55 protein-coding genes and 1 tRNA gene (1 of these 56 only partly in view) are annotated in these 54,129 nt (G+C 63.9%); 23 read left to right on the top strand and 33 right to left on the bottom strand.

Going from position 1 to position 54,129, the window contains the following annotated elements:
- Nucleotides 1-1,068: 1,068 nt before the first annotated feature.
- Entirely contained in the window at nt 1,069-1,650 is a 582-nt protein-coding gene (locus BRA471DRAFT_RS20370) for an SRPBCC family protein (protein ID WP_007610658.1), read from the top strand.
- A 2-nt stretch (nt 1,651-1,652) separates the two neighbouring features.
- Nucleotides 1,653-2,606, top strand: a complete 954-nt coding sequence (locus tag BRA471DRAFT_RS20365; protein WP_007610657.1) for a cytochrome D1 domain-containing protein — start codon at nt 1,653-1,655, stop codon at nt 2,604-2,606.
- A 48-nt stretch (nt 2,607-2,654) separates the two neighbouring features.
- Here BRA471DRAFT_RS20365 and BRA471DRAFT_RS20360 read toward each other — a convergent pair whose 3' ends face one another.
- The 5 genes from BRA471DRAFT_RS20360 to BRA471DRAFT_RS20340 form a co-directional block, all read right to left on the bottom strand.
- Nucleotides 2,655-3,329 (bottom strand): HAD-IA family hydrolase, encoded by a 675-nt coding sequence (locus BRA471DRAFT_RS20360; protein WP_007610656.1) that lies wholly within the window; start codon nt 3,327-3,329, stop codon nt 2,655-2,657.
- An 18-nt stretch (nt 3,330-3,347) separates the two neighbouring features.
- Nucleotides 3,348-3,911, bottom strand: coding sequence for a DinB family protein (locus tag BRA471DRAFT_RS20355; RefSeq protein WP_007610654.1), 564 nt, complete (start codon nt 3,909-3,911; stop codon nt 3,348-3,350).
- Nucleotides 3,912-3,958: 47 nt separating this feature from the next.
- On the bottom strand, nt 3,959-6,940 hold the full coding sequence (gene uvrA, locus BRA471DRAFT_RS20350) for an excinuclease ABC subunit UvrA (protein ID WP_007610652.1): 2,982 nt from the start codon (nt 6,938-6,940) through the stop codon (nt 3,959-3,961).
- Between the two features lie 282 nt (nt 6,941-7,222).
- Nucleotides 7,223-7,912, bottom strand: coding sequence for an outer membrane protein (locus tag BRA471DRAFT_RS20345; RefSeq protein WP_007610651.1), 690 nt, complete (start codon nt 7,910-7,912; stop codon nt 7,223-7,225).
- A gap of 234 nt (nt 7,913-8,146) precedes the next feature.
- A complete protein-coding gene (locus BRA471DRAFT_RS20340) occupies nt 8,147-8,896 on the bottom strand; it encodes an outer membrane protein (protein WP_007610650.1) in 750 nt (249 codons plus the stop codon).
- Nucleotides 8,897-9,354: 458 nt separating this feature from the next.
- Between BRA471DRAFT_RS20340 and BRA471DRAFT_RS20335 the strand changes: the two genes are divergently transcribed.
- On the top strand, nt 9,355-9,852 hold the full coding sequence (locus BRA471DRAFT_RS20335) for a single-stranded DNA-binding protein (protein WP_007590726.1): 498 nt from the start codon (nt 9,355-9,357) through the stop codon (nt 9,850-9,852).
- A gap of 372 nt (nt 9,853-10,224) precedes the next feature.
- Nucleotides 10,225-12,969, top strand: a complete 2,745-nt coding sequence (gene gyrA, locus BRA471DRAFT_RS20330) for a DNA gyrase subunit A (protein ID WP_007610649.1) — start codon at nt 10,225-10,227, stop codon at nt 12,967-12,969.
- A gap of 105 nt (nt 12,970-13,074) precedes the next feature.
- On the opposite strand, the gene BRA471DRAFT_RS20325 is transcribed toward gyrA, so the two are convergent.
- Entirely contained in the window at nt 13,075-14,928 is a 1,854-nt protein-coding gene (locus BRA471DRAFT_RS20325; protein WP_050992648.1) for a potassium transporter Kup, read from the bottom strand.
- A gap of 216 nt (nt 14,929-15,144) precedes the next feature.
- Nucleotides 15,145-15,402 (bottom strand): hypothetical protein, encoded by a 258-nt coding sequence (locus BRA471DRAFT_RS20320; RefSeq protein ID WP_007610646.1) that lies wholly within the window; start codon nt 15,400-15,402, stop codon nt 15,145-15,147.
- Between the two features lie 247 nt (nt 15,403-15,649).
- On the opposite strand from BRA471DRAFT_RS20320, the gene coaD reads away from it, so the two are divergent.
- From coaD to queA, 5 genes are all read left to right on the top strand, one after another.
- Entirely contained in the window at nt 15,650-16,144 is a 495-nt protein-coding gene (gene coaD / locus BRA471DRAFT_RS20315; RefSeq protein WP_007610644.1) for a pantetheine-phosphate adenylyltransferase, read from the top strand.
- 41 nt (nt 16,145-16,185) lie between these two features.
- On the top strand, nt 16,186-16,749 hold the full coding sequence (locus BRA471DRAFT_RS20310; protein WP_007610642.1) for a peptidylprolyl isomerase: 564 nt from the start codon (nt 16,186-16,188) through the stop codon (nt 16,747-16,749).
- A gap of 8 nt (nt 16,750-16,757) precedes the next feature.
- A complete protein-coding gene (locus BRA471DRAFT_RS20305) occupies nt 16,758-17,183 on the top strand; it encodes a hypothetical protein (RefSeq protein WP_007610640.1) in 426 nt (141 codons plus the stop codon).
- Nucleotides 17,180-17,644, top strand: a complete 465-nt coding sequence (locus BRA471DRAFT_RS20300; RefSeq protein WP_007590736.1) for a peptidylprolyl isomerase — start codon at nt 17,180-17,182, stop codon at nt 17,642-17,644. The genes BRA471DRAFT_RS20305 and BRA471DRAFT_RS20300 overlap by 4 nt, the downstream gene beginning before the upstream one ends.
- Nucleotides 17,645-17,786: 142 nt before the next feature.
- Nucleotides 17,787-18,860, top strand: a complete 1,074-nt coding sequence (gene queA, locus BRA471DRAFT_RS20295; protein ID WP_007610638.1) for a tRNA preQ1(34) S-adenosylmethionine ribosyltransferase-isomerase QueA — start codon at nt 17,787-17,789, stop codon at nt 18,858-18,860.
- A gap of 165 nt (nt 18,861-19,025) precedes the next feature.
- Here the strand turns inward: queA and BRA471DRAFT_RS20290 are convergent, their stop codons facing one another.
- The 4 genes from BRA471DRAFT_RS20290 to BRA471DRAFT_RS20275 all read right to left on the bottom strand — a co-directional run bounded on the left by BRA471DRAFT_RS20290 (nt 19,026) and on the right by BRA471DRAFT_RS20275 (nt 23,223).
- Complete coding sequence (locus BRA471DRAFT_RS20290) at nt 19,026-20,063, bottom strand: aspartate-semialdehyde dehydrogenase (RefSeq protein ID WP_035974141.1); 1,038 nt, start codon at nt 20,061-20,063, stop codon at nt 19,026-19,028.
- Nucleotides 20,064-20,283: 220 nt separating this feature from the next.
- The gene (locus tag BRA471DRAFT_RS20285; RefSeq protein ID WP_007610636.1) at nt 20,284-20,886 is read right to left on the bottom strand and encodes a PepSY domain-containing protein; all 603 of its coding nucleotides are present in this window, start codon (nt 20,884-20,886) and stop codon (nt 20,284-20,286) included.
- 247 nt (nt 20,887-21,133) lie between these two features.
- Nucleotides 21,134-21,880: a TetR/AcrR family transcriptional regulator gene (locus BRA471DRAFT_RS20280; RefSeq protein WP_007610635.1), complete on the bottom strand. Its 747-nt coding sequence runs from the start codon at nt 21,878-21,880 to the stop codon at nt 21,134-21,136.
- A 134-nt stretch (nt 21,881-22,014) separates the two neighbouring features.
- Nucleotides 22,015-23,223, bottom strand: a complete 1,209-nt coding sequence (locus BRA471DRAFT_RS20275) for a patatin-like phospholipase family protein (RefSeq protein WP_007610634.1) — start codon at nt 23,221-23,223, stop codon at nt 22,015-22,017.
- Nucleotides 23,224-23,426: 203 nt separating this feature from the next.
- Between BRA471DRAFT_RS20275 and tgt the strand changes: the two genes are divergently transcribed.
- A complete protein-coding gene (gene tgt, locus BRA471DRAFT_RS20270) occupies nt 23,427-24,575 on the top strand; it encodes a tRNA guanosine(34) transglycosylase Tgt (protein ID WP_007610633.1) in 1,149 nt (382 codons plus the stop codon).
- 29 nt (nt 24,576-24,604) lie between these two features.
- On the opposite strand, the gene BRA471DRAFT_RS20265 is transcribed toward tgt, so the two are convergent.
- Nucleotides 24,605-24,823, bottom strand: coding sequence for a hypothetical protein (locus BRA471DRAFT_RS20265; protein ID WP_007610632.1), 219 nt, complete (start codon nt 24,821-24,823; stop codon nt 24,605-24,607).
- Between the two features lie 222 nt (nt 24,824-25,045).
- On the opposite strand from BRA471DRAFT_RS20265, the gene cysK reads away from it, so the two are divergent.
- Nucleotides 25,046-26,023, top strand: coding sequence for a cysteine synthase A (cysK, locus tag BRA471DRAFT_RS20260; RefSeq protein WP_007610631.1), 978 nt, complete (start codon nt 25,046-25,048; stop codon nt 26,021-26,023).
- Nucleotides 26,024-26,026: 3 nt separating this feature from the next.
- Nucleotides 26,027-26,269: a BrnA antitoxin family protein gene (locus tag BRA471DRAFT_RS20255; RefSeq protein WP_007610629.1), complete on the top strand. Its 243-nt coding sequence runs from the start codon at nt 26,027-26,029 to the stop codon at nt 26,267-26,269.
- A gap of 74 nt (nt 26,270-26,343) precedes the next feature.
- Here BRA471DRAFT_RS20255 and BRA471DRAFT_RS20250 read toward each other — a convergent pair whose 3' ends face one another.
- Complete coding sequence (locus tag BRA471DRAFT_RS20250; RefSeq protein WP_007610627.1) at nt 26,344-27,762, bottom strand: caspase family protein; 1,419 nt, start codon at nt 27,760-27,762, stop codon at nt 26,344-26,346.
- 203 nt (nt 27,763-27,965) lie between these two features.
- A complete protein-coding gene (locus BRA471DRAFT_RS20245; RefSeq protein WP_007610626.1) occupies nt 27,966-28,841 on the bottom strand; it encodes a DMT family transporter in 876 nt (291 codons plus the stop codon).
- A gap of 151 nt (nt 28,842-28,992) precedes the next feature.
- Here BRA471DRAFT_RS20245 and BRA471DRAFT_RS20240 point away from each other — a divergent pair, with 151 nt between their 5' ends.
- Complete coding sequence (locus BRA471DRAFT_RS20240) at nt 28,993-29,391, top strand: RidA family protein (protein ID WP_007610624.1); 399 nt, start codon at nt 28,993-28,995, stop codon at nt 29,389-29,391.
- Nucleotides 29,392-29,444: 53 nt separating this feature from the next.
- On the opposite strand, the gene BRA471DRAFT_RS20235 is transcribed toward BRA471DRAFT_RS20240, so the two are convergent.
- From BRA471DRAFT_RS20235 to BRA471DRAFT_RS20230, 3 genes are all read right to left on the bottom strand, one after another.
- Nucleotides 29,445-29,990 (bottom strand): hypothetical protein, encoded by a 546-nt coding sequence (locus BRA471DRAFT_RS20235; protein WP_007610623.1) that lies wholly within the window; start codon nt 29,988-29,990, stop codon nt 29,445-29,447.
- Nucleotides 29,935-30,279 carry a hypothetical protein gene (locus BRA471DRAFT_RS36990; protein ID WP_007610621.1) on the bottom strand — a complete coding sequence of 115 codons (345 nt, stop codon included), beginning with the start codon at nt 30,277-30,279 and terminating at the stop codon, nt 29,935-29,937. The genes BRA471DRAFT_RS20235 and BRA471DRAFT_RS36990 overlap by 56 nt, the downstream gene beginning before the upstream one ends.
- A 224-nt stretch (nt 30,280-30,503) precedes the next feature.
- Nucleotides 30,504-31,091 carry a formyltransferase family protein gene (locus BRA471DRAFT_RS20230; protein ID WP_007610619.1) on the bottom strand — a complete coding sequence of 196 codons (588 nt, stop codon included), beginning with the start codon at nt 31,089-31,091 and terminating at the stop codon, nt 30,504-30,506.
- Between the two features lie 190 nt (nt 31,092-31,281).
- On the opposite strand from BRA471DRAFT_RS20230, the gene BRA471DRAFT_RS20225 reads away from it, so the two are divergent.
- Both BRA471DRAFT_RS20225 and BRA471DRAFT_RS20220 read left to right on the top strand, forming a co-directional pair.
- Complete coding sequence (locus BRA471DRAFT_RS20225) at nt 31,282-31,569, top strand: hypothetical protein (RefSeq protein ID WP_007610617.1); 288 nt, start codon at nt 31,282-31,284, stop codon at nt 31,567-31,569.
- Between the two features lie 334 nt (nt 31,570-31,903).
- Complete coding sequence (locus BRA471DRAFT_RS20220; protein WP_007610615.1) at nt 31,904-32,140, top strand: hypothetical protein; 237 nt, start codon at nt 31,904-31,906, stop codon at nt 32,138-32,140.
- 3 nt (nt 32,141-32,143) lie between these two features.
- On the opposite strand, the gene BRA471DRAFT_RS20215 is transcribed toward BRA471DRAFT_RS20220, so the two are convergent.
- From BRA471DRAFT_RS20215 to BRA471DRAFT_RS20205, 3 genes are all read right to left on the bottom strand, one after another.
- The gene (locus tag BRA471DRAFT_RS20215; protein WP_007610613.1) at nt 32,144-32,446 is read right to left on the bottom strand and encodes a hypothetical protein; all 303 of its coding nucleotides are present in this window, start codon (nt 32,444-32,446) and stop codon (nt 32,144-32,146) included.
- 92 nt (nt 32,447-32,538) lie between these two features.
- Nucleotides 32,539-34,584 carry an acetoacetate--CoA ligase gene (locus BRA471DRAFT_RS20210; protein ID WP_007610607.1) on the bottom strand — a complete coding sequence of 682 codons (2,046 nt, stop codon included), beginning with the start codon at nt 34,582-34,584 and terminating at the stop codon, nt 32,539-32,541.
- Nucleotides 34,585-34,702: 118 nt separating this feature from the next.
- Nucleotides 34,703-34,930 (bottom strand): hypothetical protein, encoded by a 228-nt coding sequence (locus tag BRA471DRAFT_RS20205; protein WP_007610605.1) that lies wholly within the window; start codon nt 34,928-34,930, stop codon nt 34,703-34,705.
- A gap of 450 nt (nt 34,931-35,380) precedes the next feature.
- Here BRA471DRAFT_RS20205 and BRA471DRAFT_RS20195 point away from each other — a divergent pair, with 450 nt between their 5' ends.
- Nucleotides 35,381-36,484, top strand: a complete 1,104-nt coding sequence (locus BRA471DRAFT_RS20195) for an AI-2E family transporter (protein WP_231170945.1) — start codon at nt 35,381-35,383, stop codon at nt 36,482-36,484.
- 144 nt (nt 36,485-36,628) lie between these two features.
- Complete coding sequence (locus tag BRA471DRAFT_RS20190) at nt 36,629-37,015, top strand: NUDIX hydrolase (protein WP_179950106.1); 387 nt, start codon at nt 36,629-36,631, stop codon at nt 37,013-37,015.
- A gap of 1 nt (nt 37,016) precedes the next feature.
- On the opposite strand, the gene BRA471DRAFT_RS20185 is transcribed toward BRA471DRAFT_RS20190, so the two are convergent.
- The 4 genes from BRA471DRAFT_RS20185 to BRA471DRAFT_RS38990 all read right to left on the bottom strand — a co-directional run bounded on the left by BRA471DRAFT_RS20185 (nt 37,017) and on the right by BRA471DRAFT_RS38990 (nt 38,533).
- The gene (locus tag BRA471DRAFT_RS20185) at nt 37,017-37,307 is read right to left on the bottom strand and encodes a Zn-ribbon containing protein (RefSeq protein ID WP_007610595.1); all 291 of its coding nucleotides are present in this window, start codon (nt 37,305-37,307) and stop codon (nt 37,017-37,019) included.
- 104 nt (nt 37,308-37,411) lie between these two features.
- Nucleotides 37,412-37,651, bottom strand: a complete 240-nt coding sequence (locus tag BRA471DRAFT_RS20180; RefSeq protein ID WP_007610593.1) for a hypothetical protein — start codon at nt 37,649-37,651, stop codon at nt 37,412-37,414.
- Nucleotides 37,652-37,807: 156 nt separating this feature from the next.
- Nucleotides 37,808-38,050 (bottom strand): hypothetical protein, encoded by a 243-nt coding sequence (locus BRA471DRAFT_RS20175; protein WP_007610592.1) that lies wholly within the window; start codon nt 38,048-38,050, stop codon nt 37,808-37,810.
- Between the two features lie 312 nt (nt 38,051-38,362).
- Nucleotides 38,363-38,533 (bottom strand): hypothetical protein, encoded by a 171-nt coding sequence (locus BRA471DRAFT_RS38990; RefSeq protein WP_007590796.1) that lies wholly within the window; start codon nt 38,531-38,533, stop codon nt 38,363-38,365.
- 487 nt (nt 38,534-39,020) lie between these two features.
- Between BRA471DRAFT_RS38990 and BRA471DRAFT_RS20170 the strand changes: the two genes are divergently transcribed.
- Complete coding sequence (locus tag BRA471DRAFT_RS20170; protein WP_035974135.1) at nt 39,021-39,683, top strand: hypothetical protein; 663 nt, start codon at nt 39,021-39,023, stop codon at nt 39,681-39,683.
- Between the two features lie 69 nt (nt 39,684-39,752).
- Here the strand turns inward: BRA471DRAFT_RS20170 and BRA471DRAFT_RS20165 are convergent, their stop codons facing one another.
- Nucleotides 39,753-40,037, bottom strand: a complete 285-nt coding sequence (locus BRA471DRAFT_RS20165) for a hypothetical protein (protein ID WP_007610589.1) — start codon at nt 40,035-40,037, stop codon at nt 39,753-39,755.
- Nucleotides 40,038-40,451: 414 nt separating this feature from the next.
- Here BRA471DRAFT_RS20165 and BRA471DRAFT_RS20160 point away from each other — a divergent pair, with 414 nt between their 5' ends.
- Nucleotides 40,452-40,658 carry a hypothetical protein gene (locus BRA471DRAFT_RS20160; RefSeq protein WP_007610586.1) on the top strand — a complete coding sequence of 69 codons (207 nt, stop codon included), beginning with the start codon at nt 40,452-40,454 and terminating at the stop codon, nt 40,656-40,658.
- Nucleotides 40,659-41,112: 454 nt separating this feature from the next.
- Entirely contained in the window at nt 41,113-42,612 is a 1,500-nt protein-coding gene (locus BRA471DRAFT_RS20155) for a DUF6056 family protein (protein ID WP_157234084.1), read from the top strand.
- 529 nt (nt 42,613-43,141) lie between these two features.
- Here BRA471DRAFT_RS20155 and BRA471DRAFT_RS36985 read toward each other — a convergent pair.
- The 3 genes from BRA471DRAFT_RS36985 to BRA471DRAFT_RS20140 all read right to left on the bottom strand — a co-directional run bounded on the left by BRA471DRAFT_RS36985 (nt 43,142) and on the right by BRA471DRAFT_RS20140 (nt 44,235).
- Nucleotides 43,142-43,333, bottom strand: a complete 192-nt coding sequence (locus tag BRA471DRAFT_RS36985) for a hypothetical protein (protein WP_007610584.1) — start codon at nt 43,331-43,333, stop codon at nt 43,142-43,144.
- Between the two features lie 47 nt (nt 43,334-43,380).
- Entirely contained in the window at nt 43,381-43,764 is a 384-nt protein-coding gene (locus BRA471DRAFT_RS20145; RefSeq protein WP_007610583.1) for a hypothetical protein, read from the bottom strand.
- A 114-nt stretch (nt 43,765-43,878) separates the two neighbouring features.
- Entirely contained in the window at nt 43,879-44,235 is a 357-nt protein-coding gene (locus BRA471DRAFT_RS20140; RefSeq protein WP_007610581.1) for a hypothetical protein, read from the bottom strand.
- A gap of 148 nt (nt 44,236-44,383) precedes the next feature.
- Between BRA471DRAFT_RS20140 and BRA471DRAFT_RS20135 the strand changes: the two genes are divergently transcribed.
- Entirely contained in the window at nt 44,384-46,222 is a 1,839-nt protein-coding gene (locus BRA471DRAFT_RS20135; RefSeq protein WP_007610575.1) for a caspase family protein, read from the top strand.
- 473 nt (nt 46,223-46,695) lie between these two features.
- Here the strand turns inward: BRA471DRAFT_RS20135 and BRA471DRAFT_RS20125 are convergent.
- From BRA471DRAFT_RS20125 to BRA471DRAFT_RS20115, 3 genes are all read right to left on the bottom strand, one after another.
- Nucleotides 46,696-46,771, bottom strand: a tRNA-Lys gene (locus BRA471DRAFT_RS20125).
- Between the two features lie 315 nt (nt 46,772-47,086).
- Nucleotides 47,087-49,762, bottom strand: coding sequence for a glycosyltransferase (locus BRA471DRAFT_RS20120; protein WP_007610566.1), 2,676 nt, complete (start codon nt 49,760-49,762; stop codon nt 47,087-47,089).
- 214 nt (nt 49,763-49,976) lie between these two features.
- A complete protein-coding gene (locus BRA471DRAFT_RS20115; RefSeq protein WP_007610565.1) occupies nt 49,977-50,570 on the bottom strand; it encodes a hypothetical protein in 594 nt (197 codons plus the stop codon).
- 329 nt (nt 50,571-50,899) lie between these two features.
- Here BRA471DRAFT_RS20115 and BRA471DRAFT_RS20110 point away from each other — a divergent pair, with 329 nt between their 5' ends.
- A complete protein-coding gene (locus BRA471DRAFT_RS20110; RefSeq protein ID WP_035974131.1) occupies nt 50,900-52,459 on the top strand; it encodes a beta-1,6-glucan synthase in 1,560 nt (519 codons plus the stop codon).
- On the opposite strand, the gene BRA471DRAFT_RS20105 is transcribed toward BRA471DRAFT_RS20110, so the two are convergent.
- Nucleotides 52,419-52,799 carry a hypothetical protein gene (locus tag BRA471DRAFT_RS20105; RefSeq protein WP_007610563.1) on the bottom strand — a complete coding sequence of 127 codons (381 nt, stop codon included), beginning with the start codon at nt 52,797-52,799 and terminating at the stop codon, nt 52,419-52,421. The genes BRA471DRAFT_RS20110 and BRA471DRAFT_RS20105 overlap by 41 nt on opposite strands.
- Before the next feature lie 178 nt (nt 52,800-52,977).
- Between BRA471DRAFT_RS20105 and BRA471DRAFT_RS38380 the strand changes: the two genes are divergently transcribed.
- Nucleotides 52,978-53,124 (top strand): hypothetical protein, encoded by a 147-nt coding sequence (locus BRA471DRAFT_RS38380; RefSeq protein ID WP_007610562.1) that lies wholly within the window; start codon nt 52,978-52,980, stop codon nt 53,122-53,124.
- A 293-nt stretch (nt 53,125-53,417) separates the two neighbouring features.
- On the opposite strand, the gene BRA471DRAFT_RS20100 is transcribed toward BRA471DRAFT_RS38380, so the two are convergent.
- Nucleotides 53,418-54,129, bottom strand: partial view of a hypothetical protein gene (locus BRA471DRAFT_RS20100; RefSeq protein ID WP_007610560.1) — the 3' portion only. The gene runs 638 nt beyond the window's last position; the window shows 712 of its 1,350 coding nt (coding positions 639-1,350); its start codon lies beyond the right edge, outside the window; its stop codon occupies nt 53,418-53,420.

Genomic DNA, 54,129 nt, shown 5'->3' with positions numbered 1-54,129 from the left:
TCTCAGCTGCGTCTTCCCAGGACGATTTTGGTTCACATTCTCAGGTTACAATTTGCGTCCAAGTGACGGATACGCAGTTTTGTTGCCGTTTGTTTCTAGCTGTTTCCCAGATGCAGCTTTCGCGAGGCTTTCGTACTTGGCATGTTGCTGTCGCCAGCGCGCCAGATAGAGTTCCACGCTCGTGCCCCGGAGAAGCTGCAACGCGTAAGCGTTGCGGCGTAGAGCCGGGATCCAGAAGCCGTGCATTTGCCGCTGCGTGGGCCCCGGCTCTGCGGCGCACCGCAAGGGCGCTGCGCCGCGTCCGGGGCACGCGCGCAAAATCGATCTTCATATTTCAAGCCACGGAGTTCGCGCAGTTTCGCATTCTCGCGGCCTGCGCGGCCCGAGTTTCGCTGCAGCCATCGCCCCCAAAATGCCGAGGGCGCAGGGAAGGCCGGGTGCCGGCTGGCACCCACGGTCCACTGTGCGAAGGTTGCGCTACAAGAGGCTGCACAGCGGCATACAGGTGAAGCCCAACACACGGCCTTCCCTGCGCAGTGGTTTGACGGCTTATGTCGTGATCTCCCCGGGGAGCGATGCACTATTGCCCCCGTCGCCTTGCGGATGGCTGATGCGCGGACCCGGTCGGGCCGCCACATCACCGCAACACTTGGCGCACAGACCCCGGGCGCCAGGACCACACGATTTTGCCGTACGCAGGCTGCACCGGTCGTGTGCGCGACGCCTTCGCTCACGGTTTCCCGCCCTGCGAAGCCCTTCGCGCCGACGCCGCCTGCGCCCACCACGTCCCATCCCGCGTTCGTGACGATCGCGATCCGCCCCTCGGCCGGGTTGGGATGGCCCTTCTATATGATAATCCGAATTACGGATAAAGAGAAATATTTTTGCGTGCCGTGATTGACCCGCTTATTGGGTGTTTTGCCCGCCGGGCGGCAAGGGGTTGTGGGCCGCGCGGACGCCCGCCGCAACGCGGCCACGAACGGGTCTCCCCGCAGCCGCAAAATGCGCTACCATGATCCCAGCGCGCTTCAAGTCGCGCATGATCAATGAGACGCATGAGGAAACGAGATGAGGGTGACGATTGGACGGCGCACGGTCCTGGCCGCGGTGCTGACTGCCGCGGGCGCGGCGGCTTTGACGGCGGCGTTTGGCCCGGCTTCGACATCTGCCTGGGCCCACGGGCCGACCCGGCAGAAGGTGCGCGAATCCATCGAGATCAACGCTGCCCCGGCCAAGGTGTGGGCCGCAATCGGCAATTTCCAGGACATGAGCTGGCTGCCGCCTGTTACCAAGACCGAGGGCGAGAAGGGCAACGAGATCAGCGCGACGCGGAAGCTGACGCTGACGGGAGGGGCTACCGTTGACGAGGAGCTCTACAAGTTCGACGCCGCCGCCATGAGCTATTCCTACCGGATCACCAATGTGGACGTGAAGGTGCTGCCGGTGACCAACTACTCCTCGACCCTGACCGTGACGCCGAGTGCCGACGGCAAGGGCTCGACGCTGGAATGGGCCGGCGCGTTCTACCGCGGCTTTCCCAACAACGACCCGCCGCCGGAGCTGAGTGACGAGGCTGCCAAGACTGCGGTGAGCGGGCTCTACAAGGCCGGCCTCGAGTCTTTGAAGAAGAAGATCGAGAGCGGAAGCTGACGGTGCGGACGCTCGTCCTGGCGGCGCTCGCCGCCAGCGTTTGCCTGGTCGGCATCGCGCATACGACCGCCGAAGAGGCGTTCGTCACCAACCAGCTCAGCGACGATCTGATGATCGTGGACCTCGCCACGGCGCGCAGCATTGCGATGATCCCGATCGGCGGCAAGCCGGCCGGCATCGCCGTCAGCGCGGACGGGCGTTTTGCCTATGTGACGAGCCCGGATGCCAAGGCCGTGACGGTGGTGGACGCGGCAATGCGGCAGGTTGCGGGGCGGATCGAGGTCGGTGGCGGGCCACTCGGCATCGCGGTCGCGCCTGACAGCAAGACCGTCTATGTCGCAGACTGGTATGCAGCTGCGGTACGGGTGATCGATACGGCCTCGCGCAGCGTCACGGCCAGCATCGCGGTCGGCGCCTCGCCGTCAGGTCTGGCGGTGACGCCGGATGGCAAGCTGCTGCTCTCGGCCGACCGCGACGACGACAGCGTCTCGGTGGTCGACACCGCGACGCGCCAGCGGGGGGCGACCATCAAGGTCGGCACGCGTCCGTTCGGTGTCACCATCGATGCCGAGGGCAAGCGCGCCTACACCGCCAACGTCGGCTCCAACGACGTCTCCGTGATCGATATCGCCGCGGGTAACGAGATCGGCCGCGTGCCGGTCGGGATGCGCCCTTATGCGGTGGCGCTGACCTTGGGACGCGGCTTCGTCACCGATCAATATGGCGGCACAGTCAGCGTGTTCGATCTGGCGACCTTGAAGCCGATCAAGCGCATCAATGTCGGCGATTATCCCGAAGGCATCGCTGCGACCGCCGACGGCAAGCGCGTCATCGTCGCCTGTTGGGAAAGCAACACGCTCGACATCATCGACGCGGTCGAGATGAAGGTGATCGGTGAGGTCAAGACCGGCGACGGCCCGCGCGCGTTTGGGGCGTTCTTGCGGAAGACCGAGTAGGGGCGTGTAGCCCGCATGAGCGGAGCGACATGCGGGACAGGGCTCTCCTCATCCACCGGCGTTCCCGGATGTCGCTTCGCTCATCCGGGCTACTGCACCGGGGCACAGCGTCCACACAATCTCATCCATCCGCTCAAACATGTGATCCGGTGCCAGCGCCCGCAGCGCCGCCGGCGCCGCATAACCCCAGCCGACCGCGCCGCAGGCAATGCCGACAGCTCGCGCCGCCTCGATGTCGCGTACCTCGTCGCCGACCGAGATGACCTTGCCCGGCTCCACGCCGGCGCGCCGCATGACGCGGCGAAATTTCGACGGCTTGCCGAACAGCGATGCCGCGCAATCGAAATGCGCGAACAGCGCGGCGGCTTCGCCGAGTTTTTCGCGCGCATTGGCTTCGCTGTCCGAGGTCACCAGCGCCAGCTGCACGCCGCTCTCCGCCAGCCTCCGCAACATCACCTCGACGCCCGGAAACAGCGCAATCTCCGCTGCAGCCTCCGCCTTCAGCCGCCGCGCATGCCGCGCGATCGCCGGCAGCTTCCACAGGGGCACCTCGAGTCGGCTAAGAATCTCGCGCGACGAAGCGTGCCGCAGCCCCTCGACATCCTCATCCGCAACACGGCGAAAGCCGAAGCGATCGGCGACGTCGTTGATGGTGCGCAGGAACCACGGAAAGCTGTTGGCCAGCGTGCCGTCGAGATCGAAGATGGCGAGGGAATAGGGCATGGTGACGAAGTTACACCGCTAGGCTTTCCAAACGGTTTTTTCGGTCCATCCGAGTTGGTCGAATTCGGAGGCCCTGAGCGGCGCCTCTCCCTCGGCGAAGAACTCGTCCAGCTGGGGCGGAGGAACGTTCGTTTCGGACAGCATGGCATGCGCCTGTCCGCGATGATGAATTTGATGCTGAAACAGATGCATGAGCAGCCGGTCGCGACGTTCGATCTGCACGCGGGTGTCGCGGTTGATCCGCACGAGACCGTCGAGCAGCTCGGGCGTCAGTGCATCGCAGATGGCAATCAAGCGCTTGTCGATCACGGCCTGCGCGGGCTTCAGCGCAGCAAGGGAAGGGTGCGGCACTTGGTTCTTCCAGGCCGCCGGCCCTAGCCATCCGCCCTCCAGTGCATCGACATAGAAGAGGTCGATGACATGGATGTGGTTCAGCGTGCGCTGCAGGCTTGGAAAGAAGCCGGTTCGTGCGGCTTCGAAGTCAGCCTGAGACAGCGCGGCGCAAGCGGTGAGCAGCCGATGGTTCGCCCAAGCATTATTGTAGGCGAACGCACGATAGGTTTGCACAAGTCCGGCAGGCAAACTCAGTCTCCCTCAGACAATGTGTCGGCATGCTCTCGCTGCGTAACCTACTCCGCTGCCTCGCTCGCCGTCCTCCTCCGCTTCGGCTTCCGTGCCTTCGCCAACACCGGCGCCAGGAACTTGCCCGTATAGCTCCGCGGCGCCTTGGCGATGTCTTCCGGGGGGCCCCAGGCGACGATCTCGCCGCCGCCGTCGCCGCCTTCGGGGCCGAGGTCGATGACCCAGTCGGCGGTCTTGATGACTTCGAGATTGTGCTCGATGACGACGACCGTGTTGCCCTGCGCGACCAGCTCGTGCAGCACCTCCAGGAGCTTCTTGACGTCGTGGAAATGCAGGCCGGTGGTCGGCTCGTCCAGGATGTAGAGCGTGCGGCCGGTGGCGCGCTTTGACAGCTCCTTGGCGAGCTTGACGCGCTGGGCTTCGCCGCCGGACAGGGTCGTCGCCTGCTGGCCGACATGGATGTAGTCGAGGCCGACGCGGTGCAGCGTCTGGAAGGTCTCGCGCACGCGCGGGACCGCCTTGAAGAACTCGGCGGCTTCCTCGACGGTCATGTCGAGCACGTCGGCGATGCTCTTGCCCTTGAACAGCACCTCCAGCGTCTCGCGGTTGTAGCGCTTGCCCTTGCAGACGTCGCAGGTGACGTAGACGTCGGGTAGAAAGTGCATCTCGATCTTGATGACGCCGTCGCCCTGGCAGGCCTCGCAGCGGCCGCCCTTGACGTTGAAGGAGAAGCGGCCGGGCTCGTAGCCGCGCGCTTTGGACTCGGGCAGGCCGGCGAACCATTCGCGGATCGGCGTGAAGGCGCCGGTATAGGTTGCGGGGTTCGAACGTGGCGTGCGGCCGATCGGCGACTGGTCGATGTCGATGATCTTGTCGATGTGCTCGAGACCCTCGATGCGGTCGTGCGGCGCGGCGCCCTCGCTGGCGTTGTTCAGCTTGCGGGCGATCGCCTTGTACAGCGTGTCGATCAGCAGCGTTGACTTGCCGCCGCCGGAGACGCCGGTGACGCAGGTGAACAGGCCGAGCGGGATTTCGGCCGTGACGTTCTTGAGATTGTTGCCGCGCGCGTTGACCACCTTGATGGTGCGGCGATGGTTTGGCGGACGCCGCTCCGGCACCTCGACCTCGAGCTCGCCGGTGAGATATTTGCCGGTCAGCGAGTTGGGATTGCGCATGATCTCGGCGGGCGTGCCTTCGGCGATGATGTTGCCGCCATGCATGCCGGCGCCAGGCCCGATGTCGAGGACGTGGTCGGCGAGCAGGATCGCGTCCTCGTCATGCTCGACCACGATCACGGTGTTGCCGAGGTCGCGCAGGCGCTTCAGCGTATCGAGCAGGCGTGCGTTGTCGCGCTGGTGCAGTCCGATCGAGGGCTCGTCCAGCACGTAGAGCACGCCTGTTAGCCCCGAGCCGATCTGCGAGGCCAGGCGGATGCGCTGGCTCTCGCCGCCGGACAGCGTGCCGGAGGAGCGGGACAGCGTGAGATAGTTGAGGCCGACGTCGAGCAGGAAGGTGAGGCGCTCGCGGATCTCCTTGAGGATGCGGCCGGCGATCTCGTTCTGCTGGGTGTTCAGCGCCTCCGGCACGGTCTCGAACCACGCGCCGGCGCCCTTCACCGACATCTCGGAGATGTCGCCGATATGCTTGCCGCCGATCTTGACGCAGAGCGCCTCGGGCTTGAGCCGAAAGCCGTGGCACGCCTCGCAGGGCACGTCGTGGAAATACTTCGCCAGCTCCTCGCGCGCCCACTCGCTCTCGGTCTCGCGATAGCGGCGGTTGATGTTGGTGATGACGCCCTCGAACGGCTTCTTGGTGTCGTAGGAACGGACGCCATCCTCGTAGGAGAACTTGATCTCGTCCTCGCCGGAACCATGGAGAATCGCGTTCTGCGTCTTCTTGGGCAGATCCTTCCACTTGGTGGTCAGCGTGAACTTGTAGTGCTTGCCGAGCGCAGTCAGCGTCTGGATGTAATAGGGCGACGAGGATTTGGCCCAGGGCGCGATCGCGCCCTTGCCGATGGCGAGCTCCTTGTCGGGGATGACGAGGTCTTCGTCGACATGCTGCTCGACGCCGAGGCCGCCGCAGGCAGGGCAGGCGCCATAGGGATTGTTGAACGAGAACAGCCGGGGCTCGATCTCGGGGATGGTGAAACCGGACACCGGGCAGGCGAACTTTTCCGAGAACAGCATGCGCTCGGGTCCGCTCTTGTCGTGGATCTTTGCGGTCTTCTTTTTCTCTTCCGCGGGGGCTGCTGCAGCCGGCGCATCGGCGAATTCGATGACGGCAAGACCCTCGGCGAGCTTCAGCGCGGTCTCGAAGCTTTCGGCGAGGCGCTGACCGATGTCGGGGCGCACGACGATGCGGTCGACGACGACGTCGATGTCGTGCGGGAATTTCTTGTCTAGCGTCGGCGCTTCGGCGAGCTCGTGGAAGGCGCCGTCGATCTTGACGCGCTGAAAGCCCTTCTTGAGCCATTCGGCGAGCTCTTTGCGGTACTCGCCCTTGCGGCCGCGCACGACGGGCGCGAGCAGATAGAGCCGCGAGCCCTCGGGGAGCGCCAGCACGCGGTCGACCATCTGCGAGACGGTCTGGCTCTCGATCGGCAGGCCGGTGGCGGGCGAATAGGGCACGCCGACACGCGCCCACAGCAGGCGCATATAGTCGTAGATTTCGGTGACGGTGCCGACGGTGGAGCGCGGGTTCTTCGACGTCGTCTTCTGCTCGATCGAGATCGCCGGCGACAGGCCGTCGATCTGGTCGACGTCGGGCTTCTGCATCATCTCCAGGAACTGGCGGGCATAGGCCGACAGCGATTCGACGTAGCGGCGCTGGCCCTCGGCGTAGATGGTGTCGAACGCGAGCGAGGATTTGCCGGAGCCTGACAGCCCCGTGAACACCACCAGCTTGTCGCGGGGAATCTCGACGTCGACGTTCTTGAGGTTGTGCTCGCGCGCGCCACGGATCGTAATTGCGCGCAGGTGTGCTCCCGCGTTCTGTTGTTGGCGCTTCGCCTTGATCACTTCATCCATCCTGGTGGTCCTCAAGGAATCCAAAAGCGCGCGATCGCGCCAACGTAATAGGCGCGCTTCGCCCGGAACCGGGATCGGCGCCGATGGGTATGTGAGCGAACGTAGGAAGAACGGGGGCGGATTTCCAGTGGCGTTTGCGAATCGTCAACGGATTGTTGGCGCGCTGGCGGCATCTGGCAGGAGCGCGGCAGTCGAAACTCGAGGCGACGTGCCCGTCAAACAAAAAGGCCGGCGCAAGGCCGGCCTTTCGTAACGTGGATGCGTTGGAGCTAGGTACTGAACTCAGTACTTCGCGACCACCGGGCCCCCGAAGTGATAGTTCACGCCGACCTGCACGGTGTGGAGGTTGAGCGTTCCGGTCGGAATGGCGCCTCCGAAGTAGGTCTCGCCGCCGAGGCTGCGATAGAGGTATTCGCCCTTGACCGACCACTGCGGAGCGAAGAACGCCTCGACGCCCGCGCCGACGGTCCAGCCCGAGTGGAACTTGCTGTCGGAGACCGAGAGACCGCCCAGGGTGGCGGTGAGCTTGTTGTCGATCCAGGCGTAACCACCGGTGCCGTAGAACAGCACGTTGTTGACGGCCCAGCCGATGCGGCCGCGCACGGTGCCCATCGCGTCAGTCTTGGAGCTCAGCGAGGCGGGGATGCCACCGACGCCCGCAACGAAAACCGTACCAGCGGCCGAAGCGCTGACGTCTGCCCAGGCGCCATCGGCCTCGACGCCGAACACGACGTTGCCGGTCTGCCAGTTATAGCCGGCGGTGCCGCCGACGAAGCCGCCCTTCATCTTCGGGTCGGTCGAGGAATTTTCCCAAGCACCACCACCGACGATACCGAGGTAGAAGCCGGTCCAGTTGTAGACCGAAGCCATGGCCACCGGAGCCTTGGTGTAGGGGCGCGCCGCCAGATCAGCGGCCGAAGCCGGGGCAGCGAGAGCGAACAAACAGGCCGAAGCCAACCAAACCTTTTTCATTTTCAACTAATCCCAGTCCCAGTTTCTGATTGTGCCTTCCACGATCGGGAAGGGCATCGGACGCGGTGGTCCAACTGATGTCTCCATACACCAGTGAAGCCGCAAGTTGTGTCACTCAAAAGTCACACCATGTTTGAAACGTAATGGTTGTTGACTGACTATTCCGAGCTGGGAAGCACAGCAAAAAAGGCCGGCACAGGGCCGGCCTTTGATCTCAATGATATCAGAGGGATATCAGTACTTCGCGACGAGCGAGCCGCCCCAGTTGAAGTGATAGTTCACGCCCACCTTGATGGTGTGAACGGTGTCGGTCCATTCGGAGCGGTTGGTGACCACTGGAGAGTATTGGATCGTGCTCCTGCCGAAATCGATGTAGTTATACTCGACCTTGGCTGACCAGTTCGGAGCGAACATGTATTCAGCGCCTGCACCGACGGTCCAACCCCAGCGCCAGTCGTTCTGGACGAAGACGTTTCCGGGAACGCCGTCGTAGCGGTGCTGGATGTCACCGACCGCGGCACCGCCGCTGACGAACCAGAGCGCGGGGCCGGTCGAGTAGCCGAGACGGCCCTTGATGTCGCCGAAGCCACGAATCTTCGTGAAGTAGGTGTCGCCGAGGCCGGCGTTAATCTCGGCCGAACGGCCGCTGATGTCGGCCCAGTGATAGTCGCCTTCGATGCCGAACACGGCCGGACCGGACTGCCAATTGTAGCCGAACACCCCGCCGACGAAGCCGCCGCTCGTGTCATACCTCTGGCTGCCCGCGAAGATCGCTGTGTTCGGACCGTCGAAGAAGGTCTCGTCGCTACGACCCCAGCCGCCGCCTCCCTGCACACCGGCGTAGAAGCCGGTCCAGGTATAGATCGGTGCGGGCGCGGCCATTGGCGCCTTCGTGTAAGGACGCGCGGCCATGTCCGCCGCACTGGCCGGAGCCGACAGGCCCATCGCCACTGCACCGATTGCACCAATAAGAAGCTTATTCATTGCCAGTCTCCCCAGGTTCGTCCGCCTCTTAATGTCCCCGAAGCGGCTGATCAGGCGCGAGGCCCATATGAACTAAGTCGAAGGCAACCGTAGCTCTGCGGAGCGGCAGAGTCCGTCTCCGAAATGCAACAAGAACGGGGCAGTGCGAGTAGCCATAACTTGCTGAATGTTAAGTTCTTTCTTCCGTTTTTTGGAACCTACAAAGGTTCCAATCGACGCGTGCCTTCCCACAGGACATCGCCGATCGATCCCACACCTTCAGTGCTGTCATTCGCCAAGAACAAATCTGGAACGAGCCGGAGGTCGATGCTATATGTGGGGATAACCGGAGGGGTGACGGACTGATCGGCGTCCGCAAGCGTTCGGCGAGCGTATAGGGTCGCCTCAACAGGCACGGCGGAACGCGGGGAGCGGACCGGCCTTCTTGAATTCAATGGCATTCGGAGCGGAGAGCGGAGATGGCGGGAAGCGTCAACAAGGTCATTCTGGTTGGAAATCTCGGCAAGGATCCTGAAATCCGCCGCACCCAGGACGGGCGGCCGATTGCCAATCTGAGCGTCGCGACCTCGGAGACGTGGCGCGACAAAGCGACCGGCGAGCGCAAGGAAAAGACCGAGTGGCACCGCGTCGTGATCTTCAATGAAGGGCTCTGCAAGGTCGCCGAGCAGTATCTGAAGAAGGGCGCCAAGATTTACGTCGAGGGTGCGCTCCAGACCCGCAAATGGACCGACCAGAGCGGCGTCGAGAAGTACTCGACCGAAGTCGTGCTGCAGGGATTCAACTCCACCCTGACGATGCTGGACGGCCGTAGCGGCGGTGGGGGAGGCGGCAGCTTCGGCGACGAGCCGGGCGGCGATTTCGGCTCCTCCGGTCCAGTCAGCAGCGCGCCGCGGCGCCCCGTTGCGGCCGGCGGCGGTGGCCGCAACAGCGACATGGACGACGATATCCCGTTCTGAGCGATCACGTTCTGAGAACGCGGCGTCTCGATGCGGATGCGTCCGCCGGATCGGCGCCGCTTCTCATCTCGTGTCAGAAAATCCCACTAATCGGCAGGACGGGCTCGGGATTTCCGGGCCCGCTTCAGGTTTGGGGTGAGCTCGGATTGCGGCTTGGCAAATGCGCTGATGTGGCAAGCTCGCCGCGCGGTTTTCCCCGCGTCCCCGGCGATTTTGCAAGGCCGATGCGGGGGCCGTCCGCGACACCGCTCGCAAGGGCTTAAGTTGTTGGAAAAATAGGCGGAAAAAGCGCTTCCCAGAACGCCGCGAGGGTGGTTATCAGGGGCTCGATGCGCTATATGATTCCCAGATAAAACTTCACCGGATTTCCCCTTGGCTGACGACGACGACAAGCCCGGCGACCAGCCGGCGCAACCCTCGGATATTCGCCCCGTCTCCATCTTCGAGGAGATGAAGAAGTCCTATCTCGACTACGCCATGAGCGTGATCGTGGCGCGGGCGCTGCCTGACGCTCGCGACGGTCTGAAGCCGGTGCATCGCCGCATCCTGTACTCGATGAACGAGCAGGGGCACACGCCCGACAAGAAGTACGTCAAGTCCGCCCGCGTGGTCGGTGACGTCATCGGTAAATATCATCCGCATGGCGACCAGTCGATCTACGACGCCATGGTCCGGATGGCGCAGGACTTCTCCATGCGCGTGCCGCTGATCGACGGCCAGGGCAATTTCGGCTCGGTCGACGGCGATCCTCCGGCTGCCTATCGTTACACCGAAGCCCGATTGACGAAGGCGGCGCTGGCCCTGCTGGCCGACATCGACAAGGACACGGTCGATTTCCAGCCGAACTACGACAACAACGAGACCGAGCCGTCGGTCTTGCCGGCCAAGTTCCCGAACCTTCTCGTCAACGGCGCCGGCGGCATCGCGGTCGGCATGGCGACCAACATCCCGCCGCACAATCTCGGCGAAGTCATCGACGCCTGCGTCGCGCTGATCGACAACCCCGCGCTCACCATCGACGAGCTCATCAACATCGTGCCGGGACCGGATTTCCCGACCGGCGGCGTCATCCTCGGACGGCAGGGCATCCGCGCCGCCTATCACCTCGGCCGCGGCTCGGTCATGATGCGCGGCAAGGTCGCGATCGAGACCATCCGCAAGGAGCGCGAGGCGATCATCATCACCGAGATTCCCTACCAGGTGAACAAGGCGACGATGGTCGAGCGCATCGCCGAGCTGGTCAAGGAAAAGAAGATCGAGGGCATCGGCGACCTGCGCGATGAATCCGATCGCGACGGCTACCGCGTCGTCATCGAATTGAAACGCGACGCCGTGCCGGATGTGGTGCTCAATCAGCTCTACAGGTTCACGCCGCTGCAGACGAGCTTCGGCGTCAACATGGTGGCGCTCGACAGCGGCCGTCCGCGGATCATGCATCTGAAGGACCTGCTGGCGATCTTCGTCGACTTCCGCGAGCGCGTCGTCACGCGGCGCACCAAGTTCCTGCTCGCCAAGGCCCGCGACCGCGCCCATATCCTGGTCGGTTTGGCCATCGCGGTCGCCAATATCGATGAGATGATCCGCGTCATCCGGACCTCGCCCGACCCGACCACCGCGCGCGACACCCTGATGTCGCGCGACTGGCCCGCCCGGGACGTCGAGGACATGCTGACGCTGATCGACGATCCGCGCCACCGCATCAGCGAGGACGGCACGATCCGGCTGTCGATGGAGCAGGCGAGGGCCATTCTCGATTTGCGCCTGCAACGCCTCACCGCACTCGGCCGTGACGAAATCCGCGAGGAGCTCGACAAGCTCGCCGGCGAGATCGCCGACTATCTCGACATCCTGCGTTCGCGCGACCGCGTGCTGGGAATTATCAAGTCCGAGCTCGCCGAAGTGAAGGCCGAGTTCGCGACCCCGCGCCGCACCGTCATCATCGAGCAGGAAGGCGAGGTCGAGGACGAGGACCTGATCCAGCGCGAGGACATGGTCGTCACCGTCTCGCACGCCGGCTACGTCAAGCGCGTGCCGCTGTCGGCCTACCGGGCCCAGCGCCGCGGCGGCAAGGGCCGCGCCGGCATGCAGACCCGCGACGAGGATTTTGTCAGCCGGCTGTTCGTGGCGTCCACGCATACGCCGATGCTGTTCTTCTCTTCGCGCGGCCAGGTCTACAAGATCAAGGTCTGGCGCCTGCCGATGGCCGCGCCGAATGCGCGCGGCAAGGCGCTGATCAACATCCTGCCGCTGGAGCAGGGCGAGCGCATCACCACCATCATGCCGCTGCCGGAGGACGAGTCCACCTGGGGCAATCTCGACGTGATGTTCGCCACGACCGGCGGCAACGTCCGGCGCAACAAGCTGTCCGACTTCGTCGATGTCCGCCGCTCCGGCATCATCGCGATGAAGCTCGACGACAACGAAGCCATCGTCGACGTGCAGATCTGCACCGAGCACGACGACGTGCTTTTGACCGGCGCCGGCGGCCAGTGCATCCGCTTCCCCGTGACCGACGTGCGCGTGTTCACTGGGCGCACCTCGATGGGCGTACGCGGCATTGCGCTTGCCGAGGGCGACAAGGTGATCTCGTTGGCGATCCTGCGCCACGTCGAGACGACGTCCGACGAGCGCTCGGCGTACCTGAAGATGCGTCGCGCGGTCGCCGGCGAAGCTGCGCCCGAGGAGCCGGCGGCGGACGCGGAGGCCGAGGAGACCTCCGGCAGCTTCCAGCTCGCCCAGGAGCGCTACATCGAGATGTCGGCGCAGGAGCAGGTCGTGCTGACTGTCTCCGTCAACGGCTACGGCAAGCGGACCTCGTCCTACGAGTACCGCACCACGGGCCGCGGCGGCAAAGGCATCGTCGCCATGAGCGTCAACAACCGCAACGGCAACCTCGTAGCGTCGTTCCCGGTGGAAGATGCTGATCAAATCATGCTGGTCACCGACAAGGGCCAGCTGATCCGCTGCCCGGTCGAAGGCATCCGCGTCGCCGGCCGCTCGACCCAGGGCGTGATCGTGTTCGACACCGCCGAGGACGAACACGTCGTCTCGGTCGAGCACATCACGGAAGAGGCCGAGAGCGGGAATGGGACGAACGGGGAGTCGAACGGGGAGTGATGCGGCACCCCTCGTAGCCCGGATGGAGCGAAGCGCAATCCGGGACTCTCTGCGCGGCGCAACAAACCCGGATTGCGCTTCGCTCCATCCGGGCTACGATTTGCGCTAAATCTCCAGCTCCGTGCCGAACTCGACCACCTGCTTGGTCGGCACGCCGAAGAACGCGGCGGAGCGTTCGGCGTTGCGTTGCAGAAAGGCGAACACGGTTTCGCGCCAGACCCACATGCCCGGCACGTCCTCGCGCGGAATGATGGTTTCGCGGCCGACGTAATAGGTGATGTCGTCGAGGTCGATCCCGGGCAGCTTGCCGTGGCGGCAGGCGAGGGTCAGCCCGTCGTAGATCGTCGGGTTCTGCATGAAGCCGTAATGCAGGACGACGCGGGTAATGCCGGGAATGATCTCGATCACCTCGATGCGGTCTTCGTCGGCGATGTGAGGAAGCTCCTCGATCAGCACGGTGACCAGGATGATGCGCTCGTGCAGCACGTGGTTGTGCTTGACGAACTGGGTCAGCGCCAGCGGCACGCCGCGCGGCGCCGACGCCAGGAACACGGCGGTGCCTGGAAGCCTGGCGCTGCACTTGTTGACCGCGGTCTCGATCAGATCCTCCTCGGGCTGGCGCAGCTTTGCGCGTGCCGCTTCGACGAGCTTCACGCCGCTGCGCCAGGTCAGCATCAGGAAGGCGACGAAGCCCGCCAGCATCAGCGGAAACCAGCCGCCCTCGAACAGCTTGATCGAATTGGCCGAGAAGAAGATCAAATCGATCACAAAGAAGAAGCCGTTCACGGCCACCACGAGCCACGGCGAAAAACCCCACTGGATCGCGAGCAACGCGGCGAGCAGCGTGGTGATCGCCATCAACAGCGACACCGCGATTCCGTAGGCGCCGGCCAGCGCCTCCGAGCTGCCGAAGCTCAGCACGGCGCCGAGCGTTGCGGCGGCGAGCAACCAGTTCACCAAGGGCACGTAAATCTGGCCGATCGCGTCGCTCGTGGTGTGACGGATCTGCATGCGCGGCAGGAAGCCGAGCTGGATCGACTGCTGCGTCAACGAGAACACACCGGAGATGATGGCCTGCGAGGCGATCACGGTCGCGACCGCCGAGAACGCGACCAGCGGATAATGCAGGGCGTCAGGGCAGAGCTGGAAGAACGGATTTTCGATCATGGTGGGGTCGGTGATCAGCAGCGCGGCCTGGCCGAAATAGTTCAGCACCAGCGCGGGCAGGCAGATCGCGAACCAGGCCAGCCGGATCGGCAGGCGGCCGAAATGCCCCATGTCGGCATACATGGCTTCGCCGCCGGTCACCGCGAGGAAGGCGGCCCCCAGGATCGCGAAGGAGACATGAAAATCCTGGTGGATCAGGAAGTCGAACGCATAGAGAGGGCTGAGCGCCGCCAGCACCGCCGGCGCCTTGACGATGCCGTGGATGCCGAGCGCTGCCAGCACGAAGAACCAGGCCAGCATCACCGGTCCGAAGATGCGGCCGATGAAGCCGGTGCCCTGCTTCTGCATCATGAACAGTCCGATCAGGATGACGACGGTCACGGGTACAACCGCCGGCGCGAGCGAGGGGGCGTCGACCTTCAGGCCTTCGATGGCTGAGAGCACCGAGATCGCCGGGGTGATCGCGCCGTCGCCGTACAGCAGCGCTGCGCCGATGAGGCCGACGACCAGCAGATGCGCGCGCCAGGTGCCGGGTTGGGCGTTGCGGGCATGCAGCAGCGCCAGGAGCGCGACGATGCCGCCTTCGCCGCGGTTGTCCGCGCGCAAAATCAACAGCGCGTATTTCAGCGAGATGATCAGCAGCAACGCCCAGAGGATCAGCGAGGCAACGCCCAGAACGGCATCGTTCGTCAATGTGCCGCCGTGGGCGGCAGCCTTGGCTGCTTCCTTCAGGGCGTAGAGGGGGCTGGTGCCGATATCGCCATAGACCACCCCGAGGGCGCCCATGGTCATCGCAAGCGGCAGTGGATCAGGTTGATGGCCGGAGGCGACTGCGGGCGTACTGGACAATGGCGACCCCCCGATGGGATCGCGCCCGACGGGTCATTCCGGCGGGCGCGAGCATCAGGCAGTCTGCGACGGGACGTCGCAAATATCCATGGGTTATCTTTTGGGTTTGTCGTTGGGACTTATCGCGAGGATTCCTGACGCGAAACTGACAGGCCCCCGCTACGGAGTGCGGTTGGCGGTCACGAGGCGCGCCTCGCGGATGTTGGCTTTGGTGCCGGCCTGGCGAAGGCAGGACGCCTCGAAATTCGGCCAGGCTCGCTGCGAGCAGTCCTTGCCGATGGTGCGGATATCGAGCCGGTCGCCCTTAGCGAGCGGCTGCGGCACGCTCGCCTCGACGGTCGGGGCGAAGCCGGGCAGGAGGGTGAGGGCGGCAGCAACACACGCAGAGATGGCGATCGCCGAAAGAGCCTTGATCATGACAGTCCCCTGTGATGCGACCGCTACGCCCAGTGTGCGGCCCGTCGTTCGTTGGCCGGATTAGTAACCATGGCCAGTTTCCGGACGTCTTCGCGAACGCGGGAAATGGTTTCGTTCGCGCTCCGTTTTGTTTCGTGGCTGCCCTCAGGACGAAACAATTCGGCGCATTCCAACACGGTTTTGCGGAAAAACCGCCGGGGAACCTGACCGGCTTGCCGGGCCGGGCCGGGCGCGGTAGGACGTGGCCATGCCCCGCATTGCCTTCTATCCAGGTTCCTTCGACCCCATCACCAACGGCCATCTGGACGTGGTCCGGCACAGCGTGTCGCTGTGCGACAGGCTCGTTGTCGCGATCGGGGTGCACCCCGGCAAGAAGCCGCTGTTCTCGACCGAGGAGCGGCTCAAGATGCTCCATGACGTCTGCGGGCCGGTGGCGGCCCAGGCCGGCTGCGTCCTCGAAGCCGCGACGTTCGACGATCTATCGGTGACCTCGGCGCGCAAGCACGGTGCGACGATTATGATTCGGGGCCTGCGCGACGGCACCGATCTCGACTACGAGATGCAGCTCGCCGGCATGAACGAGGCCATGGCGCCGGAGGTGCATACGGTCTTCCTGCCGGCTTCTCCCATGGTCCGCCCGATCACCGCCACTTTGGTGCGCCAGATCGCTGCCATGGGCGGGGACGTCTCGGCCTTCGTCCCGCCGCTGGTTGCGGCCCAGCTCAAGGCAAAATTCGCCTGATAACGGCGCGTTTCCTTTCTCATCTCTGATCCGGAGTTATCATGATCCGAATTCTCGCATTTGTTGCCGCGGTTCTGTTCGCGGTGCCGGCGTTCGCGCAAACTTTGCCGGCCGGCCTCGACAAGGCCAACGCCATCGTCATCGACTCCACCAAGGGCCGCATCGTCATCAAGCTGAGGCCGGACCTTGCACCACAGCACGCCGAGCGCATCAAGCAGCTCGCGCGCGAGGGTTATTACAACAACGTGCCGTTCCATCGCGTCATGGACGGCTTCATGGCGCAGACCGGCGACGGTCAGAACTTCAACGGCACCGGCGGGTCGAAATATCCGAACCTGAAGCAGGAATTCTCGAAGGTGCATTTTGCGCGCGGCATCGTCGGGATGGCCCGGCGCGGCGACAGCGTCGACACCGCCAATTCGCAGTTCTTCATCATGTTCGCCGACGGCGGCAGCCTCGACAACCAGTACACCGTGATCGGCGAGGTCGTGCAGGGCATGGACGTCGTCGACAAGCTGAAGAAGGCGCCTCCCGGATCGAGCGGCGGCACCGTCACCGATCCCGACAAGATGGTGAAGGTGCAGGTCGCTTCCGACATCAAATAGGAGCAGCGATGGCGCGCTGCGGTGGCAAGCTCCTGCTGGTTGCCGCGGTGCTGCTGCTCGGCGTCCCCGGCGCAGTCGCCGAGGAGGCACAGGTCAACACCATCCAGGACATCTTCCGGCATCTGCGCACCTGCTGGAAGCCGCCGCCCGCCGCCAGGGCCCGCCCGATCGACATCACCGTCGTCGTGAGCTTCAACCGGGCCGGAAACATTCTGGGCCATCCGAGGATTACCTATGAATCCGTGGAGGCTTCCGACAATGACCGGCTGCAATACCGGGTCGCGGTGATGGAGGCATTGCAACGCTGCACGCCGATGCCATTTACCGATGCGATGGCCGGCGCCGCTGCGGGGCGTCCATTCGCGATCCAGTTTCGCAACGGCAAATCTTCACCTGACAGGACTTCACCCCCAACCCAAGAGAGACGAGCATGAGCGCCACCGAAAATACTTTGATCCTCGAGACCACGCAGGGCCCCGTCACCATCGAGATGCGGCCTGACCTGGCGCCCGGCCACGTCGCGCGCATCAAGGAACTCGTGCGTGAAGGCTTCTACGACGGCATCGTGTTCCATCGCGTGATCGACGGCTTCATGGCGCAGACCGGCTGTCCGCAAGGCACCGGCACCGGCGGCTCCGGCAAGAAGCTGAAGGCCGAGTTCAACAAGGAGCCGCATGTGCGCGGCACCACCTCGATGGCGCGCGCCGCCAGCCCGGATTCGGGCGACAGCCAGTTCTTTATCGTGTTCGACGACGCCCGCTTCCTCGACAACCAGTACACGGTGTGGGGCAAGGTCACCGAGGGCATGGAGAACGTCGACAAGATCAAGCGCGGCGAGCCCGTGCAGAACCCCGACAAGATCGTCAAGGCGCGGATGGCAGCTGACGCGGAGTAGGCGTTCAAACCTCATGGTGAGGAGGCGCGTAGCGCCGTCTCGAACCATGAAGGCCGAGCTGGAGCAGCGGGGCCTTCATCCTTCGAGACGCGCGTTCCGCGCTCCTCAGGATGAGGAGTGACTGTGTGGCCCCGAGCACGCGATGCGCACTGACCTCTTCGATTTCGACCTGCCCGCCGAGCGCATCGCATTGCGCCCGGCGAGCCCGCGCGATTCCGCGAAGATGCTGGTTGTCGATCAGGGCACGCTGCGCGACCAAATCATCGCCGATCTGCCGCAATGGCTGAAGCCAGGCGACCAGCTCGTCGTCAACGACACCAAGGTGATCGCGGCACAATTGAAAGGCCGTCGCATCGGCCGCGAGACCGAGCCGAAGATCGAGGCGACTCTGATCAAGCGTCTCGACGGTTCGCGCTGGCAGGCGCTGGTGAAGCCGGCCAAGAAACTCAGGGACGGCGACCGCATCCGCTTCGGCAATGAGGGCAAGGTCTGCCTGCTCGGCCATCTCGATGCCGAGCTCGAGGCCAAGGGCGCCGAAGGCGAGGTGACGCTGTCATTTTCGTTCCACGGCCCGACATTGGATCAAGCCATCGCCGATCTCGGCAGCCCGCCGCTGCCGCCCTACATCGCCTCGAAACGCACACCTGACGATCGGGATCTCGCCGACTACCAGACCATGTTCGCGGCGAATGAAGGCGCCGTTGCCGCGCCGACGGCCGGCCTGCATTTCACGCCGGCGCTGGAGCAGGCGCTGCACGCGCGCGGCGTCGGCATCAATCGCGTCACGCTGCATGTCGGGGCAGGGACGTTCCTGCCGGTGAAGGTGGACGACACCGAAGGCCATAAGATGCATGCCGAGTGGGGTACGCTCTCGGCCGAGACGGCGGAGCGGCTCAACACCGCCCGCAAGAACAGCGGCCGTATCATCGCGGTCGGCACCACGTCATTGCGGCTGCTCGAAAGCGCAGCCCGCGAGGACGGCACCCTTGAGCCGTTCGCCGCCGAGACGTCGATCTTCATCACCCCCGGCTATCGCTTCCGCGCCGTCGATGTTCTGCTGACCAACTTCCATTTGCCGAAGTCGACACTGTTCATGCTGGTGTCGGCATTCTCCGGGCTGGAGACGATGCAACAGGCCTATGCGCATGCGATCGCGCATGGCTATCGGTTCTATTCCTATGGCGATGCGTGTTTGTTGTTTCGGGCAGAGCCGTAAGCGACGCACAACTTTATCACGGTCACCCTGAGGTGCTCGCCTCTTTGGCGAGCCTCGAAGGGCGACGGCCCGGCTGATGCGCCTCGGCCGTGCATCCTTCGAGGCTCCCCGTGCAGCGCCTCGCGCTGCACAGCTCGCGCCTCAGGATGACGGATTGAGCGCGCGTTACGCCATCACGCGCTGCGGCAGGAGCTCCGCGATCTGCACCGCGTTGAGCGCAGCGCCCTTGAGCAGCTGATCCGCTGCCACGAACATCGAGATCGAATGCCCGGAGGGGTCGCTGAGGTCCTTGCGGATGCGGCCGACCAGAACGTCGTCCTGGCCCGAGGCGTCGATCGGCATCGGGAAGTAGTTCCTGGCGCGGTCGTCGACGATCTTAACGCCGGGCGCTCGCGCCATGATGGCGCGGACCTGATCCTCGCTGATCGGCTTCTCGCATTCGAAGGTGATGGCCTCGCAATGAGCCCGCAACACCGGCACGCGCACGCAGGTGACGCCGATCGCAATCTTGTCGTCCTCGAAGATCTTGCGGGTTTCGTTGATGACTTTGGTCTCTTCGTCGTTGTAGCCGGTGTCGGGGTCGATCGCCGTGTTGTGGTTGAAGAGGTTGAAGGCGTAGGGATGCGGCATCACCTTCGGCGTATAAACCTGCCCGTTGAGGTTGGCGCGGGTGGACTCGACCAGCTCGTCCATCGCGGCAGCGCCGGCGCCGGAGGCCGCCTGATAGGTCGAGATGATCACGCGCTTGATGCGGTTGCTCTGGTGGATCGGCCATAGCGGCACGAGCGCGGTAATGGCGGCGCAGTTCGGGTTGGCGATGATGCCCTTGTGGTCGCGGATGCGGCTCGCGTTGATCTCGGGGATCACCAGCGGCACGTTCGGGTCCATGCGGAAGGCGGAGGAGTTGTCGACGACGACGGCACCCGCCTTGACCGCGATCGGCGCGAACTTCTTGGAGATGCTGCCGCCGGCGGAGAACAGGGCGATGTCGACGCCTTCGAAGGCGCGTTCGGTCAGCTCCTCGATGACGACGTCTTGCCCGCGGAACGACACCGTCTTGCCGGCCGAGCGGGCACTCGCCAGCGCCTTGAGCTTGCCGACGCGAAAGCCGCGCTTGTCCATGGTGGCGATGAATTCGGCGCCCACCGCACCGGTGACGCCGACAATCGCGACGACGGGATCGTTACTCACTTTGTCCTCCATTGATTTGAGAATTCAGACAACAAAAAAGCCCCGGACCAACGAGGGCGGGGCTTCGGTAGAGTGGATTGCGTTCTAGTCGACGACTACACGCGCACGCCTCCCCGGGCCCCGAAGGCCGTGGTGGTTTTAGTCGTGCGTTTGGTGGTCGTGAACATGGCGGGAGCTTATGCGGGAGAGTTTTGCGCCCGTCAATGGCTTTTCGGCGGGATTGGGGCCGCCGCTATTTGGTCCGGGCGCCCGGCGGTTCGAGGATGACCTCCTTGAGGTTGTCGCCACTGATGACGACGATCGCGAAATTCAGCCGACCGCGTTCGCGCACCAGCCCGCCGCTGATCGCCTTGCCGGAGGCCGCGCGTTCGGCGACGTGCACGGCATCCGCAAGCCGGTGCTTGATGGCACCGAGCGCTGCGAGGTTGCTGCGGTCGTCGAGGTCGAGCTCGGCGAGAGGGAGGGCGGCTTCGCCGCCGACGAGCTCGCCGGTTGCGGCATTGATGGTGTGGCGCCAGATCCGGTCATTGTGCAGGGTCTTCACCCGGTAGACCGGCACGCCGGAGGCTCCGTCGAAACTCACATCCGCCGTGGTGGCACCCGCGTGACGGGCTTCCGCAATCGCCATGGCCTGGTTGATCGAGATTGAAGAGCTGCGGAAGCGCTCGATCTCGCGGCTGACCGCTTGGCGGTCGGCCTCAGCGTCACCATCTGTATCGCTGTGAAGGGTGGTCGGAGTGCCTGTGCTCACGATCGCCCGCGCCGGCGCCGCGAGGAGGAGTGCGGACAGGGCGATCGCGAGCAATCCCGAGATCCGTCGTTTGGCTGTCGTCATGCTCGAAACCCTCGGCCAGCGAGTGTGCCGGATGATCGTAAAGAATTTGCGGCCGACCTTGGGCATCGGTCGGCCGCTGCGTCGTGACGGGTGGTACCGCCGCGGCGATCGAAGCGATGCGGACCTCTTTGGGGCTGGTGAAAAAGCGATCCGCATCGCCCTATAATTAAACCATACCGTATCGTTTTGTTTTGGTCAACGGCGCGGGCGCCGGATTCCCTGGAAGAATCGCAACCTCACGGAATTGTCAGCGCGAGGGGCGCCGCCGCCGCGTGGTCTTGGCGGCCTCCTGGAGGCGGTCCGGAGGGCCAAGCGCACCGGCCAGGAACAGCTTGATGGCAACCCGCATGCGCTTTTCGGCGTCTTTCAGCTCGAGCGTCGTTCCGAACGTCGCCATGCGGTGGGTGTGCCCCACGACGACGTCGAGAAACACCTCGGCTGCGATCGTGGTGTCTTCGATGTCGAGCGCGCGTTGCGCCACCAGATGGTCGAAGAAGCGTGCCGTGGTGGCGACGGCCTTGAGCCAGCCTTCCTCCTTGCCGAGCTTGGCGATGTCGGGGAAGTTGATGGCCTGCGACGTCATCATGCGGCTGAAGGCGACGGCATCGGGACCGCAGGTGAATGTCAGCATCTCGCGCCCGATCTCGACCAGCCGCTGCTCGACCGAGATATCCGAGGCGCTGCCGAGCTGGGTCTCGGCAGCCGCCGATAGCGGTGCAAGCCATCGCGCGATCTCGCGCCGCAGCACGGCGGCGAACAATCCGCGCTTGTCTCCGTAACGGGCATAGACGGTGGGCTTGCTCACCCGCGCGGCTTCCGCGACCGCATCGAGCGAGGTGGCATCGAAGCCGCGATCCAGGAACAGGCGGGTGGCGACCTCGATCAGCCGCTGATCGCGCTCGATCGCGGCGCTTTTCGTCGGCCGGCCGCCGCGCGATTTCGGCACCTCGCGCCGCTGAGCTGCCGGTCTGGTCCTGGTCGCAGTCAATCCCATGCCCAATGATTCCTGCGCGGTCGTGACATCAGTGATTGCTCTATAACGCGCAGCAACGGGTGCGTCATGGCCAATCTGGCCGGACGGGCCTCATCGTCAACCGTCCCGGCACGGCCCTGTTCCTCAGCGAGCGCTTACGGAAGCGTCGAAGTCCAGGCCTGGCCAGACGCCGCCTTCTCGTATCCGTACTGATACAGCGCTCGCATATAGGCGGTATCGAATCCTTCCGAGGGGGCGGCCGGATAGTCGCGCGCGATGTAGGAGAGGTGGAAGCCCAGGCGGTTGCGCCTGGCAAAATCATAGGTCGAGAAGATGATCGAGCGGGTTTGCGACTGGGTGATCGACGATAGGCTGCGTGAGGCGACGTCGATGGTGCTGTTGGAGACCAGCTCGAAGTTTCGCTCGATCTTCTTGTTGACGAGGATGTAGATGTCCAGCTTCGCAGGTCCCGGCAGGCGACTGCCCTGGAAAAGCAGGGCTTCCGGCAGCGTCAGCACCGGGGCGGTCACGCCGCCGTCGACATGCATCTCCTGAAACCTGCGGCCCTCGCCTTCGGCGTCGATCATGATCGGCGGAAACACCAGGGGGATGCTGGCGGAGGCCGCCATCACGTCGCGAAACAGCTTGAGCGCCTCGGGCGTGCCGACCGCGGCGATCTTGCCCATGTCCCAGATCGCGGTGCGCTGGGTGTCCAGATCGGTCGTCACCACCAGCAGCCTTCGGCCCTTGGCGTTTTCACGCGCGACCTGCGCCATGATCTCCGGCCCGACATAGCGGGCGACGAGCTCGCGCAGCCGCGTGTTGCCGAACAGGCCGGATCCGAACAGCACGCGCATGATGCTGGGATCGCTCAACAGGCTCTCCGCGACACCGCTGGTGTAGACCTCCTTCAGCGTGTCGTCATACCGTGAGCCGAGAAACGCAAAGGGTGCGATCAGGCCGCCGGTGCTGACGCCCGAGACGACCGAGAACGTGGGACGCGTTCTGGCCGCGGTCCAGCCGTTCAGCACGCCGACGCCGTAGGCGCCATCCGCGCCGCCGCCTGACAGCGCCAGATAGGACTTGCTCGCGGTGCTGGTGTCCTTCTCGAAGCTGAATTTCGTGATGGGCTCGTCGGCGTAGCGCCGGAGGCCGTCGATATCGAGCACGCGCGATGTGCTGGCCTCAGCGGCCGTATAGGGCGTGCGGGGCAGGGAGGTGCAGGCGCCGAGCGCCAGGCTGCATGTCAGGACCAGCAATCCGAACAGGCGGACGCCGGTCTGCCTTGTCCGGCCATGCGAACGGGCGGACGGATCAGTCGAACTTGAAGGGAAGGGCATTGTCGGTGGCTGGCGATCACGCATCTACCGCCGCCGGCAACATCGCCGCGGCAGCTCGTCCAGCCCCAAGATAAAACTATACTGTATCGTTTTGTTTGACAAGCGCTGCAGGCACAAATTCCGTGTCCCCAATATTGGTGTCGGTTGTCCCGGTCTGATGCATAAGCCGGCCGAAGCATGGCCTGAGCGGGTTGATCGGCCTGCTCCGACACGCAATAAGCACCGTCATGAATCGTCCTGACACCGGTCTGCCCAATCATTTCGAACTGCTCGCCACCGATGGCGCCGCGCGCACCGGGCGCCTGACCACGCCGCACGGCGTGGTGCGCACGCCCGCCTTCATGCCGGTCGGCACCGCCGGCGCGATGAAGGGCATGCACTGGCGCGAGGTGCGTGAGGCCGGCGCCGACATCGTGCTCGGCAACACCTATCATCTGATGCTGCGTCCCGGCGCCGAGCGGATCGCGGCGCTTGGCGGCCTGCAGACATTCACCGGCTGGAACGGGCCGATGCTGACGGATTCCGGCGGCTTCCAGGTGATGTCGCTGGCGGATTTGCGCAAGGTCAGCGAGCAGGCCGTGACGTTCCGTTCGCATATCGACGGCGCCAAGGTCGAGCTGTCGCCGGAGCGCTCGATCGAAGTGCAGCGTTTGCTCGGCTCCGACATCGCCATGCAGATGGACGAATGCGTGCGGCTGCCCGCCGAGCGCGCCGACATCGACCGCGCGATGCAATTATCGCTGCGCTGGGCCGAGCGAAGCAAGCGCGCCTTCGAGAGCGCGCCCGACGGCTACATGCTGTTCGGCATCGTGCAGGGCGGCGACATCCCCCAGCTTCGCCATGCCAGCGCGCAAGGCCTCATCGAGATCGGTTTCCATGGTTATGCGATTGGCGGCCTCGCCGTCGGTGAGCCGCAGGCCGTGATGCTGGCGATGATCGACGAGACGGCGCCGCTGCTGCCCAGAGAGCGCCCGCGCTATCTGATGGGCGTCGGCACGCCGGACGACATCCTCGAAGCAGTCACGCGCGGCATCGACATGTTCGATTGCGTGATGCCGACGCGCAATGGCCGGCATGGCGTTGCCTTCACACGCTTCGGCCAGGTGAATTTGCGCAACGCGCGCCACGCCGACGATTCCCGTCCGCTCGACGAAGAGAGCTCCTGGCCGTCGGCGCGCACCTACGCGCGCGCCTATCTGCACCACCTCGTCAAGTCGGGCGAGACGCTGGGTGCGATGCTGCTGTCCGAGATCAATATCGCTTACTACCAGTTCCTGATGCAGGGCATCAGGGACGCTATCGCACAGGGAACGTTCGAGGAGTTCTATCGGCGTACGCGCGAAAACTGGGCGAGGGGCGACATCGCCCCGCGCTAGGTCAATTGCGCATGGTCAGTGAAGGAGCATCAGTTGCAGAGGAAACGCTGCTTGACGGCGTGCTTGGTCACGAAGCCGTAGCCGCAATTGTCGCAGGTCCAGAGATAGCTGATCAGGTGCTCCGACACATACGCAGAACCTTCGGCGGCGACCATGGAGTCGGCGCAGACGGGACAGGTGGGCAACTCACTGCACCGCGGAGCGCGGTTCGGTGCGACGGTCGACAACACTTCAGCGACTGCTGACATCGTGGTGACCTCCCAGCTTGAGACCTAAGTCTAACATAAGCAGAATCAGTTGACGAGGTCGCAACACAAATGCGTTGGTTTTCTGATAATTACCGCTCACGCGATTTTGCGATGCAAGGTATTTAACATGTGTCGCAATCTCGCTTGCGTGTCGCCGCAGGCTGTCTCTAACTGCGCAAGAGCTGCAACAGAAGCACAAATCGTCGCCACAGGGAGTTGATCATGGACGCATCGTCCCCCACGGGTGCAGCGCACCAACCCGGCCGCGGCCGGATCTATGACTCGATCGTCGATGCTTTTGGCGACACGCCGATCGTGCGCTTGCGCCGGCTCCCGGGCATGTACGGCGTGAACGCGACCATTTTGGCAAAGCTTGAATATTTCAATCCCGCCGCAAGCGTGAAAGATCGCATCGGCGCGGCGATGATCATCGCGATGGAGAAGGCCGGCATCCTCAAGCCCGACACCGTGCTGATCGAGCCGACCTCCGGCAATACCGGCATCGCGCTGGCTTTCGTCGCGGCGTCGCGCGGCTATAGGCTCAAGCTGGTCATGCCGGAGTCGATGTCGATCGAACGCCGCAAGATGCTGGCCTTTCTGGGCGCGGAGCTGGTGCTGACACCGGCCGCGCAAGGCATGAAGGGCGCGATTGCGACGGCCGAAGAGCTGTTGAAGACGACGCCGAATTCGGTGATGCCGCAGCAGTTCAAGAATCTTGCCAATCCCGAGGTGCACCGCCGCACCACCGCGGAGGAGATCTGGAACGACACCGGCGGCAACATCGACTTCTTCGTCGCGGGCGTCGGCACCGGCGGCACCATCACCGGCGTCGGCCAGGTGCTGAAGCCGCGCAAGCCCTCGCTGCGCGTGGTCGCGGTCGAGCCGGAGGAGAGCCCGGTGCTGTCGGGTGGCCAGCACACGCCGCACAAGATCCAGGGCATCGGTGCGGGCTTCGTCCCTGACATCCTCGACCGGTCGGTGATCGACGAGATCGTGAAGATCAACTCGACGATGGCGATCGAGACCTCGCGGGCGCTGGCGCGGCACGAAGGCATTTCGGGCGGCATCTCCTCGGGCGCCGCGATCGCCGCGGCCCTCGAGATCGGCAAGCGGCCGGAAGCTGCGGGAAAGACCATCCTGGCTATAGTGCCGTCCTTCTCCGAGCGGTATCTTTCGACGGCTCTGTTTGAGGGAATCTAGGACATGGCGGATCAACCACCGAGGCGACCGCGGACGTTGGGCGACGCCAGGACGGAGGCCGAGGCGGCGTTCAAGAAGGTGACGGCGAAGGTCGCTGCGGCGCCGCCAAAGCAGAACGTGGCGCCGGGGGTCAAGGAGCAGGTCACGCTGCGCATTGACCAGGACGTGCTCGAGCATTTCCAGTCCGGCGGGCCCGGCTGGCAGGACCGCATCAACGAGGCGCTGCGAAAGGCCGCGGGGAAGTAGACGCCAAAGGTTGAGGGACTCGCAACGAAAAAGCCCGGCGCGAGCCGGGCTTTGTATTTGCGATTGGCCTCGCCTCAGCGGCGGAACATGCCGCCCATCATGCCGCCGACGACACCGCCAACGAAGGCTGCGCCAGCGTCGCCGCCGCCACGATGCTGGGCCGGTGCGCTCTGCGCCTGGGCCGGGGCACGTCGGGCCGGCTTCGCGCTGTCGTCGCTCGCAGTGGCCGGCGCGGAGGCCACGATCTCCGACAGCAGGGCCTTGTGCTGGAGCTTGTTGAGATAGCCCGTCGACGGATAGCCACGTGCCGCCTGCCAGCGCTTGAGCACCGTACGGGTGTCCTCGCTGAACGCGCCGGTGACCTTGGTGTCGAATCCAAGTCCGGTCAGGCGGCGCTGCACGTCGCGGCGCTGGCCCTTGTCGAGGCCGATCTGGTCCTCGGTGAGCTGGCTGGCGTCGTCGGTGAAGGTCGCGGGATCGACGCCGGCGTTGAGGTTGCGGGTCGTCGTCGACGGGCCGCTCTTGATCGCGGCGAGCCGCGCCAGCGCCAGCGCCTTGAACTGGCCGTTCGGGTAGGTAGAGAGGTAGGCGTTGAGTTCTTCGGGCTTGTTGCTCTCCTTGACCGAGCGCCAGTATTCGAGCTCGACACCATCCGAATTGCCGCCCGTTGCCGCGGGCACGACGCCAGCAGCCGTCGGTGCCGCATTGGCGACCTGCGTCGTCGGAGCCTGGTTGAGATAGACCGCGCCGATCAAATTGGTGTGGCCCCAGGGGAGCTGCCCCTTGTGGGTCTCCTCGTTGACCTGGGCGCGGACCGACGTCATCGCCTGCTGGATCTCGACACCGGGCTTGGTGATGTTGTCGATCAGCGCACGGGTGAACGGGCTATTGTTGCCCTCCTGGCCGTCGAGCGCGGTCTGGCCGGGGCCAGTGGCGAACGCGATCAGCGTGCCTTCGCCGGATTTCATCTCGGCAAGACCGCTCTGTACGTTGACGCTGCGGGTCGCGGAGTTCGACTTGATCTTGGCGGCGAACGGATTGTCGCGGCAGGCGTCGAGGAAGACCAGCTTGACCTTGGCGTCGCCCATGGTCTGCTCGAGCGTCAGATCGATGTTGATGGCGGCGCCGAGCTTGACGTCCATCTCCGACTTGATGTCGGCGTCGACGGGCAGAAGATAGTTGGAGCCGCCGACCGCGATGCCGTGGCCGGCATAATAGAACACTGCGACATCGGAGCCCTGCGCCTTGCGGCCGAAGTCGAGCAGCTTCTCCGTCATCTGGTCGCGCGAGAGGTTCGAACCTTCGATCACCTCGAAGCCGACATTGCGCAGCGTTGCCGCCATCGCCTTGGCGTCGATCGGCGGGTTCGGCAATTGAGCGACGTTCTTGTAGGTGCCGTTGCCGACGACGAAAGCAACACGGCGGTCGGCCTTCGCGGCACTGACCGACAGTGCCATGCACATCAGCGACGCGAGGAGGGTGAGAGTGCGCATCTGGAATCCCCAACAGAATCGAATTGCAGGCAGCAACAAATTGGCAACGAACTTACACGAAGTACCCGATTTGGCGCCACCAAAACGGCAGTTCGTCGCGTTCAACCCGCTGCTGTGTGGCAGAATGTGCACGATGGAGTCCCTCTCCAGCGTGATCCAAATCACACGGCCACTTGGTTTTGTCGCGCGAGGCGGCGGGAGGTTCAGCGTGCGAGGGCAGGATCCGCCGGAGCTGGCTTTAGATTCAGGAGATTGCCGAACAGGATCAGCGCGGCGCCGACCACCGTCCAGGTGTCAAGCCGCTCCGAATAGAGCAGCCAGCCCGCGGTCGCGGTCAATGGAACCCGCAGGAAGTCCATGGGAACAACGATGGTCGCATCCGCATAGCGCATCGCGCTGGCGAGGCAGTAGTGCGAAAACGTGCCGCAGACGCCGATCACGCCGACCCATGCCCAGACATAGGCGGAGGGCCACGTCCAGACGAACAGCGTTGGAATGAAGCCTGCGACCGATTGCACCACCAGCATCCAGAACAGGATCGATAGCGCGCTTTCGGTGCGGGTCAGCGATTTGACGAGCACCATGGACACGCCAAAGCCCATCGCGGCGCCGAGCGCAATGAGTTGACCGGGATTGATTTCGCCGGTGGCGGGTCGGACGATGACGATCACACCGAAGAGGCCAAGCGCGATGGCGGCGATCTTCCACGGCGTCATGCGTTCGGAGAGGAGGCTCGCTGCGAGCAGCGCCGTCCAGATTGGCATGGTGAACTCGATTGCCACCACCTGGCCGATCGGGATCAGCGTCAGCGCGAAGAACCAGCCAAGCTGCGCAACATAGTGCACCAAATTGCGCCCGATGTGCTGCGGCAGGCGCGATGTCCTGAGCACCTTGAAGCCGCCGGCCCGATAGATTATCGGCGAGAGCAACAGGAAGCCTATCAGCGAACGCACTTCCATGATCTGAAATACATTCAGCTCGCGCGTGGTCTCGCGCCCGGCGACCGCCATGACCAGCATCAGCGACAGCCAGCCCGCCATCCACAGGGCAGCCATCGTTTTGGACGGTGTCGTGTTCATCGGCGCGGGTGTGAGAGGCGGGGGTCCTGAGGGAGGGCCGGTATCGGCGACATCGCCGCCGTTTGCAACGGCCAAATCTGCCGGTGCAGCGATGCATGCCGGCGTGCTAAGGCATCAGCGAACAACGAGAAAAATCGGGAGATATTCGCTCATGCACATCTTGCAGCCGGCCGAGTGGAAAAAACCGCGCGGCTTTTCCCATGGTGTCGTGGTCGAGGGGCCGGGTCGCTGGGTGATGCTGGCCGGGCAGACCGGCGGCGAGGAGACCGGCAATTACGCGCCTGACATGGCAGCGCAGGTCGGGACCGCGCTGAAGCGGATCGTCAAGCTCCTGGGCGAGGCCGGCGCCGGCCCCGAGCATATCGTCCGCCTGACCTGGTACCTGACCAGCCGCAGTGAATATGAGGCCGCCGGAGCCGGCATCGGCGCGGCCTGGAAGGAAACGCTGGGGCGCAATTTCCCGCCCTCGACCTTGCTCTACATCGGCGGCCTCGTGGACGACCGGGCCAAGGTCGAGATCGAGGTCACGGCGTTCGTGCCGGGCACATAAAAAAATCGACCCGGCGAGATTGCAGGGTCGATTGTCAATTTACTCGTATCGGTCTAGCGCGACAGCGAGATGTTGGCGCCGCGGAACTGGCTGTCGGCGCGCATCGTGACGTTCTGCTTGTTGCCGGACGTCTTCAGCGAGATGTTGGCGTTGAAACCGGCGGTGGAGGCGAGCAGCTCATAGTTTCCGCCGGCGCCGCGACCCGAAAGAGAGCCGCTGATATTGCGGCTGGCCTCGGACCAGCTGCCCGCGATGGCGCCGCCTTCAGCCTTGACGTTGGCGCCGAGGTTGAACTTGTAGGCGTCGCTGGCGCAGGTCAGAGACAACTCCATGGTCGGTCCGATCGGAGCGTATTTGGCCCGGCAGCGGATCCGCTCGGTCGAGCCGTCATCCAGGGTGACCGTGCCTGAGCCGCTCCAGCTGCCGGCCAGCGGGGCGAACGGGCCGGACTGGGCCTTGCTCTCGGAGTTGGCAATTCCGGCCGCAAACATAACGGCGGCCGCGATCAGCAGCCGCCGGCCCAGACCGCTGGTCACGATTTTTCTATTGGCGCGATGCTTCCCACCGCCCGCTGCACGGTATGCCTGCAGATGCTCCATTCCACTTCCCCGATCCGGCGTTGCCGCTGAGTTGACCGTTGGCATATGCACCATTGATCGAAACTTTCACAAGACCCTCCCGGCCGATGGTGCCGGAAACGTTAGCGCCGGGGGCGGTGATCTTGCCGTCGGCAACGGTCAGCAAGGAGCTTGCGGTCGGCTCGCAGGAACCGCTCTTGGTGACGATGGTGACCTGCCAGTTGCCGTCATAGGGAGTCTGGGCGAAAGCGGGCGCGGCGAGGGTGATAACTGAAGCGGCACAGAACGCCGCAATGCGAGCAAAACGCATAAAATCCGTCCTTGAATTTGTCTGATATGCTGACCCTTATTCGGGCCAAATGTGACGGAAATTTGGTGCGGTGCCAAATCGAAAATTGTTCCTGTGGGAACAATGGTTTATTTGGGTTTCCGGCTGCAATTTTCGAAGCAGAATCAACGCCCCTTCACGTTAAGGGTAAACATCAAGACAGCGACTCAGGAAGGGGCTCAGGAAAGAGGTCTCAGGAAAGGGGCTTAGGAAAGACTTGGTGCCGAGGTCGCGAACTGCTCGTCCTGGGACTTGGACGGCAGCGCCTTGTGGACCTTGGCGTAATCAATCACGTCGGCCAGCAATTTGAGCCCAAGCGGGGCGAGCGCGCGCTCCCACAGCTCCCGCGCGGTCTCGCCCTTCTTGACGAAGCACCACTCCTGGGCCGCGATGGCGCCGGCGTCCATGCGGTCGGCGAGGTGATAGATCGTGCCGCCCGCGATCGGATCGCCTTCCTTGATGGTCCATTCCACGGCCGCCTTGCCGCGGTGACGCGGCAGCAGCGAGGGATGATAGCCGATCCCACCCAGCTTCGCGGCCTCGAGCGCGTCCTTGCCGATCCGGGCGTGGCTGTGCGCGGTGACGATCAGATCGGTATCGGGGGCGATCTCGGAGGCCACCACCAGCTTGGGATTGGCCTGAACCACGACCTCGATGCCCGCCGCCTTGGCCGTCGCGGCGAGACGGTCCTCGGCGTCGGCCACCACGACCCGCACGATCGAGACACCGTGCTCCCGGAGCATGTTCAGGGTGGTCACGCCGAAATGGCGGGAGCCGACGAGGGTAATACGCATGGGTGTCCGATCCGTCTCGCAACTGCGTCATCTCCCGATAACACGTCCGGACGTCCTGTCACCACCCGCGCCGGGTTTGCGCCGGTTATCAACAATGCAACCGGGCGAGGGTGCGCGATGAATTCCGCGATTGCGGCGTCGGCCGGTCCGGTGCTTCCATGCGCGCATGGCATCGGCTCGGAGCGAACGCATGCGGAGCGCGTGGTTTGTCCTTCTCGCGGCGCTGGTCGCAACCACTCCGGCGCGCGCCGGCGGACCGCCCTATCCGGCGGTTCCGCCCGAGGTTGGGGTGGCACCGTTCATCGGCCCGACCTGGGACACCTATCGCTGCGCCGAAGGGCCGGTCATCAATTTTTATCACGGCGCCTATTACGGCCAGGAGCCGCCGGCACTCTATCGCGGCTACGCGTACCGGCCGCATTACCGCTACAGCGCCTACCGCAGGCTGCCGCGCAAATATTTCTGCGTCTCGGACTAGCGTGGCCGTGCCACCACGGTCGGGCGGCAAGTACAGGCCGGTTCCTGTGTTTCGTTTTTAACAGAGTGATCCAGGATTTGCCGGTAGAACATGGACCCACCGGGGCTGGCGACATTTCAACCCGCATCCGTTTTCGAACCCGGATTTGGCCGCTGGCGTAATTGCCAGCGGCTTTTTCATGCTCGGCCATCCCGAAATCATCTGACGGTAACATGATCTCAACCAGCTTGGCGTATCGACGAATCCGTCGCGGATTTGTATTGCGTACCGCGACACCGAGATTGTCCCGCCGGCGTGGGTGCGCCGTGCGGGCTTTTTCGCCGGGACCGATTTCATGCCGAGCGCGATTGAGCAGATCGTCGACGTCTATGTCCGGCTGAAGAACCGGCGCGGCCTCGACGAGCTGATGATGCACAGACAGCGGCTTGCGGTCGATCTGAAGAGCAGGTCCGGCTACGACTTCAGCCTGCCGATCGGCCAGATCGACGAGGAGATCGCGATCATCGAAGCCGGCCTCAGCCGGCTCAAGGCGGGCGATGTCGCCGCGACGGACGACGGCCGGCCAGTTTGACGCTCAGTCGCGCCGTCCGCCGTCGATGACGGTGAACAACGGCCGTGCCTGGGTCGGCTCGACCAGCAATTCCTCCACCAGCGCGGTCGCCGCATCGACATATTTGCGCGTCGGCTTGTCGAGGGGACGCGTGGCCTCGTCGTCGAGCGCGACCTTTGCAGCCTCGACCAGCTTGCGCATCCGCACGGCATGGTCATCGCCCGCGGTCAGCGTCGCGCGGGCCAGCGAGCGCAGCACGAACAGCTCACCTTCGAGGCGGAGCAGGCGGTCGTTGAGCCTGGTGAGGACGGCGTTGAGGTCGGCCATGGCGCGCGTTCGTTGCGGAAGAGACATCCTGCTCTAGCGGCGATCGGTGAACGGAGTCCAAACGGCATCGGCGCAATTAGGGCGATCTCCCCTCAAGTCTCGGTCCGCGCCAGATAGTCGCGCGCGAAGGCGAGATACCAGTCGAGGCAGGCGGGATTGGCCATGGCCTCCCGGTTGATCACCTTCTCGACGGGCTGGCCGAGCAGCAGCTTCTTGATCGGCAGCTCCTGCTTCTTGCCCGAGAGCGTGCGCGGGATCTCGGCGACCGCAAAAATGTCGTTGGGCAGGAAGCGGCGGGAGAGGCCGGCCTCGATCGCCTCCTTGATCCTGGCCCGCATCGCCTCGTCGAGCGCGACGCCTTCACGCAGCACCACGAACAGCGGCATGTAGCTGTCACGGCCGAGATATTCGAGATCGACGACGAGGGAATCCAGCACCTCGGGCAAGGCCTCGATCGCGGAATAGAGTTCGCTCGTGCCCATGCGCAGGCCGTGCCGGTTGATGGTGGCATCGCTGCGGCCATAGATGATGCAGGAGCCGTCCGGCTCGACCTTGAGCCAGTCGCCGTGCCGCCACACCGGCCCGCGGCCGCTGCCGTCGAAATTGTCGGGATAGGTCTCGAAATAGCTCGCCCGATAGCGCGCATCGCCCTTATCATTCCAGAAATGAAGCGGCATCGACGGCATCGGCTCGGTGCAGACGAGCTCGCCGACCTCGCCGATGACGGCGCGGCCCTGTTCGTCGAAGGCTTCCACTGCAGCACCCAGCAGACGGCACTGCATCGCGCCCGGCGTCTGCGGCAGTTCGCGATTGCCGCCAATGAAGGCGCCGGCGAAATCCGTGCCGCCGGAGATGTTGGCCCACCAGATATCGGCCTGCGCCTTGCTGCCATTGGCCTTCGCGAGCGCCGCGAAGCGGTTGTTGAACCAGGCTTGCGTGTCGGCGCTGAGCGGAGAGCCGGTCGAGCCGAGACAACGCAATCGCGAGAGATCGCCGGCGGTGAGGTCGACCTCGGCCTTGACGCAGTTGGCGAAGAACGCCGCGCCCGCACCGAAGAAGGTCGCTTTGGATTGCGCGACGAAGCGCCACAGCGTGGTCCAGTCCGGCTTGTCCCTGGCGCCGCCGGGACTGCCGTCGAAGATACAGCAGGTGGTGCCGCTGAGCAGGCCGCCGACTTGCGAGTTCCACATGATCCAGCCCGTCGAAGAGTACCAGTGATAGCGCTCGCCGAACGAGTTCTCGTGATAGGAGCAGCCGAGATCGTTATGCAATCCCAGCAGCGCCAGCACCACGGAGACGATGCCGCCATGGCCGTGCACGATCGGCTTCGGCAGGCCGGTGGTGCCGCTGGAATAGACGATCCAGAGCGGATGATCGAACGGCAGCCAGACCGGCTCGAATGCGTCGATCTCCGCGCCGGTTGTTGCGACAATGTCGGAGAGCAGCGCGTCAGCCGCTCCGGGCGCGGCGGCCTCGCCGTGCAGGATGACGTGCTCGACCGTCGGCAGCGATCGCCGCAGCTCGGCGAGGACGTCTTTGCGATCGTGTCGGCGGCCGGCATAGGTGACGGCGTCGCAGGCGATCAGCACTTTCGGTTCGATCTGCTTGAAGCGGTCGATCACGGCTGGCGCGGCCATGTCGGGCGCGCAGACGCTCCAGATCGCGCCGATGCTGGCGCTCGCCAGGAATGCGATGATGGTCTCGGGGATGTTGGGCAGATAGGCGGCGACGCGGTCGCCGGGCTTGATGCCTTTTGCTTTTAGATGCAGTGCGAGTGCAGCGGCCTTGCGCCGCAGCTCCGGCCAGCTCGTCTCGCAAAGCTTGCCGTCCTCGCCACAGCTGACGATCGCGGGCAGGCCGGCGGCGTCGGCCGCGTCCACGTGGCGGAACACCTGCCGGGCATAATTGACCTGGGCGCCGGGAAACCAAACCGCGCCGGGCATCTTGCGCTCGGTGATCACGGCTGCAAACGGCGTTGGCGATTGCAGATCGTAATAGTCCCAGATGCTGTGCCAGAAGCCGTCGAGATCGCGCACCGACCATTGCCGCATCTCCTCGTAGCTGGCGAAGGTGAGGCCGCGCTGTTCGGCGAGCCAGGTGCGATAAAGGGCAATCTGGGGAACGAAAGCTGCGGTCATTGCGTATCGGCTTCAGTTGCGGGGCGCGGAGTTTAACCGGTGCCGCAGAGGAGCAGAAGCCGCAGTTCGGGCAGGCAGCGTTGACGAGAGTGGCTGGTCTGGGTCCGCTGGAAGCAGCCTACCAACCGGCCCCGGCCCAGCGCCGTCCGAACACGGGTGGCTTGGTCTTCACCGCTTCCCAGCCGAAGAAATGGTGCTTGCCAGACCATGTGTGCACAACGCCGCTGCAGATGCTGCACTTGAAGCTGCCGGAATGCGCTTCGGCGTGCTCCTCCCGTGTCGCGGTGTAGTTCATGCTGCAACCCGCGCAGGTGAATTCTTCGATCGTCCAGATGGTATTGGCCATTGCACCGAAGTGGTTTGGGGGACCTGGATGGAAGCGTAGGTGCGCGCCTTTGCAACGGCGTAAACCGGTCGGCCGAAATCCGGTTAATCGTCGTTAATGCTCCGCATGTCCCGGTCGATGCGCATCTGTACGCGCCTGATGGCGAGCAACGGCAGCCTGCCTTGCACGCGCCCGGAGCGGGCCCTGTCGCCGACGGCATAGGCGTAGCGCCAATAGCCCGGTGCGGCGTTTGGCTTCAGCGAAAAGTGGACGCCGCGGTGAATGCCTGCGTGTGTGACGGGCTCTCTGGGACGGCGTGCCATCGTCTCGGAATGCAGAATGGCCCGATGCGTTCCTAATCGCCGGCTCGGGCCGGCCCCCGTCGTCTTGACGCCGGGGGCCCGGCTGGCAATAACGCTGGGCCGCGCAAGTGCCGGAACCCGCGTCAATGCCGCAAGGAAAGCCGTGCCCGTGAAAAGTCTGCGTCAGCTCCTGACGGGCGAGGACATCATCCAGCTCGTGATCCGCGTCGGCCTGCTCGGCCTGCTGATCATCTGGACCTTCCTGATCATCCGCCCCTTCGTGCCGATCCTTGCCTGGAGCGGCGTGCTCGCGGTCGCGTTCTACCCGGCCTTCAGCTGGGTCGCGAAGATCCTGGGCGGCCGGCCCAAGACCGCAGCGGCGATCCTGACCCTGATCACGCTCGGCATCGTCATCGGTCCTGCGACCTGGCTCGGCATCAGCGCAGTGGACGGCGTGCGCGAACTGGCGCACCAGCTCGGCACCGGCGACCTCGCGCTTCAGTCGGCGCCGGAGCAGCTCAAGTCGTGGCCGCTCGTCGGCCCCTGGCTATTCGACCTCTGGGAGCAGGCCTACAACAACATCCGCGCAGTGCTGCGCGAGGTGGCGCCTTATCTCCAGCCGCTGGCGGGACCGCTCTTGTCGCTCGCGGGCGACGCCGGCGTCGGCACGCTCCAGTTCCTGGTCTCGGTGTTCGTGGCCGGCTTCCTGTTTCCGCACGGGCCGAGGCTGGTTGCGGCCGGCCGCGGCTTCCTGTTTCGCATCGTGCCCGAACAGAGCGAGCATTTCCTGGGGCTCGCGGGCGCGACCATCCGCGCCGTGGCGCAAGGCGTGATCGGTGTCGCGATCGTGCAGGCACTGCTCGCCGGCATCGGCTTCAAGCTTGCCGCGGTGCCGAGCGCAGGCCTGCTCGCCTTCATCGTGCTGCTGCTCTCGATCGTGCAGATCGGCGCCTTCCTGGTGCTGCTGCCGGTGATCATCTGGATCTGGACCGCCAAGGACGTCACCACCGCGCTGCTGCTCACCGTGTTTCTCGTCGTCGTCGGCTTCCTCGACACCATGTTGAAGCCGCTGGTGATGGGGCGCGGCCTGACCACGCCGACCATTGTCATCTTCGTCGGCGTGATCGGTGGTACGCTGGCCCACGGCATCGTCGGCCTGTTCATCGGCCCGATCATCCTGTCGGTGGCCTGGGAAATGATGATGGCCTGGATCAGGACGGAGGACCGGGCCGAGGCGGGCTCGAGGGCGGGGACAGCGGCGGGCGACGGCTGATCTGGCGCCTCGAACGGCGGGATCGGCCTGCCGGGTTCGATCAGACCTGACGGCCTTGCCCATGTGATCAAGATCCATCCCGAACTTGTCTATCCGACTAGACAAGTTACCATGGGCTCGATTCTATTTTCGATTACGGCGGACATGGCGAAGTCTTCCAAGCTGGTTGCCGCCAAGCGCGGCAAGGTATTGTTGGTCAGACGCCGGTCGGACGGCCTGTGGATGTTCCCGGGCGGCCGCAAGCGTGCGCGCGAGTCCGACAAGGACTGCCTGCGCCGGGAAATCAAGGAAGAGCTGCCCAAGCTGAAGCTCGGCCGGATCAGCCTCTGGAAGGAAGTGACGACCAGGAACAAGCGCTCCGGCCGCAAGATGAGCGACGCGATCTTCATCGCCAAGGGCGCCAAGGGCAGGCTCGCGATCGGGGACAAGAACGAGATCGACCGCGCCGTCTGGCAGAAGCCGCGCGGCATCCGCCTGACGCCGACCTCGCGCTATATCCGCGACCGCCTGTTTCCGCGGAAGCGCGGGTGAGCTAGGCCTCCTCGTCCTCCGACGAGTGCTGTATCCGTCCGGTGTGGGCCCGCGAAGAATTGGCGCGCGTTTGCGGCGCGGACACCCTGGCCATTTCGGTTTCGCGCTGCTCCTTGCGAGCCTTGCGCGCGCGCTTCATGGCCTGCTTGACCTGAGGGTTTGGCGAATCCTCCGCGAAGAACAGCACCACCTCGCAGCTCGGACATTGCCTGGAATAGCCGTCCTGCAACCGTCCCGCGCGGTCGCGGAACACGGTCTTGCAGCGCGTGCACTGAATCTGGACGAAACTCATGCGCGGTCGATCGACGATGACTGATGGAAATGCATCGTCAGGTGATCCCAAATGTCTGAAGAAAGCTTGAACGCGTCGGCGACTTCAAGCCGCTCGATCAGCCGCTATTGCTTGGCCGCTATCGTTTCAAGGCAATGGTTGAGATAGACGGTGCGATCCCTGGGCAGCACCTTCTCGAGATCCGCCTTCAGCGCGCATTCGCGCTGCCGCATCTGCTCGGCCCGCCGCTTCTCGGCCGCCTCGCGATATTCGGGAGCAACCTTGTTGGGATCGACGAGCGCCTGCGAGCGGGCGGGAGCTGTCACGGCGAGCGCAAGGGCGGTGATGATAATGAACTGTTTCAAATGAGCCTCCGTAAAAGGCTCATCCTAGCGCTCGGGCGGCGAGAGCTCAAACGGCAAGTTCGCCGAGACACCCGGCAGCGCAGCCTGTCCGCGCAGGGGCGAAGGCACCTGGTCGAGTTGATTTCAACTACCTGAAGTTGGGACTCGTGAAATCCGTCACTTCGGGACGTGGTCGATCTTGTGGCCGAGATGCCCGGTGTCGTGATCGCGCCGCAACTGGCTCAGCGATGTCTCGTTCAACTGATGCAAGACCTCGCTGAGTTCGGTCGTATCCGGATAACCGGCGGCAAAACCCTTGCCGTAGATCTTGCGCAACGTACCGACCAGCGTGTTGCCGTGCTTCTTGCTGATCGCGCCATCCTTGTCGCGGTGGCGATGATCCAGGCCCGTTTCCTTCATGGCTTTCTCCCTGAGCGGCGTCTGCGCGCCTGGAGAGAGCGTGCTCCCAAACGAGTTGGTTGGCAACGGCACGGCGCGCGGCAGTTGAGCCTCGTCAAGGCGTGGAAAGATCGACGTCTGTGTGAACCAGTTCACAAGCGATGGTCGAGATCGCTGCTACGAAGACCTCATTGCTTGACCAATTGATATTTTGAAAACGCCCCGGCGCTCCACCAGGCGCTGGGGTTTTCACGTCGATCACCGCAACGGCGAGAGCGCGCGACGCGCGATCGGATGGGCGGGTGGTTTCCGAATAATACCGAAGGCGGGCGGCTACGCGGCTTGCTCCTCGAACGAGGTGTAGACCTGGCCCCCTGGACCGATCACCTGAACGCCCCAGCACCCGTCGGCGATGAGCTCCTTGGCCTTCTTGAGGGCGGCGGTGAGTGACAGCCGCTTGAGGCTGACGATTCCTGCCGTGTCGAAACCGCTGATTTCAAACATGCCGCTCCTCCCTGTTTTGTCGAATCCTACACTTTTTGAGCGGGTTGTCTCGCGGCTTTTGGGGCAGGGCCCGGCGCAAGAGCAGGCGGTGGCCAAAATCGCGAAAACAACCCCATACACAGTAGCTAAGTCCTGCTGGCGCAACGCTTTCTTTTTGGCACAAAGCGGTCTTGCATCCGGCGGAGACGCCGGTTGACTCGTCGGGCAAAACAGGGGTAAGTTGCCAACTTCGGAAAATCCGCTTCGGACCGAGACGGCTTCCCGGGATCGGGGGGAGCTCTCGCACCGGGCTGCGAGTCATGTCCGTCGCACGGACCCCGTAGTTGGCCGGGGTGGCGGGGTCTGCAGCAGGCCGCGGCCGCTAACGTGGAATTAAGCTGAAAAGCCCACAATTTTAGACAGTTGTAGATGGGTGCTGCGTAAGGGAGCTGTCGCGAGGACGTTCCGGCGACGGCTTCCCGTTGCTCGCTCATTTGGGGTCAATGCCATGACCGCGACTTTCGAAACGCAAGGCCTCGTCGAACAGCTCGACCCCGCAGCACTGGCTGCGGCCATCGCCGCCGACGAACCCGCAAGCTTGGACGCTCCAGAACCGGTCAAGCGGTCCAGCCGGACATCGGTCATGGCGCTGTCGGTATGTGCCCTGGCCATCAACGGCGCGGCGGCGATCTACACATGGCCGGCCGGCTTGCCATCGCTGAATCTGAGCAGCCTGGCTGATCTGCTCCCGCGGCAAGAGGCGTCAGCGCCAAAGCCGGATCCGGTTGTCGCTGCCTTGAAGGATATTCAGTCGACCCAGCAGCAACACACGGCTTCGCTGCAGGAGAGCAATCAGGCTTTGCAGCAAAACGCGGCTCTGCTGCAGGGGGATTCAATGGTGCTGCTTTCGCTGCGGCAGAGCATCACGGACGAACGGGTCGATGTGAAGAAGGTGTCCTCGCAGCTGTCGACGCTGATCGCGAAGATCGACTCGCTGCAAAATGCCATGATGTCGGACGTCACGTCCTCCGTTCGAAGAGCGCATGCGCGCTATGGACTATCCGCCGCGATCCGCAAGCGGATCGCCCGGCAGTCGAAATCGGTCGGGCCCGTTTCGGTTGGAGGAGCTCCGCTGAGCACGCCGGCTACGGTGTCAGCTCCGGAAAGCTGAAGGCAAGGCGGGCTCGCGTTGACGGGCCGCTGATATCGGCCCGTGCATCCGGGAACCAATGACGCGACGCTAGTAGCGCGGGTAATAGCCCGGCGCGTACCTGGGATCGCCATATCTGTGAGGTCGATAGTAGCCATAGCCCCGCGGCGGATCGTCGGGAATGGGTCTCGCGTAGACGCCGGGCGCCTTGTACGCGTTGGGATAGCAGCGGCCGTTGGAGTAGTTGAAGTCATATCCGTGCGGACAGCCGCCGTCCGGGCTGCCGCGAAACTGGACCTGTTGGACCGGGCCCGGCCGGGGAGCGGCCATGCCCACCTGGAGAGCGAGGGCCGCACCGGCGATAGCTGCAAGCATTTCTATGTCCTCCGCGTCACTCCCCGATCGACCATATGGCTATGACGAGTAATGGTCGCTGAATTGGGCATTCATCCACCATTCACTTCGGGTTGTTGTTTACTCCAACGGTTCGAGGATGACGAGCCATGGTGTCCGCCAGGAACTCGGCTAACGAAGCGAAGGCGCAGACCACCGAAAAGGCGACGGAGGAATAGCGGCGCATTTAGCTCGTTCTCCAGGGCGCCAGGGCTTGTGGCGTATCGGTCCGGCGCGGGAAGGTGTCTTCGGCCTCCGGTCGTCCCTGAGGCCGCTTTTTTGCCTGAATCCGCCGGTCCACGCGCGAGCCTTAACCTAGCTTTAAGAAAACGTTGGACGGCGGTGCTAGGTTGGATACAACAAAGCCTGTGTCAGCGTCAGTTGCGTCCGGAAGTCATGATTACGTACAAGCAGTACCATATCGAACGATTTGAGCACGGGCCCAAGCGCTGGGTTGCTCGCATCACGCGGACAGACGGCCAGAACATCCGCACGATTCTGCCAGCGACCGAGCTACCTTACCTCGACACGAAGCCGACAACGTCCCCCGAGGAAGCTGAGGCGCTTGCCAAGGAAGGCATCGACTTCGGCGGCGTGGTGTAGTCCGTCGTCGCGGTCTCCTGACTTTTATTCGCGAACTCGCCGGCGAGTTCATCCGCAGCGGTTGTGCGGGTGTGTGGCTTCGTCCGGTCATCGGTGGTCTGCTTCGACGTGGTCGTCGAGCGCTACGATCAGCGGCCCGCGGGGCTTCCGCGCCTGATCCACTCTGCAGGATCTTGCGAGGCATCCGGGGTTGGCGGGCCACAGGCAGAACGCCTTCGCTTCCCTCGGCACGCTTGATCGCTTCAACTTGCGCGCCGTCGGAAACCGACGGTTCTTTGCTCTTTCTGCCACATGTCATCTGGGATTGAGCCTCGCCGGCCTATAGGATCACCTGATCCTTGCTTGGATTGACGGAATCGCCTTCGTTCGAACCTGCGCGCAAGAGGCTCCGATCGTCGGTTGACGCCACATTGAGCAACAACTAGTCAGCACGCTTCGGATCGAAGAATATTGCATGCAGTCCAAGATCAATCTTACACGCACCGATGCTCGAGGGGCGCGTACAATAAATCTCGCTGCATGGACTATGGTCGTTGTTGTGTCGGCCGTGTTCATCCTGAAGCTGCTGGGACTGGCACTCTATGCGATCCCCGAATCCGATGATTTCTGTTTCTTTGATGCGAACAATCACCACGGGATGGTGGGATCGGTATCGATATTCTACAACTCGGCCATAGGGCGCATCACGCCGTTGCTGCTGATGCAGCTTCCTGCCGTCCTCCGCAGCTCGACTGGCATAGACCTTTTCATTTGCTACGTCGTGATCATGGTTGCGTTCATGATCGCGTTTGTCGCGGCAATGATATTCCTTGCGCGACGAATCCAGCCGAATACAACTCTCTTGCAGCAGACTGCGCTCGGGCTGGCCTTCGTCGCTGTGCTCGCGAGCGAGGCTCCGAGCCTGCATGACATGTTCTATTGGTTACCAGGTGTCGCCTGTTACATCGTTCCTGCGGCGATCATTGTCTCGGTGTTTGCTGAGCTCATAAACGCGACGGAAAATGGAGTGCGTTTCTCGCGCGCATCGACTGCACTGATGGCATTCGGTGGTTTAGCCGCGGCTATGTGCAATGAGTTCACGGCGGTTTGGCTAATAGGTGCCGTCTCCTGCTCGCTGTTGGCTCGCTGGGTGTTTGACCAACGCCTTCAGCTCGACGCGCATTTGTGGATTGGTCTTGCGACCGTCGCCGGTCTCGCCGTCGTGTTGTCGGCGCCTGGCAATTCCGTGCGCATGAGTCAGTTTCCGCTGGCGGGTGATTTCTTGAATTCGCTGAAGGAGGCGTTTCTTTTCGGCTTGATTGGCCTGGGGCGCCTGTTCAGAGAGCCCGCGACGGGGACGTGGCTTCTGTTCGTTGTGTTGGTCACCACCGTATTGCCACAGCCGAATTGCGTGGGTTCGAGAAACAGAAAGTTTTTAGCCGCAGGAGTCGCGCTCATTAGTCTAGGCGGCGCGTATTTTGGATATTTTGTGCACCAATATGCGACGGGGAACCGGCTTGTGGAGAGGGCGCAAAATGAGGTGCTGGTCTTTGTGCTGTTCGGCCTGACGATGAGCGCCGCGCTTTTCGCGCGAGCGTATCGCGACCGAATTTGCAAGCTCGTCACGGCGTTGCCCTTGCCTTCGTCAGTCATGGGTATTGCTGTGCCCCTGATATTCGGCGCCAGCCTGGCAGTAGCGTTGCACTACAGCAAAGTCGGCATGCAGATTCGGTCGGAGCGGGACGACTTTAGCGTGTTCTGGCTCGAGAGCATGGAACGTCATGCGCGCCTGACCCTGTCTCCAGAGCAAAGGCTGGTGGTTGCACAGCACACGGTTCACCCGACGACGTTGATGAACAGCGATGTGACCGACAACCCCGGCCGGCTCCCGAACGACTGCATCGCGCGCCTGTACCAGAAGGAGAGCATCGTAGCGGGGCCCGCGGGTACGTCTAGCGTGCAGCGCGCCGACTAGACCAGGCCAATGGCAGGAAGTCGTAACGCGACGGGCTGCGCGGTGATTGCGTAAGCCGCGGCCTCTGGACTAGTCGAGTAGTCCGCAGGACGCCACTTGCGAAGCCCGTGCCTGCGCTGGCTACCGTTCCGCACGATCGGCACCCAGAGCCTGCGGGGCACAGGCAGAGCGACTTCGCCTCGCTCGGCATGCTTGATCGCCTTTAACTTACACGGCGTTGGAAACCGACGGCTCTTTGCTATTGCTGCCGCCTTCGCAGCGGGCTTTTTATCCGAAAACTATTGTGGCTCGGTTGGCTTGTCTCGCTCATGGCTCTCGGCTTCGGCGGCCGCGCACGCATCCATGCCATGGCATTTGCTTAGATAGTACCGGGCGCCTGCGAAGATCGAGCAAGCAATCACCACGGAAACCAGCAGGAAGATCATCCACCGTCGGTTCAACATTGCCATGACCTTCTGCACCCTCCATCCGACTCGGCCCGTTCGCCCGACCGGCCCAACCAGGCGAGGCGAAGGGGCGTAAGCTCAAATCAGACCTTGCGCTTCGGATTCAGTCTAGCCTCACGCTCCAGCCGCTCGGACTTCAGGCGTTTGAGGTTTTCCTGAAACTCCGGAGTGGCTTGACTGTCCGCTATTGTCTGTCTCGATCCTATCGGATTGAGGGTCTTTCGATTGGCTTCGTCCGCGACTTGTTGCGCGGCCGAACGTTTGGGTTTGATCATTTGCTGTTGCCTTCAGGCCGAGATGGACCAAGCGGTGGCCGGTCAATTCATTTTCGATTTGGCCGGTCGCGTCGAACGTTCTGGAATTCCTCGGGCCCCTTGACGAGCCGCCGCTTGCGGCTGGCCTGGTCATCCGGGCTCGCTTTGTTGTCTTTGAGCTTGTCGATCGCGTTACCCGCCATTTCCCGAGCCCGCTGGGACGAGGCCTTGGCGGCAGACGTAACCGCGAGGGCGGGGGCGGGTTTGCCCAAGCCAATATCGACCAGCCGACGGATGGATTCAGAGCGAGCCGGAGTGTCTTCCTGCCGCGACGCCCATGCGTCGATCTGAACGACAGTCGCCTCCGGCCAGCGCGTGCCGATCTGGACGCCCTGACCAGTCGCGGGGCGGCCGCGATGTTTCTTGGCACGAATCTTTTTTGCTGGCTTCATTTTATTTGGTACCAAAAAATCAGGCAGAAGGGAAGCGCGAACTTCCGATGACTGTGCCCGTCTCGTGCACTGCCACCGCGATCCCCACGCAACATCACGATCACAGATTTGAAGTCAGGCGGCGCCCCGTAGAGGAAGCGCGAGTTGGACAGCAAATGGTCGGGAAGCATTGGCTTGGATAAAGGCCTGCAAGGCCGGCGTGATCTCGCTACTCGTGACACGCTCGCCAAGCTCATCTGCGATCTCGCTGGTGGCATCGCGAGACCGGCCCTCGATCGCGTTGAAGGCGACAATCCGGACCGGATAGGCGTACTGCCCGGAGAGCAGGTCGCGGATGACGGTCTCGACGTCGGTGTCCTGCTCGTCGGTCTCGCGCCAGGAGCAGCCGGCGCGCGCGCCGAAGTCCTCCAGCATCAGGTAAATCTCCCGGTCGAGCCGATCCAGCGGCACAATCGACGGCACATGACGCATGACGCAACTCCTACTAAAGAGGAGCAATCGTTCGACTGTGGGATCGTTCCGGGCGCCGCGCATGTGCGACTGTGACGATCGTCACAGACCAGCCGCTTGCCTTCCGACAGGGTCCGAATACTCTCATCACATTGTGATTTGGGGATTTATGGGCGCGCTTCGGCCTTTGGTATTGTTCCTTTTGACCGTCTGGCTCGGCGCCGCGCCTGCGCATGCCGAACGCCGCGTCGCGCTGGTGATCGGAAACTCCGCCTACAAGAGCGTGCCCCGTCTCGCCAACCCCGTGAACGATGCAACGCTGGTCGGGGGCATGTTCAAGAAGGCCGGCTTCGACGTTGTCGACACCAAGCTCGATCTGAGCGTCGTCGACATGCGCAAGGCGTTGCGCGAGTTCGGGGTGAAAGCGCGCGATGCCGATGTCGCGGTGATCTACTACGCAGGCCACGGGATCGAGCTGGATGGCAATAATTATCTGATCCCTACGGACGCGGCGCTGGAGACCGACACGGACGTGTTCGACGAGACCTTCCCGCTCGACCGGGTGCTTTTTGCGATCGAGCCGGCGAAGCAGCTTCGGCTCGTGATCCTGGACGCCTGCCGCGACAATCCGTTCGCCAAGAACATGAAGCGCACGGTGGCGTCGCGCGCGGTCGGGCGCGGCCTCGCCAAGATCGAACCGACGAGCCCGAACACGATGATCGCCTTTGCCGCAAAGGCAGGTTCGACGGCCTCTGACGGCGACTCCAAAAACAGCCCGTTCTCCACCGCGCTGGTCGAGCGTCTGCCGACGCCCGGTCTCGACCTGCGCAAAGCGTTCGGCTTCGTCCGCGACGACGTTCTCAAGAACACCGGCTACAAGCAGGAGCCTTACGTGTACGGCTCGCTCGGCGGCGACGACGTGCCGCTTGTCCCCGCGAAGCCGGCAGCCGCTCCTGGACCGCAGGCAAGCCCGCAGGATGCCGTTCGCAGAGACTATGAGCTGGCTTTGCAGGCAGGCGAGAAAGATGCGTGGCAGGCCTTCCTGCGCGCTTACCCAGATGGCTTTTACGCTGATCTCGCCAAGGTCCAGTTGAGGAAGATTGAAGCCGAGCAAGCGCGTGCCACCGCTGCCGAGAAGGCCCGGCAGGCAGAAGATGAAAAGGCGCGGCTCGTCGCGGACCGTGCCAAGAAGGCCGAGCAGGACAAGGCGGCGACTGCCGCCAAAATCGCCGAGGACGCCCGGCTAGCGGCCGAGAAGGCCAAGCAGATCGAGGACGCGAAGGCTGCGGCGGCGGAGCAGCGCAGGAAGGATGCAGAAGCGGCCGTGGCGAAGTCGCTGGCGGACAAGCAGGCCGCCGAGAAGGCGCTTGCCGACAGGATCGCGAGTGAGAAAGCGGTAGCTGACCAGGCCAAGCAGGCAGCAGAGAGCAAGAAGCAGGTCGGCAGCGAGCAAAAGGTGGCGGCCGTCGCGCCGACCTCATCCCCGCCCAGCCTGTCTCCTCAGGAGACCGCAAAGCTTGTCCAGTCAGAGCTGCGCCGCGTCGGCTGTCTGGCCGCCCCTACGGATGGTGACTGGAACGTATCGTCGCAGCGATCCCTCTCGATGTTCAATAAATATGCCGGCACGAAGTTCGACGCCAAGCTCGCGAGCTTCGAGGCGCTCGATGCCATCAAGGCTAAGCCGGGCCGGGTCTGCCCGCTGGTGTGCGACCACGGCTTCAATGCTGATGGCGACGCATGCGTAAAGATCGCCTGCCGCGCTGGCTATCGCGTCAATGACGACAATGAATGCGAAAAGGTGCAGGACAAGAAACCGGTTGCGATCCGCGAGGATACCAAGAAGCGAGACGCGGAGCGGAAGCAAACCGAAGCGGCACCAGCGAAGCCCTCCGCGTCCGGGCAAGTCATTTGCAACGGTGCGGGCTGTCGTCCCGTCCGACCCGGCTGTCACATTGAACAAACGTATCGGGCGGCCAGCACTCTTGCGAACAGCGAAGTCTGCAACTGACCTCTCAGGCCCTGCGTGAATGGCACCGCATGCCCTTTCGTGTCATGCCAGTTCGGCACGACGTTCATCTCACAACCCTACAGACCTTGGCCGCTTTCCAACGCGGCGGAAAGGCCGCGCCTAGCCGCGTGCGGTCACCGGGACGCCACGGCGCGAGGACCCTTGCTGGTCCAATCGGGCCGGACGGCGGCGCCTCGCGTCCCGCAGGCGGAGCAGATGCAGCGCTCCTTCGATGTCGCTTAGCCGGAGATTGTCCGGCTAGGTGTCGGCGCTGACGGCGATGTGGTGGCCGCAATGGCACCAGACCACGACGCCGCTTAGGCCCATCTCGCGCAGCTCGGCGACGCTGATTTTCTGTTCTTGCATAGGGGACATCAAACGCTGCTCGATGCGCGGCAATCGATTTGCCCACACAGTGCCCACACATGGAATTTTGGTGTAGGCGTCGCTTCGGCTTAAGTGCTTGATTTGCTTGGTGAGCGCGCTGGGGCTCGAACCCAGGACCCCGTGATTAAAAGTCACGTGCTCTACCGGCTGAGCTACGCGCTCCCATGGCCGCTGATGGCTCTGAAGAAATCGCCATCGTCTTCGGTCATTTGGAAAAGCATGTTTTGCCGCCACATCGACGCAAGCGTTGCGGAAAAACCGGCTGTTTCCGGATCATGCTTTCGGCCCGCGCTGTGTAGGGGGATGGGGCGCGGAGGTCAATAGCAGGAGTGGGTGCCGAACTTGAAGGCAACAGCGGGAATTTGCTCGCCGTTTCCAATGCTTGAGCCGGGATTTTCAACCGGAATGGCGGCCGTCATCCACGCCGAAGAAGCCGCGACATCCGCCCCTGGGCCGGATGCCGCGTTTGGAGCCCCGTCACTTCGCTTCCCGCCGCACCTCGCTGGGCACCGGCACTTGCTGCGGCGTGCCGGCGGGGGTCGGCAGCGCGACCGGGCGCAGGCCGATCAGCTCGGCGGTGCGGATCGCGCTGTCGCGCCAGAACTGGAACGAGTTGATGCGGCTGAGCTCGAGGATGGCGATCGCGACCGCAGCCAGGAACGGCAGGCTTTGGAGCACCAGCACGCCGGCGAAGATGTAGATCTCGGTGATCTGGCGATAGCTGTTGGAGGCCACCAGCACGCCGGCGCCGATCAGGAGCAGGGCGCCGATCACGGCCTCCCAGAACGCCTGGAACTCGATCGACATCCTGGACAGGCCGCCCTTGGAGGTGCGCGCAAACGCAATGTGCTCGGTGATCAGTCCCTGCGCCACCGCGCGCGACACCGTCCACTGCACGCTCATCGCCGCGATCATGGCGCCCAGCATCTGGCCGGGCTTGATCGCGACGCGCGCGCGGTACATCGACAAGAAGTGCACGAGCGAGACGATGAAGGCGCCGATGATCGGCAGCGTCAGGATCTTGTCGGGAATGGCGATGTCGGCGAAGGCGACGATCGGCACCCAGACGAGGTTGAGCAGCGCCACGACGACGCCGAGGCTTTCGGCGCCCAGCCAGTTCAGCCAGCCCAGGCCATATTCGCGCTTCTGGTCGGGTGTCAGCCGGCTCCGGCCGGGCAGGAAGTTCCGCCAGTGCTTCTTGACGATCTGGAGGCCGCCATAGGCCCAGCGGTGACGCTGCTTCTTGAAGGCCTCGTAGGTGTCGGGCAGCAGGCCCTGGCCGTAGCGGTGGTTGGTGTAGTGCGTGGTCCAGCCGAGCTGCTGAATCGAAAGGCCGAGATCAGAGTCCTCGCAGATGGTGTCGGACGACCAGCCGCCGGCCATGTCCATCGCGGCCCGGCGGATCAGGCACATCGTGCCGTGCACGATGATGGCGTTGGTCTCGTTGCGCTGGACCATGCCGATGTCGAAGAAGCCGGCATATTCGCCGTTCATGATGTAGTGCATGATCGACAGGTCGCCGTCGCGATGTTCCTGCGGCGCCTGCACCAGGCCGACGCTGGGATCGGCGAACGCCGGCACGAGGTCCTTCAGCCAGTCGGGATCGACGACGTAGTCGGCATCGAGGATGCCGATGATCTCGGCGTCGACGGCGGTGCGGTCCATCGCGATGCGCAGCGCTCCGGCCTTGAAGCCCTGCACCTTCTCGGCGTTGATGAACTTGAAGCGTTCACCTAGCGCGCGGCAATGATCCTGGATCGGCTGCCAGAAGGCAGGGTCCGGCGTGTTGTTGATGATGACGACGCATTCGTAGTTCGGATAGTTCAGCCGCGACAACGCATCGAGCGTCTGCTTGAGCATCTCGACCGGCTCGAAATAAGCGGGGATGTGGATCGAGACCTTCGGGTAATAATTCTCGGGCACGTTCTCGACCGGCTTGCCTTTCGTGAGCAGCCGCTGCGGCGGCCGGCCGAACGCGACGGCCGCGATCTCGTCGATGCGCGCCATCGCGATCAGCACGAGGGGAACAAGCAGGATCATGCCGAGCGTGAGCGCGAAGGCCGAGCCGAAGATGAAATAGTGCCCGTTCCAGAACGCGAACACGGTGGCAGCCCAGGCGCCGACGCCGTTGGCGGTGGCCGACAGCAGGAACGCCTGCTTCGCCGTCGGCTGCTGCAGCCGCAGGATCGGCAGCGACAGCAGGATACCGACCAGGAGGGCGACACCCATCAGCTTCCAATAGTCGGGATTTTGCACCGGGCCGGTCCAGGCGAATTTCGGCTCGCGGCTGGCGTTGAGGATGCCCCAGTACGGACCGACGCCGCCTTCGAAGTACTTCCAGGGCTGATCGATGGCCTCGACGATGTTGTATTCCATGCCGATGGCGTCGGCGCGGCTGACGAAGTTGCGCAAGGTCAGGGCCTGCTGGAACGGACCGGGGTCGGCGTTGCGCAAATTGTAACCCGCGCTCGGCCAGCCGAACTCGGCGATCACGATGCGCTTGCCGGGGAACAGGTTGCGCAACAGATTGTAGCGGTCGACGGCCTGGTCGACCGCCTGGTCCGACCGGAAGTTTTCCCAATAGGGCAGCACGTGGGCGGCGATGAAGTCGACGTTGGAGCCGAGGTCGGGATTGTCGCGCCAGATGTTCCAGATCTCGCCGGTCGTGACGGGCACGCGGACCGAGCCCTTGACCTTCTTGATCATCTCGATGAGGTCTTCGACCTTCTGCTCGCCGCGATAGATCACCTCGTTGCCGACGACGACGCCGTTGACGTTGCTGTTCTTGCGGGCGAGCTCGATGGCGGCCTTGATCTCGCGCTCGTTGCGATCCTTGTCCTTGTCGATCCAGGCGCCGACGGTGACCTTGAGGCCGAATTCGGCCGCGATCGGCGGCACCAGTTCCACGCCTCCTGTGGACGAATAGAGGCGGATCGCGCGCGTCATCGTCGACAGCGTCTTCAGGTCGGCGCGGATTTTCTCCACCGTCGGAATGTTGTCGATGTCGGGGTGAGCCGAGCCCTCGAACGGGGCGTAGGAGACGCTGGGCAGCAAGCCCTTGAAGTCGGGCGCGGGTTCCTTGTCGCGCAAGACTCCCCAGAGGCCGGCGTGGAGCGCGGACACAAGCAACAGAACGGCGGCGACAACCCGCATCGCGGCTAAACCAAAAGGGGCTGAGGGGGCAGGGAAGCGGATCCGACCCCGAGATCCGACCAAGTCCGCGGCAAATGGAGCATACCTCTGCCGCGCGGTTTCACAACTGTCATCGCCTCATGACCATATGAGGGCATGCACATTTCGAAATTCGCAGCAGTGCCAATTGCCTCTATCGCCGATCGTTCCTGAACGGAGGCTGAAACAATCGCGGCTATTTCGGGGGCGCCGGTGACGGGCTTGCCGCCGGCGAGGGGCTCGCGGCCGGCTGCGGCTGCGCATTGCCCGATGCCGGCGCGGCCGGCTGCGAGGCCGCGGCCGCCGCCTGCTGCGGCTGCGATGCCGGGTTGATCCAGCAAGCGTGCACACGGCTGTCCAGGGTCTCGGCGACCTTGGGATCGATCTGGCCGCCGAAGCGGGTCAGGCAGCGGAAGGCGGCCTGGATGTGGCCGCCGGGGCAGCCGAAGCGGTCGTAGAGGTCGAGATGGCGGAATGCGGTATCGAGGTCATCCCGCCACATCAGCCGCACCACGCGGCGGCCGAGCCAGACGCATTCGGGGTTGCCCGCCGGGCCGCTGATGACCTGGGCTGCTTCGGCGAATTCGTCGGTGCGGCGCTGGTTCTGGGCGGCGTCCTTGGCGGCGGCGTCGGCGGGCTGGGCGGCTGCCTTGCTCTGGTCGGGGGCGGGCGCGCCGCTCTGGGCGGAGGCCGCGCCGATACCCATCAGGATGACAAGGGAAGAAACGGCCAAGGTGGCGGCGAACTGCCGCAGGACCGCATTTCGTAACTCGAACACCCGTTGCCGCATGAATTCCCCAATGTATCACTGACCGTCCGCGTCAGGACCTTCGCGGACGCGCCTGCGTGATGGCGTCCAAATGGGTCTCCAATGCGGCGGAAAAGTCCTCCCGAGTCCATGGCCTGAATCCGGAAATTTGTCCAGCAAAGTCACGATCCTAGGCCTCGGTCGAACGGCCGGAGGTAAATTCCTCAGGGGAGGGATGGATCCATAACGGAGTCACCCCCTTGGCAGACGGCGTGCTAGCAGGTAATCGACGGCCCTCGCGGAGGACGGAACCGATTTCTCTTCGTACGCCACTGGCGCTTCTGCTCGTTTCACTGGGTGCGATCGCTGCCGTGTGGTGGTGGCTTGCCACGCCGATCTCGCTTGCGCGCGCCCCGATCGATCCCGCCGACAAGGTCCAATGCGTCTCCTACGCGCCGTTCCGCGGCGAGCAGTCGCCGCTGAACGCATGGACCCATATCGAGGCCGACCAGATCGAGCAGGACCTGCGCCAGCTCAAGGAGATCACCGACTGCGTCCGCACCTATTCGATGGAGAACGGGCTCGACCAGGTGCCGGCGATCGCAGCCCGGATCGGCGGGCTGAAGGTGCTCCAGGGCATCTGGCTCTCCAGCAACCGCACCAAGAATTTCGAGCAGGCCGCGCTCGCCATTCGCCTTTCCAAGGATTTCCCCGGAATCATCACCAGCATCATCGTCGGCAACGAAGTGCTGCTGCGTGGCGAGATGACGACCGCGGACCTCGTCTCCATCATCCGCTCGGTGAAGGCGCAGGTCAGCGTGCCCGTCACCTATGCCGATGTCTGGGAGTTCTGGCTCAGGAATCGCGAGATCTACGACGCCGTCGACTTCGTCACGATCCATATCCTGCCTTATTGGGAAGACAATCCGGTCAAGGCGAAGTTTGCCGCCTCCCATGTCGAACAGATCCGCGAGCGCATGGCGGTCGCGTTCCCCGGCAAGGAAATCCTGATCGGCGAAACCGGCTGGCCGAGCGAAGGGCGCATGCGCGAGGGCGCGCTGCCGTCGCGCACCAACCAGGCGCGCGTGGTCTCGGAGATCCTGAGTCTCGCGAAAGCGCAGAAATTCCGCGTCAATCTGATCGAGTCCTACGACCAGCCGTGGAAGCGCAAGCTGGAAGGCACCGTCGGCGGCTATTGGGGCCTCTATGACTCGGTGCGCCGTGGCCTGAAATATCCGCCGGGCCAGCCGATCAGCAATTTCCCGTACTGGAAATGGTACATGGGCGCCGGCATGGGCCTCTGCGTCCTGGTGTTCGCGGTGGCCGGCCTGACGTTGCGGCGCAGGCCCTGGACGCCGCGCTTCTCGGCCTGGCTCGGCGTGGCGATCTCGGCGACCTCGGCCGGCATCCTGCTCGGAATCGGCGCGGACAAGATGTACTATGAGAGCTACGGCATCGGCGGCTGGCTGCTGTGGGGCGCGCTGCTCGCGGCCGGCATCCTGTCGCCGATCTTCTGCGCGCAGGCGATGGTGATCGGCCGCAGCCTCCCGACCTTCCTCGATCTGCTCGGTCCGCGCGAGGGCCGGAAATGGTCGAAGCTCACCGCCGTGCTCGGCTTGACGCTGGCAGTGACGGCGGTCATCGCGGCGCAGACCGCGCTCGGCTTCGTGTTTGACCCGCGCTACAAGGATTTCCCTTACGCCGCGCTGACGATGGCGGTGGTGCCGTTTGCGCTGTTGATGCTGAACCGGCCGCAGATCGGCCAGCGTCCGATCGCGGAATCGGTCTTCGCCGGCGTGCTGGCGCTGTCGGCGACCTTTGTGCTGTTCAACGAGGGCCGCGACAATTGGCAGTCGCTGTGGACCTGCGCGATCTATCTCTTGTTCGCGCTCACGCTGTGGCGGGCGCGGGCCGAGCAAATCCAAGAATGAGCAGGCCGATCGCCAGGCCCGACAGCACGACATTGTAGAGCACGATGCCGAGGCCGGCCGCGATGATGCCGACGGTGAGCAGCACGATCGACGGCCGCATCAGGTTCAACGTCGCCACCACCAGCGCGACGATGCCGAAAACCGAATTCTTGAACAGCACGGTCGAGACCGAGCGCGCCTTGCAGATCAGGGTCTGAAGCCCGGCGTCGCAGGCGAGACCGACCTGCGAGTTTTCGATTCCGAGGTAGCGCAAATAGAGAGCATAGCCGACGCTGGCGAAGCCGACGACGATCAGGAACTGCACCTGGTAGGGCGTGAGGCGGAAGGGCTTTTTTGTCATGGCGGCAATATGGTCGGGAAGGCGCGGGCGGGCAACAGGGAAGACGAGTTTATCGCGGCCCGTTGCGGGAGGAGCAAGGCGGCCGCGCTTGGCCCGAACTTGTCCAGGAACAGGCTGGGATCACGCAGGTTTTGAAACGGTGTGACCGCGCAACGCATGCTGCATACAAGGAGCGAGCATGGAAAAGCCAACCCAGGAGCAACTGGACGAACTCAAGAGGCTGAGCAAGGAAGCTCGGGTCGAGGATTGGTCGGAACTGGTCCAGTCGAGGGATGAAGCTGAGAACCGCATTCGCGACCTGAAGGAAAAAGCGCGCATGGAGTAGGTGATTGCGTGCGCCGATGAGCCATCAAGGACGATTTTGCACCACCCGGTTCTGGTCCCTCAGCCGACGTTCGTATTTTCGGCCAAGGCCAGCAATCGCCTCTTGATATAGGGGTCGGCCTGTTCGGCCAATTCGCGGATGAGCGCGAGGTGCTCGCGCAAAAACGTCTCGTCCGCCATCTCCGCTCCGAATCATGTTCGTCGCGGATACTGCCGTTTTGTGTCGGGAGAGTTCGTATCGTTTGATACGTCGGCCCGAGACGGTCTTCCCCCGCCGCAGGGCGGATGCGGCGTCTACCTTCTGAAGAACGATGACAGCGTCGATCCCGCCGACGCCGTCTCCGGCTTTGCCGGCGCTGCGGGTTGCGCCGCAGGAGCAGGCGCCGGCTCCTCGCGCTTCGACGAGCGTTTTGAGGAAGAGCTGCGGCGATGCTTGTCAGGCTTGGCGGCGGGCGCGGGTGCCGGAGCGGTCTCGGCTTGCGGCACAGAGTCCTGATTCTTGTCGGAGTTCTTCTCTTGAACTCGATCCTGACTCTTCTCTTGTTTTTCCTGCCCGCCGCGCATTGACAGCCGCTGGCCGTCGAACACGGTGGTCTCGCAGTGGCGGTCGTTCTCGGCGAGGCCGGCGCAGAGTTTTGCTGCAGCCGCTGCGTTGATCAGCGGGCCGGCACCGAGGCGGAGCTGCATGCCGAGGCCGGCGTTGCCTTCCTTGATCATGATGATCGGCCGCAGCGCTGCGATCTCGGGATTGGATTTGGTCACCCCGCGCCACAGCGCGCGCAGGCCATCGAGCGAGTTGGCGCCACCGAGATCAATCGCAAAGCGCGTCTGCTGGACCGCGATCGCGGGAGCCTCGCTTTCAGCGGCCTCCGGCGGCTTGGCTTGTGCCGCAGCGACTTCGACCGGGGCAGGCGCCGGATCTGGCTTCTTCTCGGTCGCCTTCTCAGCGGTCTTCTCAGTGGACTCGGGCTGAACCAGTTTCGGGGCGGCGGGATCGGGCGGCGCC

Origin of the sequence: Bradyrhizobium sp. WSM471, assembly GCF_000244915.1 — a bacterium.
In the GTDB taxonomy this organism is placed as follows: Bacteria; Pseudomonadota; Alphaproteobacteria; order Rhizobiales; family Xanthobacteraceae; genus Bradyrhizobium.
The sequence above is the reverse complement of the archived record's forward strand: the minus strand, read 5'-3'. Positions and strand labels throughout refer to the sequence as shown.

What these genes read in the sequence shown, in the direction of transcription:
- BRA471DRAFT_RS20370 (WP_007610658.1), top strand. Translation starts at nt 1,069, where the DNA reads ATGAGGGTGACGATTGGACGGCGCACGGTCCTGGCCGCGGTGCTGACT.
- BRA471DRAFT_RS20360 (WP_007610656.1), bottom strand. Translation starts at nt 3,329, where the DNA reads ATGCCCTATTCCCTCGCCATCTTCGATCTCGACGGCACGCTGGCCAAC.
- uvrA (WP_007610652.1), bottom strand. Translation starts at nt 6,940, where the DNA reads ATGGATGAAGTGATCAAGGCGAAGCGCCAACAACAGAACGCGGGAGCA.
- BRA471DRAFT_RS20345 (WP_007610651.1), bottom strand. Translation starts at nt 7,912, where the DNA reads ATGAAAAAGGTTTGGTTGGCTTCGGCCTGTTTGTTCGCTCTCGCTGCC.
- BRA471DRAFT_RS20340 (WP_007610650.1), bottom strand. Translation starts at nt 8,896, where the DNA reads ATGAATAAGCTTCTTATTGGTGCAATCGGTGCAGTGGCGATGGGCCTG.
- BRA471DRAFT_RS20335 (WP_007590726.1), top strand. Translation starts at nt 9,355, where the DNA reads ATGGCGGGAAGCGTCAACAAGGTCATTCTGGTTGGAAATCTCGGCAAG.
- BRA471DRAFT_RS20325 (WP_050992648.1), bottom strand. Translation starts at nt 14,928, where the DNA reads ATGACCATGGGCGCCCTCGGGGTGGTCTATGGCGATATCGGCACCAGC.
- BRA471DRAFT_RS20320 (WP_007610646.1), bottom strand. Translation starts at nt 15,402, where the DNA reads ATGATCAAGGCTCTTTCGGCGATCGCCATCTCTGCGTGTGTTGCTGCC.
- coaD (WP_007610644.1), top strand. Translation starts at nt 15,650, where the DNA reads ATGCCCCGCATTGCCTTCTATCCAGGTTCCTTCGACCCCATCACCAAC.
- BRA471DRAFT_RS20310 (WP_007610642.1), top strand. Translation starts at nt 16,186, where the DNA reads ATGATCCGAATTCTCGCATTTGTTGCCGCGGTTCTGTTCGCGGTGCCG.
- BRA471DRAFT_RS20305 (WP_007610640.1), top strand. Translation starts at nt 16,758, where the DNA reads ATGGCGCGCTGCGGTGGCAAGCTCCTGCTGGTTGCCGCGGTGCTGCTG.
- BRA471DRAFT_RS20300 (WP_007590736.1), top strand. Translation starts at nt 17,180, where the DNA reads ATGAGCGCCACCGAAAATACTTTGATCCTCGAGACCACGCAGGGCCCC.
- queA (WP_007610638.1), top strand. Translation starts at nt 17,787, where the DNA reads ATGCGCACTGACCTCTTCGATTTCGACCTGCCCGCCGAGCGCATCGCA.
- BRA471DRAFT_RS20290 (WP_035974141.1), bottom strand. Translation starts at nt 20,063, where the DNA reads ATGGAGGACAAAGTGAGTAACGATCCCGTCGTCGCGATTGTCGGCGTC.
- BRA471DRAFT_RS20285 (WP_007610636.1), bottom strand. Translation starts at nt 20,886, where the DNA reads ATGACGACAGCCAAACGACGGATCTCGGGATTGCTCGCGATCGCCCTG.
- BRA471DRAFT_RS20280 (WP_007610635.1), bottom strand. Translation starts at nt 21,880, where the DNA reads ATGGGATTGACTGCGACCAGGACCAGACCGGCAGCTCAGCGGCGCGAG.
- BRA471DRAFT_RS20275 (WP_007610634.1), bottom strand. Translation starts at nt 23,223, where the DNA reads ATGCGTGATCGCCAGCCACCGACAATGCCCTTCCCTTCAAGTTCGACT.
- tgt (WP_007610633.1), top strand. Translation starts at nt 23,427, where the DNA reads ATGAATCGTCCTGACACCGGTCTGCCCAATCATTTCGAACTGCTCGCC.
- BRA471DRAFT_RS20265 (WP_007610632.1), bottom strand. Translation starts at nt 24,823, where the DNA reads ATGTCAGCAGTCGCTGAAGTGTTGTCGACCGTCGCACCGAACCGCGCT.
- cysK (WP_007610631.1), top strand. Translation starts at nt 25,046, where the DNA reads ATGGACGCATCGTCCCCCACGGGTGCAGCGCACCAACCCGGCCGCGGC.
- BRA471DRAFT_RS20255 (WP_007610629.1), top strand. Translation starts at nt 26,027, where the DNA reads ATGGCGGATCAACCACCGAGGCGACCGCGGACGTTGGGCGACGCCAGG.
- BRA471DRAFT_RS20250 (WP_007610627.1), bottom strand. Translation starts at nt 27,762, where the DNA reads ATGCGCACTCTCACCCTCCTCGCGTCGCTGATGTGCATGGCACTGTCG.
- BRA471DRAFT_RS20245 (WP_007610626.1), bottom strand. Translation starts at nt 28,841, where the DNA reads ATGAACACGACACCGTCCAAAACGATGGCTGCCCTGTGGATGGCGGGC.
- BRA471DRAFT_RS20240 (WP_007610624.1), top strand. Translation starts at nt 28,993, where the DNA reads ATGCACATCTTGCAGCCGGCCGAGTGGAAAAAACCGCGCGGCTTTTCC.
- BRA471DRAFT_RS20235 (WP_007610623.1), bottom strand. Translation starts at nt 29,990, where the DNA reads ATGGAGCATCTGCAGGCATACCGTGCAGCGGGCGGTGGGAAGCATCGC.
- BRA471DRAFT_RS36990 (WP_007610621.1), bottom strand. Translation starts at nt 30,279, where the DNA reads ATGCGTTTTGCTCGCATTGCGGCGTTCTGTGCCGCTTCAGTTATCACC.
- BRA471DRAFT_RS20230 (WP_007610619.1), bottom strand. Translation starts at nt 31,091, where the DNA reads ATGCGTATTACCCTCGTCGGCTCCCGCCATTTCGGCGTGACCACCCTG.
- BRA471DRAFT_RS20225 (WP_007610617.1), top strand. Translation starts at nt 31,282, where the DNA reads ATGCGGAGCGCGTGGTTTGTCCTTCTCGCGGCGCTGGTCGCAACCACT.
- BRA471DRAFT_RS20220 (WP_007610615.1), top strand. Translation starts at nt 31,904, where the DNA reads ATGCCGAGCGCGATTGAGCAGATCGTCGACGTCTATGTCCGGCTGAAG.
- BRA471DRAFT_RS20215 (WP_007610613.1), bottom strand. Translation starts at nt 32,446, where the DNA reads ATGGCCGACCTCAACGCCGTCCTCACCAGGCTCAACGACCGCCTGCTC.
- BRA471DRAFT_RS20210 (WP_007610607.1), bottom strand. Translation starts at nt 34,584, where the DNA reads ATGACCGCAGCTTTCGTTCCCCAGATTGCCCTTTATCGCACCTGGCTC.
- BRA471DRAFT_RS20205 (WP_007610605.1), bottom strand. Translation starts at nt 34,930, where the DNA reads ATGGCCAATACCATCTGGACGATCGAAGAATTCACCTGCGCGGGTTGC.
- BRA471DRAFT_RS20190 (WP_179950106.1), top strand. Translation starts at nt 36,629, where the DNA reads ATGGCGAAGTCTTCCAAGCTGGTTGCCGCCAAGCGCGGCAAGGTATTG.
- BRA471DRAFT_RS20185 (WP_007610595.1), bottom strand. Translation starts at nt 37,307, where the DNA reads ATGAGTTTCGTCCAGATTCAGTGCACGCGCTGCAAGACCGTGTTCCGC.
- BRA471DRAFT_RS20175 (WP_007610592.1), bottom strand. Translation starts at nt 38,050, where the DNA reads ATGAAGGAAACGGGCCTGGATCATCGCCACCGCGACAAGGATGGCGCG.
- BRA471DRAFT_RS38990 (WP_007590796.1), bottom strand. Translation starts at nt 38,533, where the DNA reads ATGTTTGAAATCAGCGGTTTCGACACGGCAGGAATCGTCAGCCTCAAG.
- BRA471DRAFT_RS20170 (WP_035974135.1), top strand. Translation starts at nt 39,021, where the DNA reads ATGACCGCGACTTTCGAAACGCAAGGCCTCGTCGAACAGCTCGACCCC.
- BRA471DRAFT_RS20165 (WP_007610589.1), bottom strand. Translation starts at nt 40,037, where the DNA reads ATGCTTGCAGCTATCGCCGGTGCGGCCCTCGCTCTCCAGGTGGGCATG.
- BRA471DRAFT_RS20160 (WP_007610586.1), top strand. Translation starts at nt 40,452, where the DNA reads ATGATTACGTACAAGCAGTACCATATCGAACGATTTGAGCACGGGCCC.
- BRA471DRAFT_RS20155 (WP_157234084.1), top strand. Translation starts at nt 41,113, where the DNA reads ATGCAGTCCAAGATCAATCTTACACGCACCGATGCTCGAGGGGCGCGT.
- BRA471DRAFT_RS36985 (WP_007610584.1), bottom strand. Translation starts at nt 43,333, where the DNA reads ATGATCAAACCCAAACGTTCGGCCGCGCAACAAGTCGCGGACGAAGCC.
- BRA471DRAFT_RS20145 (WP_007610583.1), bottom strand. Translation starts at nt 43,764, where the DNA reads ATGAAGCCAGCAAAAAAGATTCGTGCCAAGAAACATCGCGGCCGCCCC.
- BRA471DRAFT_RS20140 (WP_007610581.1), bottom strand. Translation starts at nt 44,235, where the DNA reads ATGCGTCATGTGCCGTCGATTGTGCCGCTGGATCGGCTCGACCGGGAG.
- BRA471DRAFT_RS20135 (WP_007610575.1), top strand. Translation starts at nt 44,384, where the DNA reads ATGGGCGCGCTTCGGCCTTTGGTATTGTTCCTTTTGACCGTCTGGCTC.
- BRA471DRAFT_RS20120 (WP_007610566.1), bottom strand. Translation starts at nt 49,762, where the DNA reads ATGCGGGTTGTCGCCGCCGTTCTGTTGCTTGTGTCCGCGCTCCACGCC.
- BRA471DRAFT_RS20115 (WP_007610565.1), bottom strand. Translation starts at nt 50,570, where the DNA reads ATGCGGCAACGGGTGTTCGAGTTACGAAATGCGGTCCTGCGGCAGTTC.
- BRA471DRAFT_RS20105 (WP_007610563.1), bottom strand. Translation starts at nt 52,799, where the DNA reads ATGACAAAAAAGCCCTTCCGCCTCACGCCCTACCAGGTGCAGTTCCTG.
- BRA471DRAFT_RS38380 (WP_007610562.1), top strand. Translation starts at nt 52,978, where the DNA reads ATGGAAAAGCCAACCCAGGAGCAACTGGACGAACTCAAGAGGCTGAGC.